The 57,671-nt window shown below is 41.6% G+C and carries 58 protein-coding genes, 1 tRNA gene and 1 pseudogene (2 of these 60 only partly in view); 23 read left to right on the top strand and 37 right to left on the bottom strand.

Going from position 1 to position 57,671, the window contains the following annotated elements:
• Positions 1–1,744 carry the 5' portion of a ribonuclease catalytic domain-containing protein gene (locus TOL2_RS05505; protein WP_014956526.1) on the bottom strand. 236 nt of this gene lie to the left of the window's left edge, so 1,744 of the gene's 1,980 nt are visible here — the first part of the coding sequence; its start codon is at positions 1,742–1,744; its stop codon lies off the left edge, out of view.
• Between the two features lie 115 nt (positions 1,745–1,859).
• Between TOL2_RS05505 and TOL2_RS05510 the strand changes: the two genes are divergently transcribed.
• Positions 1,860–2,456 carry a Smr/MutS family protein gene (locus TOL2_RS05510; protein WP_014956527.1) on the top strand — a complete coding sequence of 199 codons (597 nt, stop codon included), beginning with the start codon at positions 1,860–1,862 and terminating at the stop codon, positions 2,454–2,456.
• Positions 2,457–2,459: 3 nt separating this feature from the next.
• On the opposite strand, the gene mltG is transcribed toward TOL2_RS05510, so the two are convergent.
• The 10 genes from mltG to TOL2_RS05560 all read right to left on the bottom strand — a co-directional run bounded on the left by mltG (position 2,460) and on the right by TOL2_RS05560 (position 11,139).
• Positions 2,460–3,476, bottom strand: coding sequence for an endolytic transglycosylase MltG (mltG, locus tag TOL2_RS05515; protein ID WP_014956528.1), 1,017 nt, complete (start codon positions 3,474–3,476; stop codon positions 2,460–2,462).
• A gap of 92 nt (positions 3,477–3,568) precedes the next feature.
• Positions 3,569–5,659 carry an FAD-dependent oxidoreductase gene (locus TOL2_RS05520; protein ID WP_014956529.1) on the bottom strand — a complete coding sequence of 697 codons (2,091 nt, stop codon included), beginning with the start codon at positions 5,657–5,659 and terminating at the stop codon, positions 3,569–3,571.
• A gap of 77 nt (positions 5,660–5,736) precedes the next feature.
• Positions 5,737–6,312: an electron transport complex subunit RsxA gene (gene rsxA / locus TOL2_RS05525; protein WP_014956530.1), complete on the bottom strand. Its 576-nt coding sequence runs from the start codon at positions 6,310–6,312 to the stop codon at positions 5,737–5,739.
• Positions 6,313–6,327: 15 nt separating this feature from the next.
• A complete protein-coding gene (gene rsxE, locus TOL2_RS05530; protein ID WP_014956531.1) occupies positions 6,328–6,936 on the bottom strand; it encodes an electron transport complex subunit RsxE in 609 nt (202 codons plus the stop codon).
• 28 nt (positions 6,937–6,964) lie between these two features.
• Positions 6,965–7,546, bottom strand: coding sequence for an RnfABCDGE type electron transport complex subunit G (rnfG, locus tag TOL2_RS05535; protein ID WP_051012283.1), 582 nt, complete (start codon positions 7,544–7,546; stop codon positions 6,965–6,967).
• Positions 7,539–8,507, bottom strand: coding sequence for an RnfABCDGE type electron transport complex subunit D (locus TOL2_RS05540; protein ID WP_014956533.1), 969 nt, complete (start codon positions 8,505–8,507; stop codon positions 7,539–7,541). Before TOL2_RS05540 ends, rnfG begins: the two co-directional genes overlap by 8 nt.
• Positions 8,508–8,521: 14 nt before the next feature.
• The gene (locus TOL2_RS05545; RefSeq protein WP_014956534.1) at positions 8,522–9,784 is read right to left on the bottom strand and encodes a 4Fe-4S dicluster domain-containing protein; all 1,263 of its coding nucleotides are present in this window, start codon (positions 9,782–9,784) and stop codon (positions 8,522–8,524) included.
• A 78-nt stretch (positions 9,785–9,862) separates the two neighbouring features.
• The gene (locus tag TOL2_RS05550) at positions 9,863–10,228 is read right to left on the bottom strand and encodes a cytochrome c3 family protein (RefSeq protein ID WP_014956535.1); all 366 of its coding nucleotides are present in this window, start codon (positions 10,226–10,228) and stop codon (positions 9,863–9,865) included.
• Between the two features lie 102 nt (positions 10,229–10,330).
• Positions 10,331–10,792 carry a SoxR reducing system RseC family protein gene (locus tag TOL2_RS05555; RefSeq protein ID WP_014956536.1) on the bottom strand — a complete coding sequence of 154 codons (462 nt, stop codon included), beginning with the start codon at positions 10,790–10,792 and terminating at the stop codon, positions 10,331–10,333.
• 32 nt (positions 10,793–10,824) lie between these two features.
• Positions 10,825–11,139, bottom strand: coding sequence for a hypothetical protein (locus TOL2_RS05560; RefSeq protein ID WP_014956537.1), 315 nt, complete (start codon positions 11,137–11,139; stop codon positions 10,825–10,827).
• 146 nt (positions 11,140–11,285) lie between these two features.
• Here TOL2_RS05560 and TOL2_RS05565 point away from each other — a divergent pair.
• The 3 genes from TOL2_RS05565 (at position 11,286) to dsrP (ending at position 16,029) form a co-directional block, all read left to right on the top strand.
• A tRNA-Asn gene (locus TOL2_RS05565) sits at positions 11,286–11,361 on the top strand.
• Between the two features lie 89 nt (positions 11,362–11,450).
• The gene (locus TOL2_RS05570) at positions 11,451–14,648 is read left to right on the top strand and encodes a BTAD domain-containing putative transcriptional regulator (protein WP_148278061.1); all 3,198 of its coding nucleotides are present in this window, start codon (positions 11,451–11,453) and stop codon (positions 14,646–14,648) included.
• A gap of 214 nt (positions 14,649–14,862) precedes the next feature.
• The gene (gene dsrP, locus TOL2_RS05575) at positions 14,863–16,029 is read left to right on the top strand and encodes a sulfate reduction electron transfer complex DsrMKJOP subunit DsrP (protein WP_014956539.1); all 1,167 of its coding nucleotides are present in this window, start codon (positions 14,863–14,865) and stop codon (positions 16,027–16,029) included.
• A 46-nt stretch (positions 16,030–16,075) separates the two neighbouring features.
• Here the strand turns inward: dsrP and TOL2_RS05580 are convergent, their stop codons facing one another.
• The 6 genes from TOL2_RS05580 to TOL2_RS05605 form a co-directional block, all read right to left on the bottom strand.
• Positions 16,076–16,594, bottom strand: coding sequence for a tRNA (cytidine(34)-2'-O)-methyltransferase (locus tag TOL2_RS05580; protein ID WP_014956540.1), 519 nt, complete (start codon positions 16,592–16,594; stop codon positions 16,076–16,078).
• Positions 16,595–16,638: 44 nt separating this feature from the next.
• Complete coding sequence (locus TOL2_RS05585; protein ID WP_014956541.1) at positions 16,639–18,273, bottom strand: ABC-F family ATP-binding cassette domain-containing protein; 1,635 nt, start codon at positions 18,271–18,273, stop codon at positions 16,639–16,641.
• Positions 18,274–18,385: 112 nt separating this feature from the next.
• Positions 18,386–18,763 (bottom strand): NifB/NifX family molybdenum-iron cluster-binding protein, encoded by a 378-nt coding sequence (locus TOL2_RS05590; protein WP_014956542.1) that lies wholly within the window; start codon positions 18,761–18,763, stop codon positions 18,386–18,388.
• Between the two features lie 219 nt (positions 18,764–18,982).
• Positions 18,983–19,225, bottom strand: coding sequence for a hypothetical protein (locus tag TOL2_RS05595; RefSeq protein WP_014956543.1), 243 nt, complete (start codon positions 19,223–19,225; stop codon positions 18,983–18,985).
• Positions 19,226–19,377: 152 nt separating this feature from the next.
• Positions 19,378–19,563 (bottom strand): hypothetical protein, encoded by a 186-nt coding sequence (locus TOL2_RS05600; RefSeq protein WP_041279302.1) that lies wholly within the window; start codon positions 19,561–19,563, stop codon positions 19,378–19,380.
• A 16-nt stretch (positions 19,564–19,579) separates the two neighbouring features.
• Complete coding sequence (locus TOL2_RS05605) at positions 19,580–20,605, bottom strand: uroporphyrinogen decarboxylase/cobalamine-independent methonine synthase family protein (RefSeq protein WP_014956544.1); 1,026 nt, start codon at positions 20,603–20,605, stop codon at positions 19,580–19,582.
• Between the two features lie 876 nt (positions 20,606–21,481).
• Here TOL2_RS05605 and TOL2_RS05610 point away from each other — a divergent pair.
• The 12 genes and pseudogenes from TOL2_RS05610 to TOL2_RS05665 all read left to right on the top strand — a co-directional run bounded on the left by TOL2_RS05610 (position 21,482) and on the right by TOL2_RS05665 (position 30,022).
• On the top strand, positions 21,482–21,841 hold the full coding sequence (locus TOL2_RS05610) for a tetratricopeptide repeat protein (RefSeq protein WP_014956545.1): 360 nt from the start codon (positions 21,482–21,484) through the stop codon (positions 21,839–21,841).
• A 303-nt stretch (positions 21,842–22,144) separates the two neighbouring features.
• Positions 22,145–22,729, top strand: a pseudogene (locus tag TOL2_RS05615) (transporter substrate-binding domain-containing protein); the annotation flags it as partial.
• A 24-nt stretch (positions 22,730–22,753) separates the two neighbouring features.
• Positions 22,754–23,476 carry an amino acid ABC transporter permease gene (locus TOL2_RS05620; protein WP_014956547.1) on the top strand — a complete coding sequence of 241 codons (723 nt, stop codon included), beginning with the start codon at positions 22,754–22,756 and terminating at the stop codon, positions 23,474–23,476.
• A gap of 11 nt (positions 23,477–23,487) precedes the next feature.
• A complete protein-coding gene (locus tag TOL2_RS25195; RefSeq protein ID WP_193787655.1) occupies positions 23,488–23,646 on the top strand; it encodes a hypothetical protein in 159 nt (52 codons plus the stop codon).
• Positions 23,647–23,786: 140 nt separating this feature from the next.
• Positions 23,787–24,185 (top strand): hypothetical protein, encoded by a 399-nt coding sequence (locus TOL2_RS05625; RefSeq protein ID WP_041279303.1) that lies wholly within the window; start codon positions 23,787–23,789, stop codon positions 24,183–24,185.
• Between the two features lie 68 nt (positions 24,186–24,253).
• The gene (locus TOL2_RS05630; RefSeq protein WP_014956549.1) at positions 24,254–24,868 is read left to right on the top strand and encodes an FKBP-type peptidyl-prolyl cis-trans isomerase N-terminal domain-containing protein; all 615 of its coding nucleotides are present in this window, start codon (positions 24,254–24,256) and stop codon (positions 24,866–24,868) included.
• Positions 24,869–25,546: 678 nt separating this feature from the next.
• Positions 25,547–26,386 carry a phosphate ABC transporter substrate-binding protein gene (locus tag TOL2_RS05640; RefSeq protein WP_014956550.1) on the top strand — a complete coding sequence of 280 codons (840 nt, stop codon included), beginning with the start codon at positions 25,547–25,549 and terminating at the stop codon, positions 26,384–26,386.
• Positions 26,386–27,234, top strand: a complete 849-nt coding sequence (locus TOL2_RS05645; RefSeq protein ID WP_014956551.1) for a PstC family ABC transporter permease — start codon at positions 26,386–26,388, stop codon at positions 27,232–27,234. The genes TOL2_RS05640 and TOL2_RS05645 overlap by 1 nt, the downstream gene beginning before the upstream one ends.
• Positions 27,234–28,118, top strand: coding sequence for a phosphate ABC transporter permease PstA (gene pstA / locus TOL2_RS05650; RefSeq protein WP_014956552.1), 885 nt, complete (start codon positions 27,234–27,236; stop codon positions 28,116–28,118). Before TOL2_RS05645 ends, pstA begins: the two co-directional genes overlap by 1 nt.
• A 5-nt stretch (positions 28,119–28,123) precedes the next feature.
• Positions 28,124–28,828 (top strand): phosphate ABC transporter ATP-binding protein, encoded by a 705-nt coding sequence (locus tag TOL2_RS05655; RefSeq protein ID WP_014956553.1) that lies wholly within the window; start codon positions 28,124–28,126, stop codon positions 28,826–28,828.
• A 35-nt stretch (positions 28,829–28,863) separates the two neighbouring features.
• On the top strand, positions 28,864–29,334 hold the full coding sequence (locus tag TOL2_RS05660; protein ID WP_014956554.1) for an HAD family hydrolase: 471 nt from the start codon (positions 28,864–28,866) through the stop codon (positions 29,332–29,334).
• Positions 29,335–29,656: 322 nt separating this feature from the next.
• Positions 29,657–30,022, top strand: a complete 366-nt coding sequence (locus tag TOL2_RS05665; RefSeq protein WP_014956555.1) for a CGGC domain-containing protein — start codon at positions 29,657–29,659, stop codon at positions 30,020–30,022.
• A gap of 57 nt (positions 30,023–30,079) precedes the next feature.
• Here TOL2_RS05665 and TOL2_RS05670 read toward each other — a convergent pair whose 3' ends face one another.
• From TOL2_RS05670 to TOL2_RS05680, 3 genes are read right to left on the bottom strand one after another with little or no spacing between them, the layout of a single operon-like run.
• Positions 30,080–30,925, bottom strand: a complete 846-nt coding sequence (locus tag TOL2_RS05670; RefSeq protein ID WP_014956556.1) for a metal ABC transporter permease — start codon at positions 30,923–30,925, stop codon at positions 30,080–30,082.
• Positions 30,918–31,679, bottom strand: a complete 762-nt coding sequence (locus TOL2_RS05675) for a metal ABC transporter ATP-binding protein (protein WP_014956557.1) — start codon at positions 31,677–31,679, stop codon at positions 30,918–30,920. The genes TOL2_RS05670 and TOL2_RS05675 overlap by 8 nt, the downstream gene beginning before the upstream one ends.
• Entirely contained in the window at positions 31,666–32,589 is a 924-nt protein-coding gene (locus TOL2_RS05680; protein WP_014956558.1) for a metal ABC transporter solute-binding protein, Zn/Mn family, read from the bottom strand. The genes TOL2_RS05675 and TOL2_RS05680 overlap by 14 nt, the downstream gene beginning before the upstream one ends.
• Before the next feature lie 279 nt (positions 32,590–32,868).
• Here TOL2_RS05680 and TOL2_RS05685 point away from each other — a divergent pair, with 279 nt between their 5' ends.
• The 3 genes from TOL2_RS05685 (at position 32,869) to TOL2_RS05695 (ending at position 35,229) form a co-directional block, all read left to right on the top strand.
• The gene (locus TOL2_RS05685; RefSeq protein ID WP_014956559.1) at positions 32,869–33,381 is read left to right on the top strand and encodes a response regulator; all 513 of its coding nucleotides are present in this window, start codon (positions 32,869–32,871) and stop codon (positions 33,379–33,381) included.
• A 124-nt stretch (positions 33,382–33,505) separates the two neighbouring features.
• Complete coding sequence (locus tag TOL2_RS05690; protein WP_041279836.1) at positions 33,506–34,525, top strand: sensor histidine kinase; 1,020 nt, start codon at positions 33,506–33,508, stop codon at positions 34,523–34,525.
• Positions 34,492–35,229: a response regulator transcription factor gene (locus TOL2_RS05695; protein WP_014956561.1), complete on the top strand. Its 738-nt coding sequence runs from the start codon at positions 34,492–34,494 to the stop codon at positions 35,227–35,229. The genes TOL2_RS05690 and TOL2_RS05695 overlap by 34 nt, the downstream gene beginning before the upstream one ends.
• Before the next feature lie 30 nt (positions 35,230–35,259).
• On the opposite strand, the gene TOL2_RS05700 is transcribed toward TOL2_RS05695, so the two are convergent.
• From TOL2_RS05700 to TOL2_RS05720, 5 genes are all read right to left on the bottom strand, one after another.
• On the bottom strand, positions 35,260–35,979 hold the full coding sequence (locus TOL2_RS05700) for a 4'-phosphopantetheinyl transferase family protein (RefSeq protein WP_014956562.1): 720 nt from the start codon (positions 35,977–35,979) through the stop codon (positions 35,260–35,262).
• Positions 35,976–37,760: a DUF6178 family protein gene (locus TOL2_RS05705; protein ID WP_014956563.1), complete on the bottom strand. Its 1,785-nt coding sequence runs from the start codon at positions 37,758–37,760 to the stop codon at positions 35,976–35,978. The genes TOL2_RS05700 and TOL2_RS05705 overlap by 4 nt, the downstream gene beginning before the upstream one ends.
• On the bottom strand, positions 37,757–39,466 hold the full coding sequence (locus TOL2_RS05710; RefSeq protein ID WP_014956564.1) for a B12-binding domain-containing radical SAM protein: 1,710 nt from the start codon (positions 39,464–39,466) through the stop codon (positions 37,757–37,759). Before TOL2_RS05710 ends, TOL2_RS05705 begins: the two co-directional genes overlap by 4 nt.
• Positions 39,467–39,541: 75 nt before the next feature.
• Positions 39,542–40,129, bottom strand: coding sequence for a nitroreductase family protein (locus TOL2_RS05715; protein WP_014956565.1), 588 nt, complete (start codon positions 40,127–40,129; stop codon positions 39,542–39,544).
• Positions 40,126–40,776 (bottom strand): XTP/dITP diphosphatase, encoded by a 651-nt coding sequence (locus TOL2_RS05720; protein ID WP_014956566.1) that lies wholly within the window; start codon positions 40,774–40,776, stop codon positions 40,126–40,128. The genes TOL2_RS05715 and TOL2_RS05720 overlap by 4 nt, the downstream gene beginning before the upstream one ends.
• A gap of 323 nt (positions 40,777–41,099) precedes the next feature.
• On the opposite strand from TOL2_RS05720, the gene TOL2_RS05730 reads away from it, so the two are divergent.
• From TOL2_RS05730 to TOL2_RS05740, 3 genes are all read left to right on the top strand, one after another.
• A complete protein-coding gene (locus TOL2_RS05730) occupies positions 41,100–42,014 on the top strand; it encodes a hypothetical protein (RefSeq protein ID WP_014956567.1) in 915 nt (304 codons plus the stop codon).
• A gap of 203 nt (positions 42,015–42,217) precedes the next feature.
• Positions 42,218–43,036 (top strand): LuxR C-terminal-related transcriptional regulator, encoded by an 819-nt coding sequence (locus tag TOL2_RS25230; protein WP_232508082.1) that lies wholly within the window; start codon positions 42,218–42,220, stop codon positions 43,034–43,036.
• A gap of 217 nt (positions 43,037–43,253) precedes the next feature.
• Positions 43,254–44,066: a DUF3786 domain-containing protein gene (locus tag TOL2_RS05740; protein WP_014956569.1), complete on the top strand. Its 813-nt coding sequence runs from the start codon at positions 43,254–43,256 to the stop codon at positions 44,064–44,066.
• 36 nt (positions 44,067–44,102) lie between these two features.
• Here TOL2_RS05740 and TOL2_RS05745 read toward each other — a convergent pair whose 3' ends face one another.
• The 7 genes from TOL2_RS05745 to TOL2_RS05775 form a co-directional block, all read right to left on the bottom strand.
• Positions 44,103–45,215: an NADH:flavin oxidoreductase gene (locus TOL2_RS05745; RefSeq protein ID WP_014956570.1), complete on the bottom strand. Its 1,113-nt coding sequence runs from the start codon at positions 45,213–45,215 to the stop codon at positions 44,103–44,105.
• A gap of 214 nt (positions 45,216–45,429) precedes the next feature.
• Positions 45,430–47,844 (bottom strand): acetate--CoA ligase family protein, encoded by a 2,415-nt coding sequence (locus TOL2_RS05750; protein ID WP_014956571.1) that lies wholly within the window; start codon positions 47,842–47,844, stop codon positions 45,430–45,432.
• Positions 47,845–47,886: 42 nt separating this feature from the next.
• Complete coding sequence (locus TOL2_RS05755; RefSeq protein ID WP_041279310.1) at positions 47,887–48,087, bottom strand: hypothetical protein; 201 nt, start codon at positions 48,085–48,087, stop codon at positions 47,887–47,889.
• 193 nt (positions 48,088–48,280) lie between these two features.
• Positions 48,281–49,909, bottom strand: coding sequence for a pyridoxal-dependent aspartate 1-decarboxylase PanP (panP, locus tag TOL2_RS05760; protein WP_014956572.1), 1,629 nt, complete (start codon positions 49,907–49,909; stop codon positions 48,281–48,283).
• 219 nt (positions 49,910–50,128) lie between these two features.
• Positions 50,129–51,463: a TRAP transporter large permease gene (locus TOL2_RS05765; RefSeq protein ID WP_014956573.1), complete on the bottom strand. Its 1,335-nt coding sequence runs from the start codon at positions 51,461–51,463 to the stop codon at positions 50,129–50,131.
• The gene (locus tag TOL2_RS05770) at positions 51,463–52,008 is read right to left on the bottom strand and encodes a TRAP transporter small permease subunit (protein WP_139169000.1); all 546 of its coding nucleotides are present in this window, start codon (positions 52,006–52,008) and stop codon (positions 51,463–51,465) included. The genes TOL2_RS05765 and TOL2_RS05770 overlap by 1 nt, the downstream gene beginning before the upstream one ends.
• A gap of 242 nt (positions 52,009–52,250) precedes the next feature.
• The gene (locus tag TOL2_RS05775) at positions 52,251–53,360 is read right to left on the bottom strand and encodes a TRAP transporter substrate-binding protein (RefSeq protein WP_014956575.1); all 1,110 of its coding nucleotides are present in this window, start codon (positions 53,358–53,360) and stop codon (positions 52,251–52,253) included.
• 272 nt (positions 53,361–53,632) lie between these two features.
• On the opposite strand from TOL2_RS05775, the gene TOL2_RS05780 reads away from it, so the two are divergent.
• Positions 53,633–54,697, top strand: a complete 1,065-nt coding sequence (locus tag TOL2_RS05780; protein ID WP_014956576.1) for an AI-2E family transporter — start codon at positions 53,633–53,635, stop codon at positions 54,695–54,697.
• On the opposite strand, the gene TOL2_RS05785 is transcribed toward TOL2_RS05780, so the two are convergent.
• The 5 genes from TOL2_RS05785 to moaA form a co-directional block, all read right to left on the bottom strand.
• On the bottom strand, positions 54,686–55,042 hold the full coding sequence (locus tag TOL2_RS05785) for a hypothetical protein (protein WP_148278062.1): 357 nt from the start codon (positions 55,040–55,042) through the stop codon (positions 54,686–54,688). The two genes, TOL2_RS05780 and TOL2_RS05785, sit on opposite strands and share 12 nt — an antisense overlap.
• Before the next feature lie 212 nt (positions 55,043–55,254).
• Positions 55,255–55,725 carry a zf-HC2 domain-containing protein gene (locus tag TOL2_RS05790; protein WP_014956578.1) on the bottom strand — a complete coding sequence of 157 codons (471 nt, stop codon included), beginning with the start codon at positions 55,723–55,725 and terminating at the stop codon, positions 55,255–55,257.
• Between the two features lie 12 nt (positions 55,726–55,737).
• Positions 55,738–56,328: an RNA polymerase sigma factor gene (locus TOL2_RS05795; RefSeq protein ID WP_014956579.1), complete on the bottom strand. Its 591-nt coding sequence runs from the start codon at positions 56,326–56,328 to the stop codon at positions 55,738–55,740.
• 58 nt (positions 56,329–56,386) lie between these two features.
• A complete protein-coding gene (locus TOL2_RS05800; protein WP_014956580.1) occupies positions 56,387–56,857 on the bottom strand; it encodes a hypothetical protein in 471 nt (156 codons plus the stop codon).
• 146 nt (positions 56,858–57,003) lie between these two features.
• Positions 57,004–57,671 carry the 3' portion of a GTP 3',8-cyclase MoaA gene (moaA, locus tag TOL2_RS05805; protein ID WP_014956581.1) on the bottom strand. The gene runs 316 nt beyond the window's last position, so only the last 668 of its 984 coding nucleotides appear in the window; the start codon falls outside the window, past its right edge — the gene reads right to left on this strand; its stop codon occupies positions 57,004–57,006.

Below are 57,671 nucleotides of genomic sequence, written 5' to 3' on the forward strand. Positions count from 1 at the left end.
TCCGGCCTGCATTGGCAATGGCTACAGAAATGGACTGGATAATTGTTTCAAGTTCGGTCTTGGTATAAGCTTTGTCATATCCGAAAATGGACTTTATCTGACGCTGGGTCAGCAGATCATGATATCTTCGTATGGGGGAGGTTGCAGTGGCATAGGCTTTGACACCAAGACCTGAATGACTTTCCGGCTCGGTTCCGATTATGGCCCGGCTCAATTGTTTTCTTTGCATGAAATTTAAGATCAAAGAGGTTTCAATGCCTTTGAAGAGACGTTGTTTCGGTTGTGCCTGGGATCGGAAAACAGCCGGGACATTATTGGCTGATAAAAATTCTGCCATCAGGGAATTGGCAAAGATCATCATTTCAGATATCAGCATGCGGGAAGGATTTTCCCGGTCAATTTTTAAATATCCAATCTCCTGATTTTCCTCAATCCATACATTTACTTCCGGCAGGGTAATTTGAGTTGCACCGGCCTTAAGTCTTTTTTCCCGCAGGCGGATGGCAATTTTATAAAGAGTGGTAATGGGATCGTCCTTGCCGTTTAAAAGGTTTGCTGCAGAATAGCTCATCTGCTTGTGAACCTTTATGATGCTGGGAACAATTTTGTAATCCTGGATTTCAAAAAACCGGCTTAGTTTAATAATTGTACTGATACCCGGTCGTATTTCGTTTTCTTTCAGGCTGCAAAGATCCTCGGAAAGATTGGGCGGAATCATTGGAAGTTTGTCGTCCGGCATGTAAATGGAACTTGCACGCTCCCGTGCCGCAAGATCAATTGGATCATCGGATTTAATATAGGCATCCACATCAATAATATGGATGCCCAGCGTATATCCTGATTCGGTATTTTCAAGGCTGATGGCATCATCAAAATCAAGTGTGGACTGTCCGTCAATAGTGATCAACGGAAGGTCCGTCAAATCTTTTCTTAACGGATCATCAAAAAAATTCATCCGGGTGCGGGCAAGATTTTTTGCCTGTTCCATTACATTTTTGGAAAAGGCAGTGGGAATTTGCATGGTCAGCAAATCGACATTTATATTTTGATCCCAGATGCCGGCTTTTACAAAGACATTAAACAATTGATCAGGTGAATTTATAGAAGATTTTTTGATGATCTGTTTGGCAGTCATGTAGGAAGAGCAATTGTTGTTAAACAGGTAATAGGATTTTAAAATATCAATAATTTCCTGATCACACTCAGTGTTGCTGCCGTTTTTATTGTTCAAGACATCATTGATCCAGACTGCGCCTTTTCGAATCAGGATCTCTTTTTTCGCCGCCTCTTTTATCTGTCTTTTTTTAGCTTCAACCTGTTGAGGGGTATACGGGCTGAAAATCGTCTTGTTGAATTTAAAATACAGGCTGTCATAAAAAAAGGCCCGGATAACCGCTGCTTCATGGTCGCAGGTCAGGGGGGGATCAAAGCAGAAAAGGGTCATGGTCGAAATATCAATGTCTTCCGACTCTTCATGAAGCAGTTCCCATAGTTCCCTGATGTTGATGGTTTCAGATAGTTTTTTGCGGTTTTGCGTTAGCTGTTTTAACTGGATAACGATGCTATCCCTTGGTACATGGGTATCGAGACATGTATGTGATACATGCGATAATCTTTTTTCGGAAAAATTGACTTCCCGATTGTTTTCGGTCAGTAATTTTAATTTGCCTTTTGTTTCCTGTATGATAACCGCTGAAATAATTTTCTGCTGGTCAATATACTCTACAATATTCCCTGTATTCATGATTTCGACCATAGCAGGAAGGGGGGGGATTGTCAAATAACAGGTACTTGAAAATCTTGAAAATTATCGGAACATATTATAAAACAATGCCATGAAAAGCAAAGGAAAAAAACACTTGAACAAGCGGAATAAAAATGATCTGCCTGTTTTTGATTCCAATCATGATTTTTTAAAAGAATTTGAAAAAAAGGGGAATTCAAAGACAGGTGGTCGGGAAAACAGCCTTGATTGCGGTGAAAAAAATAAAGTTGACAAACATGGGATGCCGTTGCTGGATGACCTGTCTGTAGAACATGATTCTGCTGAGGTTTCAAGCAGGGAAGAGTTTATCCAATTACTGGAAGCCTCTTTTAAAAAAGGGAAAGAAAAACCGGTAAAAAAACCGCCACCAGTGCCTGTCAAAAAAAGACTGAAGAGGTATCCGCCGGTTGAAATTGAGTTGGATCTTCACGGTTATACTGCCATTGGTGCCCAGGTCAAAACCAGATCTTTTATCCATACCAGCAAGCAGCAGGGAATTTTTACCGTAAGAATTATTGTTGGAAAAGGTCTTCATTCAGACATAGGGCCTGTGTTGCCCGATGTTGTAGAGGACGTATTGCAGGAGTTGAAACAACAGGATCTTGTGATCGGGTATGAATGGGATAAAAAAAAGAAATCAAAAAGCGGTGCCGTGATTGTGTATATAAAACACTTTGAACGGTTTGAATGATTATTATTTTCTTAACTGGTACTTTTTAACCGCCTGATTGTGGGCCTGGATTGTTTTTGAAAATTGATGGGTAGTATCTTTTTTGGATACAAAAAAAAGATATTCGGTTTGTGCCGGATATAAGGCTGCCTGCAATGACAGGGCACCGGGATTGGCAATGGGACCTATTGGAAGCCCTTTGATTTGGTAGGTATTATACGGGGTGACTGTCTTCAGGTGTTTTTTTTTAATGTTGCCGTCAAAATTTTTTATACCGTATATAACGGTTGGATCACTTTGCAGGCGCATGTTTTTTTTCAAACGGTTGTGAAATACAGAAGATATCAAGGGCCTTTCCGATGCATCTCCTGTTTCTTTTTCAATAATGGATGCAAGCGTGACAATGTCATGGACGCAAAACCCCATGGCTTTTGTCCGGGTCTGCCATTTTTCAGTAAAAACGGTTTTAAAATGTTCGACCATAGTTGTAATGATATCCTCACAGGATGCAGCATTAGGAAAAAAATAGGTGTCCGGGAAAAGATATCCTTCAAGGGTTGTGGATTTTATGCCTATAGAGCGGACAAATGATTTGTCACGACAAAGTGCCATAAATCTTGACTGAGTACAAAAATCAGCCGTTTCAACCAAAGCGGCTACCTCTCGTATATTCAGGCCTTCCGGAATGGTAATTCTGTGTAATTTGATTTTGCCTGTTAAAAAAATTTCAAGGATTTGTTCCGGTGATTTAGACCCGGACAGGCTATATTCCCCGGCCTGAAGCTTTTTATCGGCTTTTTTTAATTTTGTGAAGACAATAAAATATGTTTGACTGGATATGACGGCTTCTTTTTCAAGGTTTCTGGCAATGCTCTTAAGGCTTTGACCGGGTTTGACAGTAAACAGCTTTTCTTTGGCCAAAGGGTTGAAGGGTGTTTTAATAAAAGAGGAGATTTCAAGAAAAAAAAATCCCGCACAGCCAAACAGGCAGACAAAAAAAATGAAACTGAATATGATAATTTTTGATTTAGTTTTGACCATATTATGTTGTGATCCATAACAATAAAAGGGTATCTGTTCAGATACCCTTTTATTGTTATTAAGCTATTTTATTTTAAATTACAGTATATAGTTTAGTTGGCTTTTGCCATTGGAAAATCAGTATCCGGGTTATAGCAGATCCTGCAGCAGTTCAAACATCTTTCCGATTCTTTGAGAGCCTGTTCTTCAGGTAGAACAAGATCAACTTCAATCATGGAATCAAGCCGCTGATCAACATGAATTTCCGGCATTTTTGCTCTGGGGCTCTTTTTGATACCATCCACTTTTGAAAAAATGGATTCTGGAATGTGCTTTTTCTGTAAAGAATTGGGTACCGGCTCAACAGGTTCACCTTTCAGGTGCAGATCAATGGACCGGGCAGCACGTCTTCCGCCGCCAATAGCCTCTACAACAAGGGAAGCGCCAGTAGCTGAGTCGCCCCCTGTAAAAATATATGGTATTGAGGCCTGAAGAGTTGCCGGATCATTATCAATGGTATTCCATCTGGTTATTTCCAGTTCCTTCATCCTTGTATGGGGATCAAGTTCCTTAAAGGAGGTCTCCGGGGCCTGGCCAATGGCTGAAATAATCATGTCCACATCCAGAAGGGTTTCAGAACCTTCAATTGGCTCTGGGCGTCGTCTGCCGCTGGCATCCGGTTCTCCCAGCTGCATTTGAAGGTATTCAAGCTGGGTAACCTTGTTGTTGTCATCACCAACAACCCTTGTGGGCGCGGCCAGAAAAACAAATTCAATGCCTTCTTCCTCTGATGCAACAATTTCAACTTCATTGGCAGGCATCTCTTTTCTGGTTCTTCGGTAAACCATGTAAACTTTTTCAAGACCAAGTCTTAAAAGAGTTCTGGCACAGTCAACAGCAGTATTTCCACCACCTACAACCGCAGCAGTTTTTCCCAGTTTGATTTTTTCACCGCCTGCAATTCTCTGCAGAAAGTTAATTCCGGTAAAACAACCGTCCATGTTTTCGCCTTCAATGCCAAGGGTATAATCCTCCCAGGCACCAACGCCCAGAAATACCGCATTATAGCCCGAAGCCATCAAAGATCCCAGACCGAAATCAACACCGAATTTAACGTTACAGAACGACTTGATGCCCAGATCTAAAATTCCCTGGATTTCCCAATCCAGAACTTTTTTTGGAAGCCGGTATTCAGGGATACCGTAACGGATCATGCCGCCGAGTTTGGGCATGGCTTCAAAAATATTGACTTCATGGCCCAGCCGTCGAAGGAAGAATGCGCAGGAAAGCCCGGCAGGCCCGCCACCGATAACGGCCACTTTTTTGCCTGTATCCGGTGCGCAGGTAATGGGAATCCTGGATCCTGAATTCATTTCATAATCAGCAGCAAATCGTTTGAGCTGGTTAATGGAGACAGGCTCGTCTTCAATTCCCCTTCGGCACATATCCTCACAAGGATGGGGGCAGACCCTTCCACAGGCCAGGGGCAGTGGATTTCTCAGACGGATGGTCTGGACGGCTTCTTTGTATTTGCCTTCTTTGATCTGATTGATATATCTTGGAATATTGATTTCAGCAGGACAAGTCTGGGCACACGGTGCCAGAGGTGCATGCAGCTGATTAAATTCCATAAGTTTTTCAGAAAGGGTATTTACCTGGATAATGTCTTTCGGGCATGCCTGCTGACAGGCACCGCAACCGACACATTTGTTATCATCAACTACGGGAAAACCTTTGGGGCCAAGTTTGACAGCATCAAACTGGCACGCTTTTACGCAGTCGCCAAGGCCGATACATCCCACGCCGCAAACCCGTTTGCCTCCATACATGGCTGCCATGGCTTTACAGGAGGAAATTCCCATATAATGGTATTTATCATCTGCACGAAAACCGCCTTCACACATATTGTAAGATAACGGGCTTTCAGCACTGCCTGCATCCACCCCCATTATTCTGGCAACTTTTTCCACATCTTCCTTGCCTGATACGACACACAAAGAAGGTGGTTCAATGCCGTTTACAATGGCTTCGGCTGCGGCAGAGCATCCAGCATAACCGCAACCGCCACAGTTTGCTCCGGCAAGATTGTTTTCCACAAGTGCAATTCTTGGATCTTCATATACATAAAATATTTTGGATGAAAGGCTCAGGACAATACCGCAAAGGGCACCTATGCCTAACATGAACAATAAAGCTGGGATCATAATATCACCTTATATTTTGAAATATTCCATATCCTTGGACATGAATCGCCTCAGCCTCAGGACTATTCCAATTTGTTTTAAACCATTCCTTTAAAGGACATAAATGTCAATGCAATTATACCAGCTGTAACAAGGCCGATGGAGGTGTCCTGTAAGGGTTTGGGAACTCTTGCCAGGTTGATTCTTTCCCTGACGCCTGCAAAAAGGATAAGGGCAAGGCCGAAACCGACTGCATAGGCAAAGGAAGAAACAACAGCTTCAAGAAAAGAATACTCTTCTTTAATATTGATTAGACAAACACCCATGACCGCACAATTTGTTGTAATGAGAGGCAGAAAAATTCCAAGCCCGGCATACAGGGCCGGAATGCTTTTTTTCAGGAACATTTCAACAAATTGAACCAGGGATGCAATGACCAGGATAAAGGAAACCGTTCGCAAATATTCAACATTCAGCGCTTTTAACAGGTAAACATCCACTATCCATGTGATGATACCAGCCATGACAAGGACAAAAACAACTGCCATTGACATGCCAACGGCAGTCTCCATTTTTTTGGATGTACCCAGAAAGGGACAGTTCCCAAGGAACTGGGCAAGGAGAATGTTGTTGATAAAGATACAGCTTATTGCAAGGACGAATAGATCACCCATAGTATTATCTCCTTTTTATTTTTTACCAATAAGGTTCATCATGCACAGCATCAGTCCAAGGCCGACAAACGCACCGGGTGCTTCAATCATGAATTGGAAAGGAAGAAAATTGGCTCCCATTTCAAAAACCGGATTTCCTCCCCAGATGGTGATGGTTCCATTGCCTAAAAATTCTCTGACAGCTCCAAGGGCGGCAAGAGACAGGGTAAACCCGATACCGATACCAAGTCCGTCTGCAACGGACAGAACAGGTCCGTTTTTGCTGGCAAAGGCTTCTGCCCGGCCCAGAACGATACAGTTTACAACAATAAGCGGGATGAAAATACCCAGCTTCAGGAATAATTCATATGTATATGCCTGCATCATAAGCTCCACAATTGTAACAAAAGTAGCTATGATGACAATGAAACAGGCAATTCTGACTTTTGAGGGAATAACGTTTCTGAGAAGAGATATTAAAAGGTTGGAGAAAACCAGAACAAAGGTGGTTGCAACACCCATCCCGATTCCGTTTTCAACCGATTTTGTTACAGCCAGGACCGGGCAAAGCCCCAATACCAGTCTGAAAGGAGGTATCTCAGCCCAGAGTCCTTTGGTAAATTCTTTTGCTAAGGATTGTGCCATAGTATAGTTTCTCCTAAAATAGTTCGCCTTATTTCATCTGTTTGACAATTTCAGGTTTAAGTTTCTGATAGATTTGCTTTGCCTGGATTGCCGCAATACTGAGTCCTTTTGATGTAACCGTTGCACCTGACATGGCATCAATTGAGCCGCCATCGCCTTTTAGGGCAAAATTTGAGTCCATTGCAAGACCTGAAAATTGAGAGACAAAGGAAAGATCCTCTTTAGCTCTTGATCCGATTCCAGGGGTTTCAGCATGCGTGGTTACCCGAACGTCGATGATTTTATCCGTATCCAGGTTTATGCCTACCATAAGGCCGATGGGGCCTCCAAAGGCAGAACCCTTTGTCTCAAAAGCAACCGCTTTTGAACCGTCGGCAAGAAGACTCGGGAAAACCTGCAATTCAATGTCGTCAGCTTTGATCGTAAACCTTTCCGCCAATGGATCATTGGTTACTTCTGGAAATATATCTTTAATGGCCGGTGCTTTCTGAAATTTCAAGACCTGATTTTCAATTTGAAGCTCGGTTCCCGATTGAACGGCAGCAAGCAGTCCACCGGAAACAGCGGTCAATACTGTTAAAACAACAATCATACTAATCATTTCACGCATTGGTTACACCCTTTCCCAAAACTTTTGGTCTAATTGTGTCGATGAGGGGGTTCACAAGGTTCAATAACAAGATTGCCAATACAGTACCATCCTCATAAACACCGATGTTTCTCATAAGGATGATCATTACCGCAGCAAAAAATCCGTAAAGCAACATGGGAATCTTGTTTGCCGGTGAGGATGAATTCTCAGTAGCAAGGAAGAAGGCACCCAGCAGCGTATATCCTGAAAACAGATGGATCATTGGGCCGGCATAGGTGTCAGGGTTTGCCATGTTGAAAAAAAAGGCGCTGACAATAATGCCCACGATAAAGGAAATTGAAATTTCCCAGCGGATATATCCCTTTAAAATCAAATAAATCCCGCCGATAATCAGGCCCAGTCCAAAGGTGGACCCGATGGCACCCACCTGCTTGCCCATAATAAGATCACCCATGGGGAACAGATCTGCAACCGCAGATGCTCCCTGGAATTTGAGGGCTGCCAGTGGTGCCAGTGCTGTAAAACCAAATTCATAATCAACATATGCTGCATCAAAATCGAAAAGGGTTTTCCAGGAAAGCATCAAAAAGGCCATTCCCACAAGTGTCGGGTTGAAAGGATTTGCGCCGATACCGCCGAAAATTGTTTTTCCGATAACGACGGCTACAAATGTTCCGGTAATGACAAACCACCAAGGGGAGGTAGCCGGAAGCATCATTCCAAAAAGAAGCCCGATAACGGCAGCATCCAGATCGCCGATGGTGAGTTTCTTTTTGGACACAAGATTCATGATAAGTTCCCAGATCATGGCACTGGAAAGAGACAGTGAAAGTACACCAAAGGCTGGTGCGCCGAACTGAATAATCCCGAAAAGGATTGCCGGAATTGTGGCAATCATTATATTCAGGTTCATTTGAAAAAGACTGTCTCCATCGTGCCAGAAAGGAGCATGGGATACTGTTAATTTGTAATTATTCATTCGCAGTCTCCATTTCAAGCATCTGCTCTAAGTTTAAAAAGCTCATGTTTTCCCAGTCGGATGTATTGGAATATGGGTATCCTTGCGGTGCATACATAAGAACAAAGACCGCATTCAATACAAGACTCAAGATCATATTTGTCGGCGGCCTCTTCATACTGGTCCGCTTCAAGATATCGGACAAGGATGTTCACCGGAATATTGACAGGGCAGATCCGCAGGCATTTGCCGCAATTGACGCAGGGATTGTCGGATAATTCAGGTATTGTTTTTTTGTCTTGAATAATTACCGTATCCATATCCGGTTGGACAGGATGATGAGGGGTAAATGTTGAAAATCCCTTCATGGGTCCACCGATGATAATTCTGTCCTTTTCACTGACATTAAGGTTGAAGGCATCAAAAATTTTGCGTATCGGCGTTCCAATGGTTGCCTTGACCCTGTATTTAATTCCCTGTTTTCCAATAATTGTCAGAATCTTTTCAAATCCGGCAGACTTTGTTTTGTATGCTTTACCCAGAGAGACCGCAGCTTCGGCGCTGATAAAGCAGACCCCAATATCTTCCGGTGTTTTTCCAGGTGGGAGTGCTAAGTCTAAATGGTCTTTTAAAATCATTGCCGGTAAATTGGAAGGATATTCAGTTGAGGTTTTCAATACTTGAATTGCATCAAATCCTCCTTGAATATTAATGTTTTCCGGGACTGTGACACACAGTTTTGTCACATTAGTTATGTCCTTTAAAATTTGGGCACCTTGTTTTAGCTCATCCAAAAATTTAGAGGCTACATACTGGTTGGTTGTGGATAAAAGATCTGTATCACCACAGGTAATGACAATGGTATCAATTCTTGTGTCATCATTTGCAAGCAGTTTAAGTGGCGGAGCCCCCGGCAGTGTTCTCAAGTATTCATCAGCAGAGGCAATATTATCTTTTAAATCATATGTTATCTGGTTTGTCTGGGTTTGATCATTTTTGATAACAAGATAAGTTGATGTGTTGCCAAAAACATCTGAATAGGTGTCTATGGTGTTAATAGTTCCTGATACAGGCGATATTGTGTACTCGGTGCTGTCAGTATAAAGATAGAGTTTTTCTCCCTTTTCAACAGTGTTGCCTTTTTTTATTAAAGCTTCTTTTGTGCTGTTAATGGGCTCATTTAATAATAAAATAAGGTTGGACGGAACAGGGATTAACTCAGGCTCTTTAGGATCCGGTTCCACAAGATCATAGTTAAGCCTTGGTTGGGTTAACGTGAAAAAAGATCGTTTAATCATAATAAGTCCTTGTTTTGTAAAAAGCTTAAATCATTCATTATATATAGTAAGATTTAAGATGTTAAAATCTTAAATTGACTATAATGAATGACACGAATTACATTCTACCGGACCTGCGCCAAGGTCTTCATGGCATCCCTTACACTGAGCATGAAATGCGTCAGCTCTCGATGGCAAGTCTTCATCACCTGTTTCTTCATGGCACTCACTGCAGTTGTAGGTTTCATCATCTTCAATGTTGTGATGGCAGTCCAGACAATCCTGGGTATAATCGTCTGAGTGTACCGAATGGGTGAATAAAACTTTACCGGCTTTGTTCTGAAACATCATCCTTACTGGATTTTCAGGTACAGGGGAGGTAAAAGAGGCATAGCATATAATCCCTGTGATCAAAAATATGATCATGATATATATGGCTATTTTTAGGTCTCGTTGTGATGTCATAATACTTCTCGCTTATTTTAGGGGTTACAGTTCATCCGACAAACCCACAACTAGGCAGCGTTTATATTATATTGCAGCTATATTGGCAAGAGAAAAAAAAATTTAAGGCATGGAACAAGCGGTTGGAATAACTTGTGATTTTTTTCTGACAAGAAAGGGTTTATACTCTTCTCGATTCGCAAGCGAGTTGTTTTTTTTTCGAATAAAATAAAAAGAGAGTCCAAAAAAGAAAAATCCTGAAATCATGGAAACAAGGGATGGATTCATTTGAAAATAGGGTGCAAGGCTATTGCCGATGACAGCACCGATGGTCAATAAAATGATGGGGAACACATATAAAAGAAATGTCAAAAAAAGAATGGGCTTTGTTTCCAATCCAATGATCACATGATCCCCTTTTTTAACATCAAGGGTGTTTTTAACTGTAACGGTGATCTCTTTTTTATTGTCTCCTGCTCCGCAGCTTTCCCTGGAAGCACAGGCCTCACAGGCACCGGATCGGGTTGTTGTTATCCAGGCAGTGGACTTGTCTGCATTTGTGACTATTCCGTTTTCAGTAATCATTATTGAATCTTCTTTATCTCAGGTAATTTATATCAGGCAACAATATTAACAATCCTGCTTCTTTCATAAGCCTGCGCCATATTTTGTCCTTGTTTGTTTTCAAGGGGCTGGGGCGCAGTTTGAGCTTGAGTTGTATCAGCTGGAATCGTTTCAGTGGCCATTTTTTTTTGAGCTTCCTGGGTAAGGCTTACTTCAAAGGCTTTTGAGGAAGCACCGGTCTCTTTTTTATTGGGATTGGTCCTGTCAAGTTCAGTATTTTGATCTTCAGGTTTTGTGTTGTCAACCGGGGGGGCTGCATTCAGAGTGTTTGTATAGGCTGCTGAGCCTTGCAAGCTGTTAATATTCATAATGCTCCTTCCTTAGGTTATGATTGCCTTTTATTTTTCAAAGAATAAACCTGTTGGATACTGATGTCAATTTTTTTTGTTATTTTTTTATTGACAAAGAAAATTCAGTGGTATATACATTGCGAGTCTTCTTCGAAAGACGCTGCTCCCCAGTAGCTCAGTTGGCAGAGCAATTGGCTGTTAACCAATGGGTCCGCGGTTCAAGTCCGTGCTGGGGAGCCAACCAAAAAAATAAAGGCTTTCAGGCATTTTTACTGAAAGCCTTTTTTATTTTCTTTGTTTGGCAACAAGTTTAATTGACGGATCAAATCATGAATTTGTTAAATTCCAAACTCCAAACGCCCAGGCGTCGGCATATCCTCCACCGGGAAAGGCTTATCCGGTACTTTGAAGATATCCAACAAAAAAAAATTATTGCAGTAACAGCCGGAGCAGGATACGGAAAAACAACTCTTGTCATGGATGCCCTGGCAAAGCAGGGTGTTATTCCTGTCTGGTACCGGCTTGACGAGCAGGATACTGATTTTCCGGTCTTCATTTCATATCTTTATTCTGCGGTTCAACAACATTTTTCCGGTCTTAAAGATAATCGTACAGATGACAAGATGCCGATGACATGTTTAAAAAAAGACCATGATCTTTTACTTGAATGGCTGGCCTTTGTTGAACAAAATATCAACCAGCCAACCGTTTTTGTTTTGGACGATTATCATCTGGTACAGAGCAGTCAGCAGGTCAATCATGCCATTGAGTTTATTCTTAACCGTTTGCCGGACAACATTCATCTGGTTATCATTGGTCGGAAAAATCTATCTTTAAAATTGTCAACACTTCGGGCGCGAGATCAATTAATTGAAATCTGTGAACATGATCTGTCATTTACCTCCGGAGAAATTAAGCAGTTTTTTGCGGATTCTCTCCTGCTGACAGATCCGTATATAGAAGATATCCTTGCCAGTACCGGGGGCTGGGCCGCAAGCCTGGTTCTTTTGCGGTATGCGTTTAATAAAAAAGTTCCCGGGGCTATTTCCAGACGGCTGGTCTCGTTCAAACAAAGTCCCCGTTACATTTTTTCATATTTAAAAGAAAATATTTTTGATATCCAGCCGGAACATATTCAAACCTTCATGATGAAAGCAGCCCTTTTGCCGGAAATAGACACCCGGCGTTTCAATGATATTTTTGAGATGGATAATCCGGATGCCATTTTAAAACAGATGATTGAAGATCATTTGATGATCTTTCCTGTGGATGAATCAGCTACTGTTTTTTATCTTCACCACCTGTTCAAAGAATTTTTGATCACCCGGTTGAAAGAGAATTTCACACCAATTCAGATTGATCGGTTGCATTGCAGGATCGCACACAAAACTGAAGAAGATGATATTTTCCAGGCCCTTCACCATTTTATTGCCGGGCATGCATTTGATGAAGCCATACGGCTTATTGAATCTTATGAAATGAAATTTCTGATCAAAGGCAAAATTAACTTCTTAGGTCAGTGTCTGGAAAAAATTCCCAAAAAGATAATTGAAAAACATCCGAAATTGCTGCTGGCAAAAGCCAAACTCCATTCTTATTTTGGCAATTGTCGGCAGGCAATTGAACTATTGACCCGGGCATGCCGGTTGTCTAAAAATCAAGAATCCACGGAAGAAAGGGTGAAATGCCTTGTTGAACTGGGTTCCCAGTATTATGTTACAGGTCATGTCAAGGAAGCCAAGCTTTTGATGGAACAGGTACTCAATGAATTGGAACCTTCGTCCCCAACCTACATCATCGCAATGACATATCTGACTTTTTTATCATCTGTTTTAGGTGAGTTTGAAACAGCCGGAATTTACTATAAAACCGTCCGGGAAAAGATGGAATATTATCCTGATTTTGAACGTCTGACATCAAATGCGTTGATCAATACCTCTTATACCTATACACTTTATATCAAAGGAGAATTTGAGCCGGCCCAACAGGTTAACAAAAGACTGTTAAAATCTGTTCTTGAACTTAAGCTTACCCCATGCCTGCCCCTTGTTTATTATCAACTGAGTGCTACTGGCTTCTTTTTGGGAACATTTGAAAAAGGGATAGAATTTGCAAAAAAAGGCATTGAAATCTGTGAAAAGATATCCCTTCTGGACAGCAAAAAGGGATGGATCTATATTGCCTGGGCCCAGAACTGTCTTGGACTTGGGAAGTATGATAGGGCAATCGAGCTGATCAGCTGCGGCATTGAATTGTTTGAAGATCCGGGAAATCGATGGGCCATTGCCAATGCCTTGGATTGTCTGCACCTGGTTTATCTTGCCCAGGGAAAAATTAAACTGGCCGAACAAACGTTAAACAAGGCCCTGGATATTATAGAAGGGTTTGAACTGACGCTGACCGAAGGCATCCTTAATAATAGTTGTGCCAATATTCTGAAGATCGAAAAAAAGTATCAGCAGAGTCTTGACTGCCTGGCGTATGCCAGGCCAAAGCTTGATGGAGCCGCATTTTATGTGTTTAACAACCACCTGTTGACAGCCGGATCTTTTTTTGAACTGGGCCGGAACAAACATGCAATAAAACATTTATCAACTGCCCTGTCTTTGTCTGAAAGTAAGAATTATGACCGATTTGTTGAAAAGGAGCGAGAATGGCTGATTCCACTTTTAAACGGACCGTTGTTAAAGCAGATTCCGCTCAAACAAAAAAACCATGCCTATTTGAAACAGCTGTTTAAAAATCATATAGTAAAGGAACCGCCTTTATTGGACATCAAGTTGCTGGGGTACTTTGAATTGAACATTGGCAAAAGGGTTGTCCCTCTATCTCAATGGAAAAGTTCAAAAGCCCTGATGATTTTAAAATATCTTGCTGCCAAAAGATGTCGGGGATTTATCCCAAGAGAGATGCTCATTGAAATTCTCTGGCCCGATGAAAACCTGCAAAAAACAGGCAGCCGGTTTAATATGGCCATGAGTGCTTTGCGCAAAACGCTGGAGCCTGATCTTTCGCCCAAAGTACCGTCCACCTATATTGAGCGGAAAAAAGATACATACAGGCTTTATGGCGATAATAGAATCCGTATTGATACGGAACAATTTTTACACCACTATCATCTTACAAAAAATAAAAAATTCCCCCCTGCAAAAGCCCTTGAAACATATCTTGCGGCCCAGTCAGTTTATCGGGGACCCTTTCTTGAAGAGGATCGCTATGAAGACTGGTGCTTTCAAATAAGAGAAGTGTTTTCTAGTGATTATCTTAAAGTGCTTAAGGCCATCGTGAGCATTTATGAAACTCAAAAAAAATTCAATAAGGCTATCCTGTACGCCAGAAAAATACTGGAAGCAGATCCCTTTGAAGAATATGCTTTTAAAAAACTGATGATTTTTTATGCCCAATTAGACAACCTGCCTGAAACAAAAAAAATTTATACTTTATATAAAACAATGACTCAGCAGATAGCTTGCCCTGTCAGTTCTGATGTAAAGGATCTGTATAACCATCTGAATCAGGCCTCCTGAATAAACAGGGTTAAAAAAATCTGTCAGACCAGTCCTTCAGTTTAGTCAAAATTTAGTCCTCCAGGCTATACTATTTCAATATTTAATTTTTTTATATGAAAGTCTTAAAAAATTCACACAGAGACTTTCAATTTTTGTTGTGGACAAATCTGGGTGAAAGACCAAATTTGCCCATAGCAGTTATATGATAACGCCAATAGCCAGGAGGATAATTATGCTTGAACTTGCTTTAAAAGGTAACAGGACTTATTGGATATGGATGGTAGGATTACTGGCTGTCATGGGAGCCGGTGCATTCTATTATGCGGATCAGCTTAAATACGGATTGATGGTAACCGGTCAAAGCCGTGATGTATCATGGGGTTTTTATACTGCCCAGATGACTTATTTTGTCGGTGTGGCAGCTGGCGGGGTGATGCTCGTGCTGCCGTATTATCTGCATAACTATAAAAAATTTGGTAAAATCACGATTTTGGGTGAATTTTTAGCTGTTGCGTCCATAGTCATGTGCCTGCTTTATCTTCTGGTTCACCTTGGGCAACCCATGCGGGCTTTAAATGTTTTTTTATATCCAACCCCTGGTTCCATGCTTTTCTGGGATGGCAATGTCTTGTTTGGATATCTTGTATTAAACATTATTATCGGATGGAATGTTCTTGAAGCGGAACGTAATGACTCCTCTCCGCCGGTATGGATCAAGCCGTTAATTTATCTGTCTATTCCTATGGCTTTTTCCATTCATACGGTTACCGCCTTTATTTATTGTGGCCTGCCGGGAAGAGGCTTCTGGCTGACAGCTGTTTTAGCTCCAAGATTTTTAGCCTCTGCATTTGCAGCTGGCCCAGCCATCTTGATCCTGTTGTGCATGTTTGTCCGGAAAATGACCCAATTCGATCCAGGTAAAGAGGCCATCCACACCCTTGCCCTGATTGTTGCCTATGGTCTTATCGCCAATGTTTTTTTTCTTTTCTGCGAAGTGTTTGTGGTTTTTTATTCAGGGATTCCATCCCACATGGATCATATCAAATATCTGTATGTCGGTCTGCATGGCCACAGTGTTTTAGTGCCCTGGATGTGGACTTCGGTTTTTTGCATGGGACTTGCCATTGTTCTTCTGGTCATCCCGAGGACAAGAAAGAACAGTGTTATCCTGTTTTTTTCCTGCATCCTTGTTTTTGTCGGCACTTGGATTGATAAAGGTCTTGGCATGATTGCCGGCGGATTTGTGCCCTCGGCCCTGCACCATGTCACAGAATATGTACCCACAATGCACGAACTTATTATCTCAGCCGGTGTGACTGCCATTGGAGTGTTTATTCTGACCGTATTGTTTAAGATTACCATCAGTATAAAGGTGTATAATCAGTCAGAAAAAATATAAGTATAATACAGGGTGCATCCCACCTATAATGGTGTGATCGGAATGGTCATAAAATGCTTTTCCGAACTTTTCCGTGAGAATGGTGTAAGCCGCCCTCGGTCTTAAGCCCGGCGAAAGAGTGTTGCCGCATTACCTCATAACTTATGATCGCCACGGTGTTGGCCAGATTTAAGGATCTGGTGTTAGCAAACATTGGTATTCGTACGCAGAAATCTTGATTTCCAAGCAGCATTTCGACCGGCAGACCCACTGATTCCTTGCCGAAAATAAGGTAGACTTCAGCTTCATAACAGAACTGATCGCATCTTTTATTGGCTTTTGCCGAGATAAATACTTTCTGTCCCTGTGGGTTTTTTGCAAGGAAATCCGCATAGTTTTTATAATATTTAACATTAAGCTCTTTCCAGTAATCAAGCCCGGCACGTTTTAAATATTTATCCTCTATGGAGAATCCCAAAGGCTCTATTAGATGCAGAACTGCACCCATGGCATTACAGGTTCTGCCGATATTTCCGGTATTCTGAGGTATTTCCGGCTCTAATAACACAATATTTAATTTAACCATTAATGCACCTTTTTTTTAAAAAATAACGTTACAGATACGGATGATTATATTTGCCTGTGATCCCGTCCGGTCTTTGAAAGATAGTATTCATAATCACCTTTGTATACAGTCATTTTTCCCCGGTCGATCTCGAAAACCAGATTCACAAGGCAGCGGAGAAAATGCCGGTCGTGGCTTACCAGAACAAGGGTTCCTGTAAATTTTTTCAGAGCATGGAGCAGTATCTGTCTGGACTGGATATCCAGGTGGTTGGTGGGTTCGTCAAGAATTAAAAAATTTATCGGCTGTCCCAGGAGAGTTGCCAGAACCACCCGGCTTTTTTCTCCGCCTGATAGTTGGTCTATCCGTTTTTCCACGTCATCACCCGAGAAGAGAAATGCGGCGCACAGGTTTCTTATCACACCCATTCCAGCACGGGGCAGGGCATTTTGAACAGTTTCAAAAACGGTTCTCTTTGAATCGAGAATATTCATGGAGTGCTGGCTGAAATAACCGATATTGACACTTGCTCCGACTTTTGCGATGCCTTGTGTCGGATTTGTTTTTCCTGCCAGAACCTTCAGGAATGTGGATTTGCCAGCACCGTTGACTCCGACCACGGCAATTTTATCCTGCCTGCTGATCAGCCCGGAAATATCACTGAATACGGTTTTGGGTTTTCTGTCCGGGGTTTCCCATGTTTTTGCAAGCTTATCCAGAAGTACAACGTCATCACCTGAACGTGGCGGCTCTGAAAATTCAAATTTAATGACCCTCTGTTGTTCCGGCAGTTGAATTCGTTCTATTTTTTCCAGTTTTTTGATACGCGATTGTACCTGGGCAGCATGGGATACTCTGGCCTTGAAACGGGCGATGAAGTTTTCTTCCTTGGCAAGCATCTCCTGCTGGCGCCTGTGGCTTGCCACAAGTTGCTTTAACCTGATTTCCCGTTCCCGAATATAAAAATCATAGTTTCCGCCATAGGTGGTGGTGGTGTGGTTTGCCACTTCAACAGTCCGGGACACAACCTTGTTCATGAAATCATGGTCGTGGCATGTCATCAGAAGAGCACCCTTAAAATCATTGATCAGCCAGTTCTCCAGCCAGATGATGGACTCCATGTCCAGATGGTTGGTGGGCTCATCCAGAAGCAGGACATCCGGGCTGATGATCAGGATCTTTGCCAGGGCAATGCGCATCTTCCATCCGCCACTAAAGGATTCCACAGGAAGATTATAGTCGTCAGGTCCTATTCCCAAGCCTGTTAGAACGGTCTGGGCACGGGTTTCAAGATCATACCCGCCGCGATTTTCAAACTCCTCGGCAGCATCCCCGTAGTTTTCAAGCAGGATTTCCATGGCACTTTCATCCATGGGTTCTGCCATGGCGGCTTCCATCTGTTTCATCTTTTCGCCCAGCATCACCACGTCGGACGCAGCAGACATTACTTCACAGAGGGCTGAGCCGCCGGACATCTCCCCCACATTCTGGGAAAAGTAACCGATTTTTATTTTTTTTGAACAGGAGATCTCTCCATCATCTGCTTCTTCTTCTCCCGTGATCAGATGGAAGATTGTTGTCTTGCCTGTGCCATTTGCACCCACAAGTCCTGTCCGTGTACCGGTTAAGATTTGCAGGCTGGCATTTTTAAAAAGAATCTGAGATCCGTGCTGTTTTGAGATGTTTGTCAGATGAACCATTTTACCGCTCCAAAAAAAACGGTAAAATTACCATATCTAATGGGTGGGTTGCAAGAAAAAGAAATATCTCTTTGGTCAGGGTTTTTGAGTGCCTGTGGAAAATCAGATATTTTTATAGGTGTCCACATCCACCCGTATGACCTCCACAGGTTTGTTCTAAAGTCATTTCAGGCATTGTGTTACTTTCAAACAATTTGATATTGTCTTGAACCGTGCCTTTTAAAGCTTTATAAACTTTGATTCCCATTTTATTTAATTTGTTGATAGCACCGGCACCAATACCGCCAACAATAATAATATCAACCATTTTTCCATCTAAAGCTTTTAGAGGGTTACACATGCCATGTACATGACCTAAGTCTTGATTGCTAATTGTGTCTGTTGATTGTGCTTTTGTGTCAAAAACAACAAAGAGTGGAGCCGAACCAAAATGGCCGAAAACTTCACTCTCTAATCCTTTATCTGATTCAACCGGAAAACATATTTTCATTTTTTATTTCCTATTAATTTGCTGTGAAATATCGGATGCTTTTTATATCAGAAAAAAACATTGCTGAATATATTTATTTTTAAGTTTATTCATTAATGCAATACCAAGCTTATGATACACAGGAAGGTGAATGCTCCACTCCTGAATCAAAGATTCATAATGGGCTTCTATCAGGTTGAATCGTATGAGCAGGGATAATTATTCTTGCCCTTTTTTTTATTATTTTCCCGCCAGGGCCAGGCCTGCCATCTCCACGTTGGTCTTCCACTCAGAGGCGGAAATACCCCAATTGCGGCAGTCATTCAGGTCTGCATCCCGGTTGAATGCAGCTTTGAGCCATAAAGGGTCTCTATTGTCATAGCACCAGGCTGCAAAGGAATCGTCCATAAGGAAGGTGGAAGGGGAGGCACCTGGGTTTAGCCGTATCATTTCCCTGAGTTCATCAGCAGTTTTAGCAAACATAATTTACCTTATATTTAAACTTTCAATATCAGTCGTTTTTATTGAAGGGACGAATAACCGAACAAGGCTGGGTCTGTCAACCCCTCTATCGAAATAACAAGAAAATTTAATTTTCTTACATACTAAGGATAATTTTGAGTCATTTTTCATGTTTATTGATCGGATTTCAATTCATTCAGCTTTTTAAACAACATATCATATTCATCTTCATACTCAAGCAGATCCATCATGACAGGAGGCTTGGTTGAATGAGCAGGCAGTCTGTTTTTGGTTTTGTTAATCAAAATTTCAAGTTCTGCCATTCTTTTTTTAATATTTTCGATTCCATTCTGGTCCATATATGAAGACTTCCTTTTATATTAATTTGTGGTGTTCTCTTAAATTTTCAGAGAGTCTTTTTGTTAATTGGAATGCTTTTTCAACTGTTTTTTCCTTATCCTGGTTGACCAGGCAACAGGTAGCAGGTGATATCAGGCTTTGATTCAAAATTTGATCCAGCGGCACTCCTTTGTTAGATAACGTATTCCAGATAGTATTTAATTTAAATGCAAGCAGGTCGAGATTTTCTTTTTCAAAGGTTTCAATACCGGTTGGAACTATCCCCCAGACCAATATTCCGTCCCTGTCCAAAAAACTTTTTATGGAACGATGGCAGGATGCCAATACCTGGGCATTGGTATAAACATCAAATGACAACACATCCATATCAAGGCCTAAAAGGAAATCCCAGTCCGGATTACCGCAAAGATGTATTCCCCGTGGACCATCAATTGTGGAAAAAAACAGATCTAAATCCTGTTTGGCTTTTTGTTCTCCATATCCGGACATTGCTGAAAAGATGAATTGCATGCCGGGTTCGTCAATAAACATAAAAGCATTGCTGTTTTTTTCTTTCAGTTTTTTTAGCTGGACATTAATCCGTTTTGCCATGATTTCAAACATGAAAGGCCTGATATTATCGTCAAACAATATCGGGCGGTCATCCTGATCCAGAACATTAAAGCCGAAACTGACAGGGCCTTCAAGTTGCCCTCTGATCGCGGGCCTATCCACGAGATCAACATCTAAAAATTTGTGATACACTGAAGAATAAGCAGGGCTGACATCAAAATATTCAAGGTCTTCAAAGTGGGACATGGTCTCTTCAAATTCATCTATGAATTTATCCATGGAGAACCGTAACGTTTTGTTTTCCATATCAAGCAGTATTCCCGGAAAATGTTCTGCTGCCTGCACATACATATCTTCATAGTAACTGTAATTCGGTAACTGTGGCCAGAATGGAATATCAAGGCTTAAAGCAGTTTTAAGAGCCTGATTTATATCTGTATGCGGCATGACCGCCATTGCTGTTGTTAATAGTTTGCCTGGGATAGTCATCTTATGCACCTTTTTTTTTAAGGGTCTAAGCCCTTGGTAAAAACATTCTCAGTTCACGCGGAAAACATAATATAATAAAAGCACTCAATAGTAATGTTTAAATCAACCGGATATAAATGCATCTTTTTTATTATTATAATCAAACATTATCATTTTTTAACTGGTCTTGCATTGATCTATATCAAGAAAGATCTATTTTATTTGGATATGAAAGATCCATTGATGTATTCTTTTGATATCTTTTATACTTAAGGCTCTCAAGTAGTTAATGCAGGTATAATTAGTCACAACTGTAATCAATCACTAATTTTTTTTCTATTAACAGGTTGATTATCTGTTTGATGGATAAAATCCCCACCAACCGAAAAATGCGGGACTTGTTTCCAGTTTTTAAAATCCCAGACTATTTAATAATAGTCCGGGGTTTTGAAATTCAGCATTGAGGCAACTTTGTTTTTGACATAGTCCTCAGTGAAAAATATTAAAGATATCGAGGCAACTCAGAACCGATATCTGTACCTTTTATCTTCTTCAGTCAGTTGAAAAAACGATCAAATTTTCATAAAAGTTGCTTATGTCTTTAATTTTGAGCCTGCTTTATCGAACCCAATAATCCCCTTATGTAAAAGGTGGGACACGCCCTATTTTTTAAACTTCTACGCATTTAGGTTACACTCAAATGAATTTACAAATATCAAAATCCATATCCATTCTCAAAATCCATGCCAAACTTATATGCGATCACCATGAAGCCCTTGTTATAAGGAATCGACATATACCTATTTTTGTGGTATTTTAGATGTAATAGAAGTTTACTCCTAATTGATGGTACCCCTGAAGTTCTGGTAATTAAAAAATGGTCAGAGGAGGTCGTCAATGTCCTTTAACAAAAAATCAAATAATTATGGATTGCCTAAACAAAAACTGAAATTAATGCTTAAATTGATCGGCACCTTAAGTCGTTCAGGGATGGTTGCCGGGAATAATGGTGATTTCGATTCAGCGTTTCACAATTGCAAGCAGGCTCTTTCATTAGCCATGGAATTAAAAAAGGAATGCCTTGTCGCCAAACTCCTTAATAACCTTGGCATACTATACTATCAATCTGGTGCATGGGATGAGGCACTTTTATCCTATGAAAAATCCATGAATATTGTTATCAAAAATTATGGTCAACACAACTTTCTTTATAAAACCATTCAAAAGAATATAACTTATTTGTTTTTCACAACATAATAATTATTGATGAATTAGTGCTGTTTTGTCCGAACCAGCCCTGCCTAAAAGTATTTGACGATGATTTTTTAAATTCCTATTCCCACTCTATCGCTTCCAACTCACCAGTGTTGATAAAACAATTTTTAGTATGGAAGTGCTGATAAACAACTGATCAGATGCCTTGCCTACATAGGAGAATTCAATAATCTTACAAACGTTCATCATAATTATCAATTGGATAATTCTTATTCTCTATGCCATATAAATTCTGATTTTTGACAAAAAAGGAATACGAATCTTAATTAGGAAGCTCTTAGGCGCAATATGGTGGCAATGGGCATCGGCTCTACTACCATTACCCTGGCCCGGGAAGATGTTGTAGATTTCAGTCTGCCTTATTTCCTGACGGGAACCCGGCTTCTGGTACCCAGGGACAGCCCTGTTTCCTCCTTTGCCGATATCGGAGGCAAAAGGGTAGGCATGGGGTCCGGGTCAACAGCTAATATCAAAGGGATGGACCGTGCCATTGCCCAGGGGCAGATAAAGCCGGCCTGCCAAAAAATTCTGTTTGAAGAGCATAACAAGGGATTTCTTGCTCTCCAGCAGGGAAAGATTGATGCCTATTTTACTGATGCCAGTCAACTGGCCGGGATGCGGGCCAAAGCCAAAAAACCAGAAGACTGGAAGATCGTTGGCAAGTACCTGACCTATGAACCCTACGGCATCATCCTGCCGGAAAATCAGGGGGAATGGCGTGACTTTGTCAACAAAGCCTTTATTCACATGCTAAAGGATGGTCGATTTGAGGCGCTGTATACCAAATGGTTCGGTCCAGACGGAGTGGTTCCTTTGCCCATGACCGACGAATACAAGGTGCTGCTTAAATCCTTAAGCTATCCTGAATAGCCACTTTAGGCTCAAAGATATGTTTTGCTGAATTATACTTTTGACTGGTCTGTTCTGTGGTGCCAGCCATATGGCGCTATGATGATCAAGGGAATCTTGACCACTCTCGGACTTTCTCTGGTCGCATGGTGTCTGGCTTTGATCCTTGGCATCTGCATAGCCGCCTGCCGGGTTTATCCCAGCAAGACAGCCCGTGTCTTAGCCCTTGGCTATGTCCTGATATTCAGGAATATTCCTTTCCTGGTCCAGCTGTTTTTTTGGTACTTTGCCGCCCCTCTGCTTTTGCCCCGGACCGTCCAGGCCTGGGTCTATGACACGGTTCCGGATTATGCCTTCTTATGCGGGGCAGTGGGGCTTGGCATGTATACGGCATCAAGGGTGGCTGAGCAGTTCAGGGCCGGACTTCTGGCCATCCCCGAAGACCAATATCGGGCCGCATATGCAACGGGGTTGCGGCCGGGCCAGGTATATAGATACGTGATCCTGCCCTATGCGTTCAGGATCATCATACCGGCTTTTACGACAGAGTTTCTCACCTGTTTTAAAAACTCCGCCCTGACCATGACCATTTGTGTTATGGAAATTACCCATACGGCCTATGTCATTGATTCTTTTACCTGGCACGGCCTTGAAACCACAACAGCCGCCAGCCTCTGCTACTTGGCCATTGCTCAGGCTGTGGCTCTGGGCATGTGGCGGGTGGAAAAGCAATTGGCCGTTCCCGGCCTGATTCGGCGGAGAGGATAATTCCTAAGTCTATGGATTTTTCCGTTATTTCCGACAACCTGAACTATATGGCCGGCGGATTGTGGCTGACTTTTGAGATAGCGGTAATGGCCGTTACAGGCGGCCTTGCCTTGGGAACTTTTCTGGGCTATTATCTGGAAAGCCAACCCAGGGTAAAGGATACGCAGTGATTGAAATCAAAAATTTGGGACTTAGCTATGGCAATCATCTGGCCCTGTCAGATGTTTCCCTTCATGTTGAAAAGGGCAAAACCATGTTGTGATGGAATTCAACGGCATGGACCTTTCCAGGGAAGAGATGGAGGCATCTTTTGACCTGGAGTTGTCCAAAGGCCCCCCGGCAGTTGACCCCGCCCGTCTATTTTCTGGACCAGATTCCAAAGGCCTTATCCCAGACTATCGAAGGAGAAAAGATTAGCGACTGCCCCCATCCCAATTCAACCCTGATCCGGGAGAATATGATCGTGCTGGATATTGTTTCAAATTTCAAATCGACCCAAGCCAAAAAAGCCGTAGAAGCAGCGCGCAGGCAGGTGGCCGCTTTTTTGAACTGCCGGGCAGATGAAATTTTTTCACATCCGGTGGCACTGAAGCCAACAACCATGCCATCAAAGGCATGGCCCGGGCCTGTGAAATTGCCGGCCAGAACCTCTTCAGGTTACCAAGTATATTCATTCTTGAAATTATGTCGAAAAATAATTTTAGCATAATGCAATCTGATTGCTTTTTGTGTATATTAATAAACTTTTCATCAAATATTTGTATATAAGGAATTAAAATGAAAGTTGATTTAGATAAGGTTAGTTATGTTCTTGGGCAAAGTATCGGTGGTGACTTTAAAAGACAGGGCTTTGAAATAAATCCTGAGATTTTTGTGGATTCATTTATTGCGGCTTTCAAAGGAGAACAACCCCAGATGCCTGTTGGTGAAATGCAGCACATTATGCAAAATTTTCAAAGAGCCATGCAGGACAAAAAGCAGGCAGAGCAGATGGAAGCCGGGAAAAAAAACATTGAAGCCGGAGAAAAATTTCTGAAAGAAAACGGTAAAAAAGAGGGGGTTAAAACAACTGAAAGCGGGCTTCAGTATAAAGTTATCACTAAAGGAAGCGGAAAAAAACCCGCCGCCACAGATACCGTTGAAACGCATTATGAAGGTAAGACACTTGAAGGTAAAATCTTTGACAGCTCGTACAAACGCGGAAAAACAACAACTTTTCCACTGAATGGCGTCATTAAAGGCTGGACAGAAGCGCTTCAACTTATGGCTGAGGGTTCAAAATATGAGTTGTATATTCCATCTGAACTTGCTTATGGTCCAACCGGAAGTGGGGGGATGATTGAACCATATTCTACATTGATTTTCACGGTTGAACTTATTGCGGTAAAATAATCATTCATAGGATTCTCCGAATTCCCGGGACGAAAATTCGGAGAATCCCATGGCGCCATTTTAATATTGATCAAATATCTAAAGTTTTGTTTGACCATACCGAGGTAAATTGGATAGAAGACTATTTGCCGACAGGTTCTTTTTTCTTAACAGAATGAACACCCCCAGACTATCTTTGTCAGTCCACACTTTATTTGAAAATTTGAAATCATTCAAACCACAACATAGAAGTTTTTTCGAATTCCAAAAGTCAAACATACTTGCATTAAGGTTGACTCTTCCAATATTCAATAATTCAAACTGTATCTTTAATATTTTAAACAAATAACAATACCAATTATTTAATTGGATAATTCAATTTAGGTTGAGTTATTTTGGAACTGTAATCCAGGCTAATAATTAATCCAGACAATAATATGACCGTGTTAAGTTCGGTATTTAAAAATTTGCAAGAATACCAGGTATAGTATAGACAAATTTTTCAGCCAGGGAGTTTCTGGAAGACTGCAGGTACCCGGCAAGTGTTTTTTTTGTGGGGGTGTATAGATATATCTGATATGTTTGCCTGATTTGTATCACAATAATCAATTTGATTTGTTTTTTAGATGTGGATACTGAATAGCCCTTTGGATTGGATGACGATATTTTATGATCAAGTGTTGAATAAAGGAGAAAAAAATGAAAAAAGGATACCGCACGATTAAATGGAGTTTGATCCTGGCAATGATTGTTTTTCAGGCAGGCTTTTGTTTTGCAGCAGGTCTTGATGATTTTAAATCAGAAGAAAAGCAGGTGTTGCGGATTTCCGGGGGAACCGCACATATTCCGGTCATGAAGGAGGCGGCCAAACGTATCATGACCATTAACCCGGATTTACAGATCACCATTGCAGGTGGTGGTTCCGGGGCCGGGATCAAACAGGTGGGAGAAGGGCTGGTTGATATAGGAAATTCCGGCAGACGGGCAAGCGATGCAGAGATTGAAAAATACGGGCTTGGCATGGTCAAATGGGCGGTTGACGGGGTTGCCACAGTGGTGAATCCCAAAAACCCGGTTAAGGCTCTTTCCGGCAAACAATTGCAGGATATTTTTTCCGGAAAAATCGCCACCTGGAAAGCTCTTGGCGGTGATGACCGACCCATCAATATCTATACACGGGACAAGTCCAGCGGCACCCGGTCGGTGTTCTGGAAAAAAGCTTTGAACAAAGGGGATATATCTGACAAGGCCAATTTTGTTACCTCAAACGGTGCCATGAAATCTGCTGTTACCAATGATCCTTATGCCATTGGGTATGTTTCTGTCGGGTATATTGATAAAACCGTTGCACCTGTAACACTGGACGGTGTGAAACCAACACTGGATACGGTTAAATCCGGGGAATACAAGGTTGCAAGAGGGCTTTACAGCAACACAAAAGGCGAACCATCAGGCCTTGCTGAAAAGTTTATGGAATATCTGTTAAGCTCGGAAGGACGCAAAATTGTTGTGGAAAAAGGATTTATTCCTGTTAACTGATGCGGTGTAAAGACACCATAGCCGGGTTTGTCTTTTCAGGGGCATCTGTTTTTAGTGCTGCGGTAACCCTTGCCGTACTGGGTTTTATGATCGTGTTGAGCCTGCCGGTGTTAAAGAACGCTGTTTTTTTTGATGTTCTTACAGCGCCCTGGTCACCGGACCACGGGCAGTTCGGTATCCTGCCCATGATTGTAGGGACCCTTTATATTTCCCTTTTAAGTTTGTTGATCAGTTTCCCGCTAAGCCTTGGATGCTCCATCTTTATTGAACTTGTAAGGCCGGACGGACCGGGCAGGCTGTTAAAGAAAATCGTTCAGCTCATGACAGCTATTCCAACAGTCGTCTATGGATTTGTGGGGGTGTTTTTGCTGGTCCCCATTATACGCGAATGGTTTGTCTACGGCTCCGGGATGTGCATTCTGTCGGCTTCCTTGATGCTGGCACTTTTGATTGCACCCACAATGATCCTGCTTTTTTCTCAAAGTTTTGCCCGGGTTCCTCAAAGTTATTTAAATGCAGTGGATGCCCTGGGTGGAAATATGGTTCAAAAATTATGGTATGTGATCCTGCCCAATGCCTGGCGCGGCATATTGACCGGGATTATACTGGCATTTGGCAGGGCCATGGGAGATACGCTCATCGCATTGATGATCAGCGGCAATTGTGTTGCTCTGCCGTCCTCTGTGCTGGATTCGGCCAGAACCCTTACCGCACACATTGCTTTGATCATTGCCGCTGATTTTGACAGTATTGAATTTAAAATTCTTTTTATCTGCGGGATCACTCTTTATTTGATGACAAGCTGCGGTATTATCCTTGCACGCAGCTTAGACCGGAAACCTGGATAATGGCAAACAACTGCTGGGACAAGATGCTTAAAATTTTTTCGTGGATCTGCACCTTTTTGCTGGTCACGGCGGTTTTTATGGTCATCGGATTTCTTGTCGTAAAAGGATATAAGGCAGTCAGCCTGGAACTGATTTTTGCCGATACCCGTCCCTTTGATGCACTGCTGCTTAAACGCCAGGTGTTTGGCGGACTTTTTCCGGCAATGGCCGGAACCGTGTCTCTGGTTGTCCTATCCATGGGGTTTGCCCTTCCCCTAGGGCTTGCCTCGGGTATATTTCTGGCGGAATATGCACCGTTTCGAGTAAAATGGTTTTTCAGCCTGCTGTTTGATATTCTTGCCGGAATACCGTCCATTGTCGTGGGGCTGTTCGGGTTTTCCATCACTATATTTTTGCATCATTTTTTCAGTGAGCAGATTTTTCCCTGCCTTTTGATAGCGTCATTATCACTGTCATTCCTTGTTTTGCCCTATATCATCAGGACAACCCAGATGTCCCTTGAAAGTCTTCCTTTGCAGGTAAGGCTGACAGCACCCTGTCTTGGGGCAACCAAACTTGAAAATATTTTTCTGGTACTTTTGCCTTCATCCATGTCCGGGATTATCAGCGGGATTGTTCTTGCCATTGGACGGTGCGCGGAAGATACGGCCGTCATAATGCTCACCGGGGCCGTTGCAACGGCGGGAGTCCCAAAATCAATCTTTTCAAGCTTTGAGGCCCTGCCGTTTTATATCTATTATATGGCCTCGGAATATACCGATCATTCGGAACTTATGCAAGGCTATGGGGCCGCTTTAATCTTGTTGATCATCAGTGCCGGACTGTTTGGCGTTTCATACGGGATTAAAAATAGGTTTGCCACAAAAATACCAAATCGGTTTTAACCATAATGAGGAAAAAACAAATAAAAATACACATAAAAGATCTGTGGTTTTATTATCATGGCAGATCCATACTGGAAAATATTAATATTGAGATTGAGAAAAACGTGATAACTTCTATTGTCGGACCGTCAGGCCAGGGAAAATCAAGTTTTTTGATGACCCTTAACCGGCTTTGGGAGAGTGTTGATGGTGCCACGGCAACAGGAACCGTTGAAATTGATTTTGGGAATGGGTTTCAAGATATCTATCATAAAAAATATTCTCTTTCCCTGCTTCGCCGGCAGGTGGGGATGGTGTTCCAGGTTCCCAATCCTCTGCCCATGACCATTTATAAAAACATTGCTTTTCCCTTAAAACTTATGGGAGAAAAGGATCAGGATCAAATATCGGCAAAAGTGCAAGAGGCATTGAAACGGTCTTTTCTCTGGGAGGAGGTTAAAGACAGGCTTTGCCAGGACGCCCGGACACTTTCAGGCGGACAGCAGCAAAGGCTTTGCATTGCAAGGGCAATGGTTCTTGAACCACAGGTTTTGCTGCTTGATGAGCCAACCTCATCTCTGGATGAAACATCTGTCAGGGTGATTGAGCAATTGCTTCTGGAATTAAAAAGCAGGTGTACCATTATCCTGGTGTCACATTATATGGATCAGGTAAAACGCATTGCCGACAATAAGCTGGTTTTATCTGACCGGCAGTTCAAACAACAATAAAACAGGACTTTTATAAGGTTTAAAAAGGATTGCTTATGATAGATATAAATATTCCAGGATTCGGTCAACAGACTATCGAGCATGTTGTGTTTGATTATAATGGAACCATTGCAAAAGATGGTGTTTTGATCAAAGGAGTTAAAGATGGGATAAAACAATTTTCAGACAAGGTCAGGTTTCATGTGATTACAGCCGACACCTTCGGGTTTGTAAAAAAACAATTGAACGGCATTGACTGTGCCCTGACCATTATCCCGGAAAAAGACCAGGCCCAAAGCAAGCTTGATTATATTCAAAAGCTTGGAACACAGCATACCCTTTGCGTTGGCAACGGATCAAATGACAGGATGATGCTTAAAGCGGCCTGCATCGGGATTGCCGTGTTGCAGGAGGAAGGACTGTCCTGTGATTGTTTGCTGTCATCGGACCTTGTCATTAAGCATGTTTTGGATATGTTTGGGTTTTTAAATATCCCGCAGCGTCTGATTGCAACTTTGAGAACTTAAAGTTGCAATCCTTTCAGCGTAAAATTTTTATTTATTGATCCTCCGGTTGCACTGCTGATTTTCAAGTTCAAAGCCATATCGGACAAAAAAAATATCCATAAGTTTGGTTCATTAATTGATTGCAAGATTGAGAACTTAAGTTTCCCTTATGCGACTATTTTGATTTCTCAATCAATTTGTAACGCCTTATTTCAAAGGTGGGCAGGAGATAACAGCTTGATATGAAAAGAGTAATTTTTAATTTTTTTCCTTTTTTTTGACTGGCACAGGCATTGCAAATACAAGAAAGCAATCAATAATGCTATTCTTTCGGAGGAGTTAAATGGAAAAAATACTTATAGTTGGGTGTAAAAAAGCAATGGACGACGTTTGTATCGGATGCAGCAGATGCATGGTGGGATTCAACAGAAGAGAAGGTGAGTTTGCCGCATACAAGGATCAGGATGCACAGCTTATCGGACTTTTAAACTGTGGGGACTGCCCCGGAGCAACCATTGTCACCCGCCTGGCCCAGATCAGTTTATGGAACAAACCCATGGATGAAAAAATAACTAAAGTTCATGTGGCACCCTGTATCACGGATCATTGTCCCCATAAAGAAGTACTCATTAATAAAATCAAAGCCAAAGCAGGGGTTGAGGTGATTGAAGGCACACATCCCTACAAGCCGGATAATATTTTTGCATAAAGATCGGCAACTGCCGGCAGCAATTGTTCCGGGGAAGGCGATCGCTTCATGATTGCTTTAATATTTTTTTAATACATTATGGACAACCAGTAGAATAAGATAGACCGAACCGCTCAAAACAATGATGGCAGGCCCGCTGGAAAGGCTGAATGAATAGCTCAATCCAAGGCCTGCCCATGTGAAAAATGCACACAATAAAATGGAATAGAGCATCATCTGCCACAGTCGCCTGGCATAAAATGAGGCAATGGCAGGCGGGATGGTCAGCAATGCAATAACCAGCACGATTCCGACAATTCTGACCAGGAGAACTACGGTAAGAGCAGTAAGAATCAGCAGTAAAAGATAGAAAAAAGTGGTGTTGATTCCCCTCAAAGACGTAAACTCACTGTCAAAGCAAACACTGAAAAACTGGTTGAAAAAAAGAATGGAAAGGCTTAGAACCATTGCGTCCAGGCACCCCACATACAAAAGGTCTTTGCCTGAAATCAGCAGGATATCCCCAAACAGGTAAGAACTGAGATTGAAATAACCTGGGGTCTTGTCGATGAGCAGTATTCCGGATGCCATTCCCAGTGCCCATAGAGTTCCGATAATTGTGTCTTCGCGTTCTTTTGCATGAATGCTCACAAGCCCTACAATCACGGCGGCAATAATCGCAGCAAGGACAGCTCCTAAAATCGGATCAAACCATGTCAGTCCTGCCCTTACCTGCAGAAAAAGTGCAAGCCCGATGCCGCCGAACACGGAATGGGAAATGGCTCCGGCAAGGTATCCGATTCGTTTGGTTGTGACAAATGTACCGATGATGCCAAAAGAAATTGAGGCCAGTCCGCCCATGATAAACGCGTACTTTAAAAACAGGTTGTCCGGGTCCATGACAGCATGCATTATCTCAATCATAGGTGTGTCCTGTTTCACTGCATCTGTGGTCGTGGCGCACCATTCTAAGATCGCCATGGTAAATGTCTTTTATCAATGTCCCGTCCATAAGTGTTGTGGGGTGAATTACCACCCGGCGGTTTACGCATATCACGCTTTTGACATATTTTGAAACAAATCCCAGATCATGGGATACCAGCAGAATGGTCATGTTTGAATTGAGTTTTTGTAAAATGGCAAACAGGTTTTCTTCTGTCTTTAGATCAACATTGGCGGTGGGTTCATCCAGCAGCATTATATCCGGGCGGCTGCAAAGAGCCCTTGCAATGAGGATGCGCTGTTTCTGGCCGCCGGAAAGTTCATTGAATTCCGTATCAATAAAATCAGTCATACCCACTTCAGCAATGGAATTTAAGGCTTCAACCCGGTCTTTTTTTGAAAACCACAGGGTCGTTTTTGAAAGCCTGCCCATCATGACCACATCCATGACATTGGCTGGAAAATCCATGTCCAGGTGGGCGTATTGCGGCATATATCCGATCCTTTGTCTGACTTGGTCGGGAGTTTTTCCGAATATGCTTATTTTGCCTTTATCCGGTTTGATAAGGCCCAGTACCAGTTTTAGAAGGGTGGTTTTTCCGCCGCCGTTGGGGCCGACAATGCTTGCAAATTCATTTTGCTTGATCTGAAGATTCACATCCTCCAGAATATTGCGCTGTTTGTAAGCAAATGAGACATTATCCAATATGATTTCAGGGTCGTTATTCAGTTTCATTTGTTTGTTTTTTCAATGCCCGGATAATGGTTTGTGCTATGTTTTCCATATTGGACGGATAATCATAGGCAAGAGGATCAATGGATACAACCGTACCCTTTATGGCTGATGCTATTTTTTCTGCTGCATTCCGGTCAAACTGGGCCTGGACAAAAATTATCCGTGCTTTTTGTTTTTTCGCAAGTTTTATAATATTGGAAAGCTCTTTTCCCTTGGGTGCTTTCCCCATGGTTTCAATGGCAACCTGTTTCAATCCGTAAGCATCCGTAAAATACCCGAAACTGGGATGGAAAACAAACAGATTTTGTCCCTTTAAAGGTTTGAGTATTGTTTTAAGCCGCTTGTCAAGGGCATCAAGTTCCAGAGAAAACAGGTCGTAATTGGTTTTATATATATTCCTGTGATCAGGGTCAATGTTTGAAAGAGTTTGAAATATGGTATGGGCCTGTTTCTTTACCATTAACGGGTTCATCCAGATATGGGGGTCTTTTCCGATTGCATTTTTAACATTTTGATGAACAGAGTCATGGGTGTGGGCGGCTTTGCCGTGATAGTGTTTTTCCACAGTCCTTAAAGCAATTCCTTTGCGGGTATCCACGATTCTTGCATTGGCAATTGATTCTATTTTGTTCAAAATCCCGTTTTCAAAGGGTACTCCGATTCTGAAATAGACATCAGACGATGCAAGGTTTCTTATCTGGTCAGGAGAGGGAGAATAGGTGGAAGGACTTTTGCCCGGTTTTACCAGAACATCGACCTTAACATTGTCCCTGCCGATTTGTTCAACAAAATATTTTTGAGGCAGGATGCTGACATGAACTTTAACCAGGGACTTTGCAAAAATATTTGAAGGCATAAGGTATACCAGAAGCGCTGCTGCAATTGCTGCATATTTTATAAAAAATTTCATTTTTCTCCATTCAATATTTTATTTTCCGATTGGATTTGTTGTAAAGACAGGTTAATGTCAATTTTCGTTAAAAAAACAGACTGACCCAATACCGGTATGTGATACTATATCCATGCCGGGCGTGTCAATGCTCCATTTTTTATCTGTCAAGGTGATTAATCCTTGACAGACAAACCATTCCAAGAATAAGGTTCTTTTGGTGTTAGATCTGGTAAGCCGATAATTATAAAACTAATTATAACAATCACTAAAGATAACAGTCACAAAAAGAGAACAGTCATGGACAATACGGACGCAAAAAAAATTCTTGTTATTGACGATGAAGAATATATCCGGGACAGTATGATTGGGTTTCTCGAAGATTTCGGATTTGACGTTATTGATGCTGAAAATGGCAAAATGGGTTTGGAGCTGTTTGAAAAGCAAAACCCTGATCTTGTGCTGTGTGATCTGCGAATGCCGGAAATGGACGGGCTGGAAGTTCTTGCAAAGGTTATACAAATCAATTCAAAAATTCCGATTATTATTATTTCCGGGGCGGGCAATATTTCAGATACCATGGGAGCCTTAAGGCTGGGTGCGTGGGATTATATTATTAAACCCATGCAGGATATGAATGTATTATATCATGCTGTAAAAAAGGCATTTGAGCGGTCTGAATTTATGGAGGAAAGACGCCGGTATCAAAAAGAGCTTGAAAAAGCCAGGAAAGAATTGAAAGATACTCTGGAAGCCCTTGAGAAAACAAAGGATCAACTATCGCAATTTAAAAAAACAGAAGCGCCCGGATAAAGGGTTGCCGACTTGAAACAGGTAACAGCAGATCAATGAAAAGCATGGTTGAGAATAAAGGTTGTCCAGGCAAGGGTATCTGTTTTGCCGTGAAATTCCAGGATCATTGGAAAGACAGGTTGATATGCAGATTTTAAATCCCTCCAGATGGTATCTTCACCCTGTTTTTATCTTTGCCTGTTCCATTTTTGCCCTGGCCACATTCCTTGTGCTGACGGTCAGCTGGTACATGGAAATCACCTCTGCCCTTGAGGTGATTATTCTAAAGTTTCATATTGATCCAACATCAATTTTTCCTTCAAAGACCGGTATGACCATACTGATTTTAAGCGCTCTGATTGTCGTGGTATTGATCGGCATTTTACTTGCCTTTATCTATTATCAGAAGACAGTCAATCTTTTCAGGCTCCAGCATAATTTTATTTATAATTTCACACATGAATTAAAAACTCCTGTGACCTCGTTGCGGATTTATCTTGAAACCTTTATCCGCCACCCCATGGAGCCGGATGATATCAAAAAATACAGTAAAAACATGTTGGAAGATATTAATAGGCTTACGGAAAATATCAACAGTATCCTTAATCTTGCCAGGATTGAAAGTCAAAATTTTGGTTCTGAAGTTACACGGGACAGTCTTGTAAAACTGGTGGAAAATTTTTGTAAAAAAAATGCCTCTTTGTTCAGGGACATGGATATAGAAATTGAAAATCAATCCGGCAAGCCGATTGTTTATCCGGTGAATCTGTTTTTGTTTGAAATGCTCTTGATGAACATTATTTCCAATGCCATAAAATATAACGATTCAGAGGCACCAAAGCTCATTATCCGGTTTAAAAGCTTTATACAAAAAGTTACCATTGAATTTATAGACAATGGAATCGGTGTTGACAAAAAGGAAGCAAAAAAAATTTTCAGAAAGTTTTATCAATCCGATCAAATCCATAAAAACGATGTTTCAGGATCGGGGCTTGGACTTTACCTTGTTTCCAGTATTGCCAGCATCCATGGCTGGAGAACATCGGTCACAAGTAAGGGAAAAGGAAAAGGTGCAACCTTTAAAATTACAATTCCAAGGGCAAGCATTGCCAATGTCAGGGAAAAAAAATTATGGAAACGGTTGAAAAAAAGCGTATCCTGGTAATAGAAGATGAAGCGCATATCGCAGACGGAATACGTTTAAACCTTTCATTCCAGGGGTTTGATGTGAAGATTGCCGCAGACGGTATTGAAGGGCTTGATCAATGGAGATCCTGGGAACCGGATTTGATTATTCTGGACATTATGCTGCCCATGATTGACGGGTTCTCTATTCTGAAAACCATTCGCCGGGAAGATGAAAAAATTCCCGTACTCATCCTTTCTGCCAGGGGTGATACAAAGGATAAAGTCAAAGGGCTTCGATACGGTGTGGATGATTATCTGTCAAAACCATTTGATCTGGAAGAATTTCTTTTAAGGGTTGAACGGTTAATCAAAAAAAAGACCTGGTATCAAGAGGATAAACAAGACAAAACCCAGGAGTATAAAATTTTTGAGGGCGATCAATACGATTTTGGTGACAATCATATTGATTTTGTCTCTTTTAAAGCCAGATGTGCTGCAGGTGAAATTGTTTTAACGGATCAGGAAATTGTTCTGTTAAAATTATTTATTGCCAATAAAGGAAAGCCGTTATCAAGAGACATGCTGTTGACTGCGGGCTGGGGATATTCAAGGGGTACTTCCACAAGAACAGTGGATAATTTTATTGTCCGGTTTAGAAAATATTTTGAAAAAAATCCCAAAACCCCGGTTCATTTTATCAGCCGCAGGTCTGTGGGGTATGTTTTTGAGCATGACAAATGATCTGTTTGATCATAATCTTAACCAGAAAGCCTAATCAGAAATAAGGGATAAAACATACTCGTTAAGAAAGGTTGAGTATACATCCACATTAATTTTTTTTTGATTATGCACGATTTCATTGTTGATCACCTCAACTTTGTGCAGGCTTTCATTAAATCCTTTTTTAATATATTTTAAATAGGCTTCTTTGATGGTCCAGTTTTTAAAAATATGGGCTGCATTGTCTTTTAAATTCAGAATCTCATTTTGTGTAAATGCGGTTTTTAAAAAAAAAATATCCGGTTTTTTGGTTATTTTTTCAATATCAATGCCAATGGTTTGGTGTTTGTTTTTACAGCATGCAACTGTTGTATAATCGTTGCTGTGGGACAATGAAATGGGAATATCAGGGCAGTTTGTAACATAAGGCGCTCCTTGATCAAGATAGGAAAGTGTGATGTGATCAAGGGGTGTTGTCTTTAAAAAAATGTGCTGCACCATCTGTTTGATAAGGTATCTGCCGCTTATCCATTCGATCTGTTTTTTAAGGGCTTTGAAACCATTGATGGTGTTGATTTCTTCTTTGCTGAAAACAGGGCAAATAAAATCCTCTTTTTTAAATATTTCATTTGCCTGTGGCCGGATGTGGTGATACTTGCTGTTGCTGACGATTGACCTGAGGATATCCGGTATCCTGGAATACCAGATGATTATGCCTGGTTTTGAAGTCAGGGTGTTTATGAAACTTTTATTTTGAAACGTTAACGTCATTTGTCTTTTCTTTTGTTTTTCTTTTTGCGCAAAAGAAAATGGGGGATAAACCTGGGATCAATATTTTCAGGATCAACCGAACCGTATTCATCTTTAAGCTCATTGATCAAAGCCGTTAACACTTCAAAGAATTTTTCCGGCAGATCTGTTTCTTTCATGCCGGTTGCTTCACATGTCCAGATAATCAGGTCATTTAACGGAATGTGTTCTATTGCATCAGAATCGGATTTTGAAAACAGGGCCGCAAAGAACTCTTTAAATAAAACCATATCAATAGGTTCAAGGTTCATGGCCTGCTTCAACCGGTCCTTTGCCCAGAGGGTAAGGATTAATGTCTTATAGGTTAAGACACCTTCTTTAAAAGATTCCAGATCAATATTAAGTTTTCCTAAAACCGTATCCAGGGCCATTATCTGTTCCAGGGCCGTGTTGGTTTTTGTAATGTCTGAAATTGATTTGAAATTGCGGTACAGGTCACCGGATACATAAGCATTGTAATATAACGGCCGGTCAAGAAAAAGGCCGCCAATACAACCTAAAAAATCTTCCCCAAGAAAACTTAAGGGCAGCTTGTTCTGGTTCATGAAGCTGTTCTGAAACCAGTTGGCCGCTTTTGTCTTAAGTTTGATGCCCGCCCTTGAACCGGTTCTGAAAATATCTTCAAGAAAATATTTATGGATCACATTTTTTGCAAGCTCGGGTTTTGGTTCTCCTTTCAGGATAACCTCAAGGCCGAGGTTCAGATAATCACAAACTTTTGAAATGGCTCTTCCAAGATCTTGTTTGGCTTTCAGCTTGATCTTGTCTGCGGAAATGACTTTATTGATCAATGCGGCAAGTTCCGATTCAAGGTCAAGGATAAATTCAGAATCAAAAAATTCCAGGGATTTGACAAACAGATTATCTCCTTTAATAAAAAGGGAGAAAAACTGGGGAGGCATTGGAATGTCCGGATCAAACGGTTTGTTTTTTAATATGCCTGCATCTGGTCGTTTGCGAAGATCGGAAAGCCTGGTTGGCTGATAAATGCCAATGGCTTCATGGGGAGGTAAAAACCCTTTTTCAGCCAGCCGCAGGTTTTTAAGCCGGAACTGTTCTTCTTCGGTTTCAATTGGCAGCAGGGCACAGGTTTCAAGCAGCAGGCCGTGAAAAACCGACAGATCCATTCCTGCAAGGGTCTTGAGCATTTTTTCGATTAATTCCCAGGCTTGTTCTTTGTTTTCAGGTTTTGGAGATTTGTCGTCATCATCTGTCAGAAATTTGTTATCATCACCTGTCATGGGTTTGTCCGGAAACCTGAAATAAAATTTGTCATCCATAGTGATGTAATCATCAAAATTTTCAGGGGGAATTTCATCATGTTCTCTGACAATTATTTCCATGTTTTTAAGCAGGTAAAATTCAAAATAATCGGGTTTTTCCTTGATAACCCACCTTAAAAGCCTTTGGGGATCAGCCTGGAAAAGCAGATCAAAGGTTTTGGTCATGGATTCAAGGTCCAGCCGGTCATTGTCCCAGGCCTCCACATCCAGGATATATTCCCATTGATCCGATTTTGCCATTGCCAGGATGGGAATAAAATCATCAGGCCCGATTTTATGCATGAGATAATACAGATCCTGGTCGGGAAAAGACTGTATCAAAGTGGCAGGGGAGGGCGCATCAAGAATCATTTCCAGGGCTTTTTCAGATTCGACGGCAAGGATTTCATGGCGCACGGCCCGAAGTTTTATTTCCCGGTTTTGAATATTGGCAAGTCTGTAATTTGTTTTATCGCTCATGTTTTTATCCTTGCAATGTTTTGGTGACAGATCTGAATGTATTGGTGCATTTCAGGAATCTTTTTGAATTTTTCAAAGAAGTTCAATGCGTTGGTAAACCGGCCCGTGTTCATTAGGCTTACTCCCATGCAGACGTTTAAATCTTGGTTTTCAGGCCAGTGATTCAGTCCTTTTTCAAGTATCAAAATAGCCTGGTCAAATCGTCTCTGTTTTTGCAGCAGCATGGCTAGGCCTAAAAATGCCCTGGCATCCGGAGCATAGGATAATGCCCTGTCATAAAGCTGTTTGGCTGTTTTATCCTGATTTTTGACCCGGGTGTCGGCCGCGTATTCGCCATGGGAAAATGTCATGGCAAGCCTTGAAAGAAATTGTGCATGAAACGGATATAATTCTTTTATATCCACAAGATCGATCTGCCGGACAAATGTGTCAAGGTTGCTGTAAAATTCAGATCTTAACCGGTCACCAAATGTTTTGACTTTTGTAAAATCAAGCTGCTCGTCAATTTCAAACCAGGGAAGGTCTTCTATTTTCCGATACCATAAATCGTCGTTCACAAGGCCTTTTTGAACGGCTGATTGATACAGGTGGGTTCCCGGGAAAATAACCAGCATGTAAAATATGGCGCTTAAGGGCTTGATGGCGTTTAGCAGGTCAATGCTTTCTTGTATGGTTTGATCGGTTTCTCCGGGTGACCCGTAAATAAAGTAGGCCCGGGGCAGGATGCCATAGGAAGCGGTCAGGGAAAACGCGGTGATAATTTTATCTTGTACAATGGGTTTCCCAAGGCGTTTGCGGATTTTTTCAGATCCTGATTCCACACCAAAACTCAATTGGATACACCCGGCTTTTCTCATGGCAGACAGGATGTCAGCATCAATATAATCCACCCTTGAAATAGCGTTCCAGGTGATGGCAAGTTTTTTTTTGATGATAAGGCTGCAAAATTCAATCACTCGCTGCTTGTCCATTGTAAAGGTGTCATCTGAAATATAAAAATGATGGATGCCTTTTTCTACAAGGGCCTGGATTTCATCGGCAAACCATTCAGGGGAGTGAAATCGCAAGTCTTGATTTCCCCAGAATTTGGGTGATCCGCAAAAGGTACACTTGCCGGGGCATCCCCGTGACAGGGAAAGGTGCTGATATGCAAAATATTTGGACGGGTGAACCAGAGAGTCCGGTTCTGCAATGGGGTCTCTTGGCAATGTCCTGAAAATCTTGTTGTTTTGTTTGAAGACCAGTCCGTTAATCTGTTCAAAGGAGTTGTCGCGATTGTTTCCAAGCGCTGTTGCAAGTTCAAGAAAGGTGATTTCACCTTCGCTTGTAACAATAAAATCAATATCCGGGCAGGCGGTTAAGAGATGGTCTGCAAGAAATGTCGGTGTAGGCCCGCCAAACACAATTGTCACATCAGGCCTGATCTTTTTTGCAGCATTTGCGCACTCCATTGCATTCCAGCGGTTGGAGTTGATCACGGAAAATCCTATGATATCCGGTTGCTGTCTTGAAACAATGGTTTTAAAGACCTCAACAGGGTCATCCCTTATGTCTGCCAGGTTTAGGATGCTGACGCTAAAACCTTTATCCATCATGAGCGCCCCGATATAGTAAAGGCCTATGGGAACAATACGGGCATCTTCTCCGGATATCCTTGCATCAAGGCATGCCGGGTTGACAAGCAGAATTTTTTGTTGATTTGCCATTTTTTGGTTGGTTTGCAATGTTTTTGTTGAGTTACTATTATATTTTTATTATTACTTTATCATATTGTTATTGTTTTACCATGAGCTGATGATAATGTCGTTGAGTTTTCTTTTGGGGACATGGTGGACCTGGTTGTCATCCCTCCAGTATTTGATATCACCGTCTTCACCCAATTGATCAATACAGATTTCTTCAACAGGTTTTCCCAGGGCCACCACCAGTTTAACCTCCAGGTGATCATCAATATTCAAGTGCTGTTTGAGCTTTTTTGCATTGACGGAACCGAACATGCATCCGCCAAGCCCCATGGATTTTGCTCCCAGCAGCAGTGTCTGGGCTGCAATGCCATGGTCGCACCAGAATTTATCGGAAATATTATGATCTCCCATGATGACGATATATGCGGAGGGCCGTTCTTCTTTTATCGGGCCTTTCCACTCTTTCAGGTATGCGGCCCATCCCAGGCAGGAAAAGATATCTTCATTTTTTTGATCATCCCGGCATATGATATATTTCAAGGGCTGGAGATTTGCAGCCGATGCACAGTTCCGTGCCAGTTCAACCAGTTCCCGTAATTTTGTTTCATCAATTTTATGAGCGTTGTCAAACCGTCTGCAGGATCTGTTTTGAATGACAAGCTCTTTAAAAGAGGAGGGGGTCATGAGTTGTTTCCTTTGCATTCCGCACGCTGGAATTTGGGCATAGTGATATCAATCCAGTCGATGATTTTGTCCATTTCATCGGCTATTTCTTTTAACGCCTTGCCCCGGTGGCTGACCTGGCCTTTTTCTTGAATGGTCAACTGGGCAAAGGTTTTGTTCAATTCAGGATAAAAAAAGAGCGGATCATATCCAAACCCGTTATCCCCAACTGCTTCTTTGGTGATAACACCCTGGCACTCACCTTCATAAGTCAAGGCCGGGCCTGTTGGAATCGCAATGGAAATCACACATTTAAAGGAGGCTTTCCGGTTGTCTTTGTCTTTTAATTCTTCCAGCATTTTTTTGACATTGTCCGCATCCGTGGCATTTTCTCCGGCATACCTGGCGGAATAGACGCCGGGCGCACCGTCAAGAGCTTCAACGCAAAGCCCTGAGTCATCTGCCATGGCAGGGTATCCTAATATTTTTGCCGTAAAAGAGGCTTTTTTATAGGCATTGTCATCAAAGGTCTCTCCGTCCTCAATAACCTCTGGGATGGGACCGAAATCATCCAGGTTTTTGATATCAATTGGATATCCTTTTAAAAGTTCTCTGATTTCCCTTGTTTTTCCCTTGTTTCTGGTTGCAAGAACTATGATCTGTTTCAATGGTTTACTCCACATTTTTCAGGTTTGGGTTGATGTTGGCATAATATAAGGCCAAGCCCCTGTTTTGTAAACCCCGGCATCTGGTAAAAGTGGTTATTGCGCCCATGCATGGGCATTGTTCAACCGGATACTCCCCTTCAATTGTTTTTCTTGCTTGACCTTCCGAATTTATTTGAATAATTGTAAAAGCCGTATGCACTGATTCCTTTGAAAAAAATTTGAAAATTTATATTATAAGCCCGGTGTCAGACCTGTTAAAAATTTTTCTTGTTTGTAAACCCTTGCTGTCCGTTATCCAAACATTGAAATAGGGAAGAGTGAAAATGAAATCCATAAAAACACAAAAAATAGTAATATCATCTGTTGGAGCCTTAATGGCGATATTGTTTTTCTTTTCACCTGGGTTAAGGCTTCCGATTCTAGACAGCAAAGCTGACGATTACTTTCGTGAGGCAATAAGCAAGGCCGGGGTTGCTTATGCAACATGCAGGCTTATCAACGCCTCTGTTTCAATTGTTAAGGATTCCAACCTGAATCTGGAACCCGCAGGCGTGGGGATAACCTTAGCCATAGGACAGGCTTTAGACCCGATTGATGATATGACTGAACGTGTGTCTGATGTAATAGTAACTGCGATTACGTCATTGGGTGTTCAGAAATTGGCTTATGAGATTAGTGTGTCACTTGCGCCACCTATACTTGCCCTGTTTCTTTTCGTTTTATCTGTTCTGATTTGGTTTGAGAACCAAAGATTGGCAGCTCTTCAAAAAATCATAACGGGCTTCATACTATTGATTCTAATTGCCAGGTTTACACTTCCTATATCGGCTATTACAAATAATTATATTCAAGAAAATTTTTTTGAAGAAAAAATTTTGAATGCAAATAAAGAACTGGCACTCGGGTCTGCGGAACTTGATAAATTGATGGAATTTTCAATCCCGCAGACCGATGGTGTCTTAGGAACTATCAAGAATAGCTCATCATTTCTTAAACGCAAATCTTTGGAGTTTAAAAATGCCCTTGTTAACACAATCAGCAACACGGGAAATATCATAGAAAACCTTTTGAAACTGATATTTTTATATGTTGGAATTTTTTTGATTCAAGTTGTTGCTTTGCCGATAATTGTGTTTGGAGTGTTTGTAAAATTTGCAAACAGCTTGTTTGACACAAATATTCCAGTAATTCCCAGGATTATGAACCAGTCAAATGTTAAAAGTGTAAAAAAAGAATAAGATCAGGGAACAACGGATATTCAAGACAAGGTGAAAAGTATTTGTGCTATGAATGCACAGACTTTAAATTGCCCTGACCTGCAAAATATGCAACCAGATTTGCGCTATATAATCGTGAGTTGTTTTTTAAAAGAGTGTGTGGTATCTCATTTTTTATGCAACGAATAGGATTTAATCATTTTTATACTTGTATGGACGGTCCCATGGCAAAGCCCGGCTCAAGCAGAGGGTCTTGTGTTACGGCGATTATCCATTTTGAAAAAGATATCTCGTTTTTGTTTCCCTATATCAATGCGGTTGCAGATGAAGCTGAACTCCATGAAAATCCAAACCTGGTCCGGTTTGTTTTTGACAAGGTTTATTGCGTTGTTTACCCTGAAAGGTGTATTGCATCTCCTTTGGACGACCGGGAACATGCAACAGCATTCAGGGAAAAATTAATGGAATTTTTAAATGGGATTCTTGACAAGAAAAATGATATTATCCCGAAATTCAAGGTGTTTCAAAAAATTGCAGTTACCGATATTTTAAAGCTTTTACCAAAAACAAATTGCGGCAAATGCGGGCTTAAAAGCTGCATGGCTTTTGCTGCGATGGTTTCCAAGCAGCGGGTTCAGCCGTCAAAATGCCCGTATGTGGGGTTGCCCATAAACGAGCAGGTCACCTATCCGGTACGTGATAATGACGGGAACCTGGTTTCGTCGGTTACACTGAATATTGATACCTCCAATCAATCAAATAAGATCCATGAAACAAATAAGATCCATGAAAAAAATGTCCCCATGCCTGCTTTGAACAGAAAAGATCATCCTGCAAATTTATCCCTGCCCTCAGCCCTGACTCAAAGAGAACTTGAGGTTCTGTCCGGAATAGGGTTGGGACAGACCAACCGTGAAATTTCACAACAGCTTCATATCAGTCCTCATACCGTTAAAAGTCATGTTGTAAACATCTTTAACAAGCTGGGGGTCAGTCATCGGACTCAGGCTGTGGTTTGGGCGGCTCGCCACCAGATAATTTAATTTTTTTTGTTTCTCCCCCTTTTGGGTGATGTTTTATTGCCAGGTTTATCCTATTTTATTAGTTTAAAATATCATGGAAAATATTTTTTTATATGAAAGTCTTGAAAAATCCAAACAGTGATTTTTATTATTTGTTATGGGCAAACCTGGGTGAGCAAATTATGATATAAAATTGACAAGTTATGCCCATGACAGTTATTTAAAATGAGGAGTGTATATGTCTGAATTTGCCAATGCCATGGAAGTGTTTAAGATTCTGGATAAATCCAATTGCAGAAAATGCAATGAACAAACCTGTCTTGCTTTTGCCTCAAAGGTTTTTTTGGGAGAAAAATCATTGGATCAATGCCCTGTCTTGAGCCAAAAAGTGCTTGAACAATATCAGGGAAAACAGAAAAAAAAGATGACAAATGAAGAGTACCGGTCAACGCTTGTGGCGGACTTGAAAACACAAATAAATTCTTGTGACCTGGAAAAGGCAGCCAAAAGAGTCGGGGGGAGTTTTTCAAAAGGGAAATTGATGATCAGGATTTTTGGAAAGCAGTTTTTCATTGATTCACAGGGCAACATGTTTTCAGATATTCATATCAACCCCTGGATTGCCAGTACTGTTTTGGGATATGTCCTCCACTGCAAAGGGGTTTCTTTGACGGGGAAATGGGTTCCGTTAAGAGAAATTGAGGGTGGGCGTGAGAAAAATCCTTTGTTTGTCCAGAGATCTGAAAAGCCTTTAAAACAGATTGCAGATAAATATCCCCATTTGTTTGAAGATCTGATTGTTCTTTTTAATGGAAAAACAGTGGAAAATTATTATGCATCAGATATATCACTGGTGCTTTATCCTTTGCCAAAGCTTCCCATACTGATCTGCTATTGGAAGGCTGAAGACGGTATGGAATCGGATCTGCACATTTTTTTTGATTCATCTGCCGGCATGAATGCCAATGTGGATATTGTATATGGCATTGCTACCGGCATTGTTGTCATGTTTGAAAAAATTTCCATGAAACACGGGGTGGTTGCCTCGTGATTTTCAGGGGTGTCCTTGTTTGTGCGGCATATTGTTTCATGTGGTTCTTTTGTCTTTTTTCTGGGCAACACAAAAAATGCCGCCTTTGGACATCCCCGGAATAAAACATTTGTTGCACGAGATGCACTCTGAATGGTCGGTTTTATTTGTTGCCCATTTTTTTGGCAGATCCGGTTCCCGGATCAAAGGCCGTGAAAGAGAAATAAAATCCATGCCGTGTTCAGCTATTGCCTTTTGAGCAACAAGAAGGGATCTGAACCCCCCAACGCAAATAACAGGGCACGACACTTGTTTTTTTATGGTCAGTGCAAGATCAAGGTTATAGGCTTGCTTTTCAGGGGAATTGATTTTTGTCCTGGCAGGTCCTTTTTCTCCGGAAGACGCTGTACCGGAAGAAACTTCTATGGCATCAATTCCAAAATCAGAGAGTTTTTTTGCAATTTGAACTGCCTCATCTGTTGTCAATCCGTTTTCAACATGGTCATTTGCATTGAATTTTATAAACACCGGGTAGTTTTTGCCCACACGGGTCCTTATCTTTTCATAGATATCAAATAAAAACCTGCCTCTGTTTTCAAGACTTCCTCCATATGCATCTGTTCTCTGGTTTGTCACAGGAGACAGGAACTGGCTGACAAGATATCCATGGGCACCATGAATCTGAACGGCATCAAATCCCCATTCTTTGGCTCTTCCTGCGGCCCTGGCAAAGGAATCGGTAATGTTTTCTATCTCTAATATGGAAAGTGCCTGGGGCGTTTCAGGAAATGCGCCCACTTTGATGCCTGATGGTGCCACAGGCTGGCGTCCCGCTGATTTTGAATCTGTTTGACCTCCGGCATGAACAAGTTGAATGGCAATTTTACCGTTTAAATCATGAACCGCCCGGGTCAGTTGTTTGAATTGCAGGGCAAACTTATCCGTGTAGATCCCCATTTTACCTGGCAATTGCTTTCCATCCCTTCTAACATAAGTATACCCGGTAATGATCAGCCCAATTCCTCCCTTGACCAGGTTGCAATAGGTGTCCACAAGTTTTTGGGTCGGCCTGCCGTCCGGTTCACACATGCCTTCCCAGGTTGCAGACCTGATCATTCTGTTTTTTAATGTGATTTTGCCAATTGAACCCTGATCGAATAGTGATGCCATATATATTCTCCCGCCTGAAACGCATTATAGCCCTCTACATGGTCTGTAAACCATTTTATAATTTTAATCACATGCTCATACCCAACAATCAAGTATGAATAAATCAAGCATGAGTATATGATACCCTTGAAGGAATCAGGGATATCTCAAGGAATTAATTATTGCAATATAAATTTTGTTGTGAAAAAATTATTTGACAGCCAAAGATTGAAAATTATTGTTTACCAACCGAGTTTCGGATGGCATAGGCATTCAACCGTCCCTGGACGTATAATGAAAGGGCGGCAATGGCCTTGTCACAGACTGTGAACACCGGAATGTTGTTTTTTATCAGGGCCTCCCTCAGCGGGTCATACAGGCGGCCACCGTCAACAACGGTTACCACAGGAGTGTCACAGGTATTGGTAATGTCAATGATCTGGTTTTTAATGCTGTTTTCGTGATTCATATCAAAGTATGGAATCGACGGGCTGTCAAGGGTTTTCATGGCCGGTGACATGGGGTCAAGGCTGACGACGACAGCATCAACACCTTTATCTTCTGCCAGTATCCTTGTGATCTGTGCATGGGTGTCATCATCTGCCGCTGGATTGATATCCAGGGGATTGGACAGTGTCACAAAGGCATCCAGTTTTTTGTGTTTTAAAATATCTGCCACTTTTTCAAGTGTACTCTCTTCAAAACGGGCCAGTTCCATGTGAAAATCATCTGACTGTATGGAATCGGCCATGCCCACGGCTTCAAATCCGGCTCCGCTGACGGCAGCCAGGCGGTTGCCCTTGATGGTTTTTTTGCTCATAGTTTCGGCAAGAACGATCAATTCCTGGAATTCTGAAAAGGTTCTGGCAACAATGGCCCCGGCCTGGCGTACACAGGATTCACAAACCATGTAGTCCCCGGCAAGGGATGCGGTATGGCTTGAGGTGGCGGCCTTGCCTTCAGGGGTACGGCCAGCTTTGTAGAATATAAGTTCTTTGCCCGCAAGGACTGCATGTCTGACAGCTTTGCAGAATTCCAGGCCGTCAAGGTCGTTGAATCCTTCAGCATATACGGCAATGACATCCACTGATTTTGATGTCATGAAATATTGAATCATATCTCCCAGGGTCAGATCTGTCTGATTGCCCATGGAGATCATATAGGCCGGGCTCATGTGGGGGTATTGGTGACTGCGGTGAAGCATGAAGGCGCCGCTCTGGCTGATCAAGGCAGCCCTGTGAAAAGCACAATTTCTTTGTTTTGGCAGTTTTTGTTCAGGTATGAACCAGGTGTCATATCCTCCTGGTTTGGAAATAACGCCCATGCAATTTGCACCAAGAAAGACAGGGCCGCCTTCTTTTGTACTATGGGCCTGGTCTATTTTTGCAATGATGTCCCGGGCGCGGTTTTTGCTGTCATGGGTTTCGCCCATGCCGCCTGGAATGAGCATGACGGTTTCAGCTGCATCAAGGCGGATAATATCGTCCACAAGCTCAGGTACCCGGGCCGCTCCAACAGCAACAATAAAAAGATCCAGTTTTTTGTTTTTTTCCTGTTTCAAAGCTTCAAGGTTTGGAAGACATCTTACCCCTTCGACTTGGTTTGCACTTTGACTGAAAATAATCGTGTTCTCTTTGCTGAATCCTTCTGCCAGAATATTGTCCAGGATGATCCTTCCAAAGTTTTTCCGGGTTGAAGAAACCCCTATGATCCCGATGGATTTCGGGTGCAGCAGATTGTCGATTTTTTTTACAGGTCTTTTTGCTGCAATTTTTTTGGGCTTGCAAAATTTGCACATGCCGTCCAAAGGCACCATGAGGTAATCGCAAAAGGTAAAGGGATTGACTTCAAGTTCTTTGATGACAAATGGTGCGTCCGGGTTGGCCTGTGAGTAGTGGTTGCCCATGCGGATAAAGGATTCAAAACATTCAATGAGCTGTTCATCACTTACAATGCGCTGTTGTCCACGGGTCAGGCCCGTAAGTTTTCTGTAGGAAATAGTCTGCTTGAAAATTTTAAAAAAAGTGTGGCCGTCATTCATGGCACAGGATGCTGCTACAATTGCCTGGCCTTTCCTGAACCGTTTGGCATAAAGTTCTGTATCTGTTCCGCCTAATCCTGCGCTTATAATCGTACCAAATTCCCTGGTATGGCGGAGTCCCACGATCAGTTCATTGCCAAAGGCATTTGAATCGGGAGGCATGAACTGAACCTGTAAAATTCCTTGTATATCCTTGCTGATGGCAGCTATCAGGGATTCTCCGGAAAGTCCTTTATATGGGGCAGGTGCCGACTCGGGGTTACGTTCGATCCAGGTTGCGTAATTTTCAGGCACCTCGTAAAACATTCGCCGGACAGCAGAGATAATCCGATGTGGTTCTTTTTTGACAATCCGTACACCGCCCACCTCTGTTTTATGGATTATAAATGGGGATACTATTTTGAGGACGGTTTTTTCTCCCGGCAAAGCATTTAATGCGTCATCTGACGGGCGCGAACCTCTATGGATAAAATTGTACAGGGGAGGGGTTTCCGCCCCTGACCTTGAAAGAAGGGTGTATACTTCAAATTCATATAAAAAATTCCGGCTATCTTCATGGGCTGCCGTGAGCATCTGGGTTATGCCACTAAAATCGATGGGTAAGTTCATTGTTTTGTCAGCTCTTATCAGAATAATGGAATAATTGGAATTTTACTTGATTTTCAAATTGATATTATGTGCTTTTATCGTAGCATTAACAGCATCGGTAAGTGTGTTCATGGGTACATTTGATGTGAATTGTTCCCCGTCGCTTGATATTTTTATCCCTCGAACATTTTTTGTTGTTAATTTCAGCAAAACACTAAGCCCAAAGGTCTTTGGCACTTTAAAATATTTTTCTTCATTAGTCATGATTAATCCTTTCTAGCTGTTTGGTTCTAACAAGGATTTGCGTTGGCATTAAATTGGATCTTTGATATTTCTATAGATATTACCTGAATGAGAAGGTAATTGATTATAATAAAAATACTAATGATTTTTTGTTTGTTTGTAAAGTTTTATTTGTGACTATTCATGCGGAACCATTCTCTTGAATGATCCTGTATTATTCATTTACAAGTTTATGGAAAATGGATTCCTGTTCATCAAGGACTTCATTAATAATATCAATATTTGTCATTGGATTCATAATTACAGATCTTAATACAACATTGTTGTTATAGTCGTCCGGAGAATTTTTCAAGCGGGTTCTTGATACAAAGCTTTTACCAGCCTCCCTTTGAATCCTTTGAATTTTGATATTGATGTCATCCAGAATATAATTTAGTTTTTGCCGCTCTTCTTTGTCAGCGGTTTCAAGTTTTTTTTGTATATCCAGCGGAACCAGTCTGTATGTCAAAATATTTAACTGTGGCTTTGTAACCAGTTGAAACAGGCTTCTTTGACTGATCATTTTTGCAAATTCCCTGGCTGTTTCAATTCCATGATCAATCATCAGCGCATAGCCTTTTGAGCCCATTATTTTAAGGGCGCTGTCAAGGATCAGGGAATTGGCTTCTCTTGAACCTTCAAGGGTTTTTATCCCCAGGTCAACGCTGCCTGGTCTGTTGACATAGCTTGAATGGTATACAATATGATCCATGGCTGTGGGATCTTTAAAATAAACCATACCCGATGTCATGGGCATGTAAAATTGTTTGTGGCAGTCAATGGCAACAGAGTCCGCCCTTTCAATGCCTTTGAGAAGATGACAGTACTTTTCGGATAAAAGCACAGGTCCTCCCCATGCAGCATCCACATGAAAATGGATACCATGTTTTTGACAAATATCGGCAAGCTTGGGCAGTGGATCAATAATTCCTGTTTCAGTGGCACCGGCAATGCCAATAATAGCGACAATTTTTGTTTTTTTGTTTGCCTGGAGTTCTTTGATTTTAGACTTGAGTTTTATGATGTCTATGGTTCGGTTTGCATCGACATCAATTGGGATCACATTTTGATTCCCCAGACCCAATACTCCCCCTGCTTTTCTTAATGAATAATGCCCTCTTTTTGAAACCAGAACCACGGCTTTTTCAAGATCATGGGTTTTCATGGCCTCAAAAATGCCGTTTTTTTCGATGCTTTCAAAATTTCCTTTTGAGGGGAAGCATTTGTTTCTGGCAACCCATAAGGCTGTAAGATTTGCCGTTGTGCCCCCGGTTGTGAAATTCCCCAGAGATGTTTCCGTGTTCTGAACATGTTCAAGATAGAAATGGTCATCAAAGTTGAATATCATTCTGTGCATTTTAGCCAGGATTTGTTTTTCCAGTACGGATAAGACTTTTGAAGTTTCAAGTTTGATAACATTCTGGTTTAACGCCGCAGTGATTGCTTTTAAATGAACCATAAAAAATGGAATAGCAGAAGTCATATGCCCGATAAAATAAGGAGAGGCTACATTGACGGCTCTTGGGGCAATTTCATTTATGATATCTTTGATCACATCTGCCAGTTTTTTTTGCGGATGGGCATTGATCTTTGTATCGGTGTACTCTTCGGCAAGTTTTATCAGGCTGATTTCTTCGGTCACCCCAACATGCTTGTTTAGAAAATCATGGAGACCAAACAGGATTTGTTCCATATATTTGACAAGGGTTTTTCTGCCGATTTCATCTTCAGGTCTGATAAATACTCTGTTAAGGGTATTCCAGTCTGCAACAAGAGGATATTGTTTGTTCCTTATTTTGACCATGTCCTATCTTTTCCCAGCATATAATTTTTTTAAAATTTTGTATAATGAACCGTTAGCCTTTAATAGTCAATATTAAATTCGTTTGCTGCTGAATTTTAAACCAGCTTAACATGCAGGTGACCTTGTAATCAAAGTAAAAGTGAGATAAAGATCTTGTAAACAAGATTAATGTATTTGGATTTTTGCGTTTGTTTTTTTTTGTATACGGGTGTGTCTCATCTACCTTGTATAAGCTATCGTGGGAAGCCAGGTGGCCAGTTGTGGCCATAATACAACAATCAAAAGTCCAATAAGCTGGATAAATATAAAGGGAATAATCCCCCTGTATATATGACCTGTGGTTACCTGTGGAGGTGTCACAGCTTTCAGGTAAAAAAGAGAAAAACCAAATGGAGGTGTCATAAAGGATGTTTGAAGATTAACCGCCAGGAGTACACAGATCCAGAGAGGATCAAATCCAAAATCATCCACCAGGATCGGTACTAGCACAGGAACATGGATGAAAATAATTTCAATAAAATCCAGGACAAAACCAATAAGAAAAATCAAACCCATGACAATGGCCAGCACAACCCATTTATTATATCCTTCGGCAATACCAAACAAAAAAGTCCTAATCAGTTCATCCCCTTCCAATTCACGAAATGTAAGTCCAAATGCATTGGCACCAACCAAAATAATAAAGACCATGCAGGTAAGCCTGGTTGTTGTGGCAGATACTTCTTTTAGGATTGTGAGATTGAATCTTCTGTTACAGGCTGCAAGCAATATTGCTCCCAAACATCCTACAGAAGCGGCTTCTGTAGGAGAGGCGATTCCGGCAAAAATTGATCCAAGGACAGCTATGATAAGAAAAAGCGGCGGGAACAGGGCGCATAATGCCTTTTTCAGCAGCAGCTTTTTGTCTTGACCCTGATCTGTATCTATAATTACAGGCGGTGCAATTTCCGGTTTTACCGTGGCAATGATAAAAATATAAGTCATATATAGAAATACCAGCATCATTCCCGGCAGTACAGCCGCCATGAACAGATCGCCCACCGGAATCTGGACAATGGTTGCCAAAAGAACCAGTACAATGGAAGGTGGAATGATCTGCCCAAGGGTTCCGGAAGCACATACTGTTCCTGTTGCAAGTTCAGGCTTGTAACCATGTCGCAGCATGGTGGGGACCGCTAAAAGTCCCATGGTAACGACTGTGGCACCCACAATTCCAGTGGATGCACCAAGAAGGGCACCGACCAAAACCGTACTGATGGCAAGACCACCTTTAAGGCGCCTAAATACCAATCCCATTGTTTCCAGCAATTCCTCGGCTAATCCTGATTTTTCAAGGGTCACTCCCATAAAGACAAACAGGGGAACAGCGATTAGCACAACATTTTTTACAGCTCCCCATATTCGCAATGGCAATAACTCGAAAAATTCCAATCCAGATCCAATGAATCCAAAAAATATGGCAGTACCCATGAGGGTGCAGGCAACCGGAAAACCTAGCATGAGCAAAAGGGTAAGCACAAGAAACATCCAGCCGGCAAGATATTCAGATCCCATCAGTTTGATTCCTCCTGATTTCCATAGGATTTGTTATTCAGAATGATATTCAAATTACGATTAAACATGGAAATTCCCTGGAGAAAAAACAATACAAAACCCAAAGGTACACAGCCTTTTAATATAAACCGAAACGGGATTCCACCCGGGTCAGGGGAGCCTTCCATAAACTTAAAAGATTCCCAGGTAAAGACAGATGATATATAGACAATCAAGGCAGCTCCCGGAAAAAGGAAAAAGATACAGCCCATCAGATTAACCCAGGCCTGTGCTTTTTTAGAAAGGCGCTGGTAGATAACATCCACCCGGACATGCTGGTCATATAAAAGAGTATAGCCGGCTCCCATCAGGAAAATGAATCCAAACAGGTGCCATTCAAGTTCCTGGGTAAAGACGAAACTTGTATTAAACGCATATCTCATAACAACATCAATAAATACAACTGCAACAAGAAGCGTTACAACCCAGGCAACAAATCGACCGATCCATTCATTTAATGCATCAATTCCATCTGCAATTTTTCCCATAGATGATCTTAGTCCCATGTCCATAATCCTTTTTGATTTAACTCAACTTTCGGACTTAAGCTATAGCAGCCAGGGCCAAGCCTGTTTCCTTATGATTTTCATCAAACCGATAAAAAAACGCAATAATACAAGTCTGATCCCATTGATGACCCAATTGATGACCCAATTTTGCCAACTCCGAAAGTTGAGTTATTTAATTTAATGATCCAATGCCTTAATCATCATGAGCAGGATGGGATCGGTCAACGTTTGCGTCGTGGTTATCCTTTTAATTTATATTTGTCAGCCAGAGAATTATAATACGGTTTTTCAGATACTTCCCCCCAGGGTCCGACGATCTTTTTAAAACGTTCAAAACTTTCATTTACTTTTTTGGCCATTGGGTCTTTAGCTGCAATATCAAAAACAGCATCTTTGGCATGGGATTTGAGATCTGCCAGCACAGGATCTGGCAATTTCATAAGGGTAACTTTATGCTGGGTGATCAATTCGTCAAGGGCTTGACCATTACCGGTATTAAACCCTTGTGTTGTCCAGTTGTTAACCTGAGTGCAGGCAGCATCTAAGATTGCCTGGTATTCAAGCGGTAAAGATTCATAGGCAGTTTTGTTGAAGACAAACTCCACAAAGGGACCGGGTTCATGCCAGCCCGGATAATAATAATATTTGGCAACTTTATAAAATCCCATTAATTTGTCGTGGAGAGGGCCGATCCATTCCGTAGCATCAATAACACCACGTTCCAGGTTGGTAAATATTTCACTGGCAGGGCAGAGAACAACCGTTGCTCCTAACTTTGCCATGACCTTTCCACCCAATCCGGGAATTCGCATTTTAAGCCCTTTGAAATCATCCACAGATTCGATTTTTTTATTGAACCAGCCTGCCATCTGGGGGCCTGTGCAACCACCTGGTCTGGGAATTACATCAAAGGGTGCATACATTTCTTCCCACAGCTTGAGACCGCCGCCAAACTCATACCAGGCCGACATGCCGGCTCCGTTAAGGCCAAAGGGGACAGCAGCAAACCACTGGGCTGCAGGTGCTTTGCCTGCCTGGTAATAGCTGACACCTGATCCGGCCTGTACAGTGGTTCCCTTGCTGACGGCATCAAAGGTCTGCAAAGGGGGCACAAGTTCGCCGCCTGCAAAGACTTTAATTTTAAAAAGACCGCCGCTCATAAGTTCAACTTTTTTAGCCAGCAGTTCTGCGGCATCTTGAAGATATGGCAGTTTGGGCGGCCATGTGGTTACCATTTTCCATTTGATTTTTTTCTGGGCATGTACAGCCGGGGCATTAACTATTCCACCGGCGGTCACTGCTGCGACTGTACCAATTGCTGCTTTTTGTAAGAATTGTCTTCGTTCCATTGGATCTCCTTTGGCTTTGGGGTAAAATACCTTTCTTAACAAATGAACATCCCACTTTTTAAAATATAGAGATAAGGTAGCTATATTAAGGTGAACATATAGCTAACAATACTGGCAAGTCAATATTTATTTTATAAAAGCCGTTTTCCAGTTGCCGGTTATTTTATGCTGTAGATATATTACAGTAGACATGGCCTTTTCAACCCCTTGACTTTGTCATTGAGTTTGAATACAAGTGGTTAAAATAAAAGATAATAAAAGGTGTAATCATTATGGAAGTGATATCTTATCGTAATAGCTCCTTAATTAAGTTTGCTGCATTTATTATTGTTGTTGCAGGAATGAAAGCCGCCACAGTACTGGTCGTACCGTTTTTGCTGGCGGCATTTCTCTCTATTATCTGTACTCCGCCATTGTTCTGGATGCAGAAAAAAGGGATTCCAAGCATGCTGGGTATCTTTATCCTGATGCTGGGGGTGATCGCCACCCAGATGCTTTTGGTGAGCCTTGTGTCTTCATCTATTGCGGATTTTTCGCGCAATATTCCTTTTTACCAGGAGCGATTGAAAACCGTAACCTTTGAAACTTTGCAGTTGTTGTCCAGATATGGAGTAGAGCTTGAAACAGACAGGCTTGCAGACATATTCAATCCAAGCCGCATCCTTGGGCTTGTTGCAAACACATTGAATGGACTGGGAGGAGTTTTGACCAATACTTTTTTTGTGTTTTTAACCTTTATCTTTATTCTTTCGGAAGCCGCTGGTTTTCCCAATAAATTGCGTGCCATTTTTAATGATAAAAATACGGATCTTAAAAAGTATTCTCAAATTATATCCGGTGTAAACCGGTATCTGGGGATAAAAACGCTTACCAGTCTTGGGACAGGCATTACCATCTTTATCTGGCTGGCTGTTCAGGGAGTGGATTTTCCCGTTATGTGGGGGGTATTTGCATTTTTATTGAACTATATTCCCAATATAGGTTCCATCATTGCTGCTGTTCCGGCCGTTCTTCTGGCCTTAATTCAGCTTGGGCCTTTGACTGCCGGGATTGCTGCAACGGGATTTTTAATTGTCAACATATTGGTGGGAAGTGTGATTGAACCCAGGGTCATGGGTAAGGGAACCGGGCTTTCCACTTTGGTGGTATTTCTTTCCCTGGCTTTTTGGGGATGGGTATTGGGTCCTGTGGGAATGCTGCTTTCAGTTCCATTGACCATGGCGGTCAAAATTGCTCTGGGAGGAAGGGAATCCACCAGATGGCTGTCTATTTTACTGGGATCAAATAAAGAAGCATCAAGATTGCTTGAGGTGAAAACACAATCCTTACCGCGCTGACCCGGAAATATTGAACAACAGAACACCATTTTTAAACTGAGGGCCGCCAATGGTAATACTGCTGTTATTGTTCAAGAGTACCCGGGTTTGAAAAACCGGGCGCTGATTTTTCTGAATATTGATTTGGTATTGGATTCTTTTGCCTTGCATATCCGTTGGCATGATAATCATGGTTCTGTTTCCCGGAAGATTTACCATGCCTTTCCGGTTAAAGCTCAGATTCAATCTTTGTTCGTTCAAAAGCTTGTAAGAGGTGTATTTGAATACGGATTTAAGTTCGGAAATAATTGGTTTTAAAGCTGGATCGACAATGTTTGCTCCTGTTTTTGTTGAAGCATGAATCACTTTTATGTCCGTTAAAACCTGACTCTTCGCAAATGCGGGCTGCGTAAACAAACAAAAACAAGATATTCCTGCGAGTATGAAGATTGTTTTCATGAATCTGGCCATGATGCCCCTTTTTTTATCTGTAAAAGTCGTAAAAAATCCAAACAAAGACTTTCATTTTTTGTTGTGGACAGACCCGTATAAAAGACCAAGTCTGCCCGTTGCAGTTATCAGGTTTCAGAAAACCAGATAATGGTATGCTTTTTTGTTTGAGTTTCAATAATCATAACGGAAGCAACATTCGTATCAACCGATGTTACAATCGCACTTGGACCTGTCGGGCCAAACAAACTACCGTGAAACCAAAACAGGCTGATCGTCAATATTGCAGCAATGGATGCAAGTTTCAAGTAAATATTTTTGCCAAAGAATCCATGATCGGTTTTTAAAGATGCTTTTTTGGCGTTTTCAAGTGCCTGTTCTGTTTTTTGCCTCAGTTTTTCAGTATTTATTTTTGATACCGCTTTATCCGCATGATTATTAAACACGATGGATATGGATTTGAAGCGTTCAACTAAACTGTTGCAATCCGGGCAGTTGACATGGTGTCGCGCCAATTCTTCATACCGGTCCAGGGCAAGTTCATGATCAATAAACCTGCTGATCTCTTCAGATGTATATTTTTTGCATGGTGTTTTCATAAAAAAAACCTTTCACTTATTCGATTCCAAAGTCTTGATAAGACTTTTTCTGGCAAAATGAATCCTTGAACTGACCGTTCCTTTTTTAATATTGATTGTTTTGGCAATCTGCTCGTATGAAAGTCCTTCAAAAACATTCAGAACAAAAACCAGCCGTATTTTTTCCGGCAGTTTTCGGATGGCTTTCATAAGATTTTCTTCAAATTGTTTTTTTTCAAATTGCGTTTCCGGATCATTGCTTTTTTTGTTTTCCATAAAAAGGTCTTTATCATTTTCCGATTCTATGGAATCATGATGCCACCTGAATCGTCTTTTCCACTTTCTTTTCCAGTTCAGACTCTGATTTATGGTGATTTTTCTGAGCCATGTGACAAGGCCTGCATCCTGCCTGAAGGTCCGGATATTCTTAAATACGCTGATAAACACATCCTGTACGATCTCCAGGCTCTCCTCATGATCAAGGGTGATACCATAGGCAATTTTTAAGAGCCGGTCCTGGTATGTGTTGACAAGAACCTCGAAAGCCCAGGGCTGACCTTTTTTAAGCCTTTTAACCAGATCCTGTTCATCTGTATTGTCTGCAGTTGCTTTTGGTTTGTTCACAATAAATCAGTTGTTGCGTCTATATTAGCCTACAGATATATATAAGCTGTATGTTCAGTTAATATCTCACCCAAATTTTTGTTTTTTGCCAATACCCATCTTTTACCAGAAACTTTTTATACCTGCCGTTTATCCACTTTCCCCTGCGGTTATAATGGCCGGGGTTCCATTTTTTCTTATAAACCGGCTGTTTCCATATTTTTTCAATCACCCAATGACCTTTGGGGCCAGTTGATATGAAATTTCCATCATGTCTGTTTTTATGGGCGTATCTATGTTGATGGGTGTCTCTATGCTGGTTGGCATATCCGGTATGATGATTTCTGTCCGACCTTGCATAGTGATTTGTGTAATAAGGTTTTGAGTCATGATTGATTTCGTTGATGATGGCTGCACTTAAAATAGCAACGCCTGTGCCCAGCATGAATCCCTCAATGGTATGACGCCTTGCAGACCCTGCATGGGCAGATACCGTGGATAAGCATGCAAATAGAACTACAGCGGTTGTTATGGCGATTATTTTTTTCATTTTTTTATCCTCCGTCTTGGGTTAATGAAAAAAAAGCAGTTGCAAAACAATTGCCTTCTATTAACCATTGACACCGGGAAAATAAAAACGTTCAAAATAATCTAATTTTTTTTACACCATTCGCAAAAAAGACAAAAGATAAAGAATTATCCGCCAATAGACGTCATGTGACTTATGGGGATGTCGTTGCCGGAGTGATCAGTTAAGCCGTGAAATGATGGTTTCTTTTTCAGGGCAGACAGAATGATCTCTTTTAATTCATTGTCAGACGCACCGTTTCTAAGTGGATCAATAATGTCTTTTTCATAGTTGTTTAACAGGCAGGGCCTTAATGTCCCCCTTGATGTAAGCCTCAACCGGTTGCATTCACTGCAAAAATGAGAGCTGATGGGGGTTATAAAACCTACGATTCCATTTGCCCCGTCAATCTGGAATTTTTTTGCAGGGCCGTCATTTCCAGTGCGTTGGACAGGCAAAAGTTTTCCAAATTCAGATTCAATTTTTTCTTTGATTTCATCGGATAATATCTGTTGTTGTTTTTCAACTGCAGAATCTCCCATGGGCATGTATTCAATGAAGCGGATGTGAAACGGGTACTTGATTGTCAGAGCCGTAAGTTTCTCAATCTCATCATCATTAATTCCCTTTAAGATAACGGCATTGAGTTTTATAGGGGATATGCCCAGTTCATGGGCCGTGAAAATGGCGTTCCTGACTTGATTGAATCTGTCCCTGCCGGTGATCACTGCAAATTTGGCCGGGTCCAGAGTGTCAAGACTGAAATTAAGCCGTTTGATACCAAAAGAGATCAGCT

The organism is Desulfobacula toluolica Tol2 (assembly GCF_000307105.1).
GTDB classification, from domain to species: domain Bacteria; phylum Desulfobacterota; class Desulfobacteria; order Desulfobacterales; family Desulfobacteraceae; genus Desulfobacula; species Desulfobacula toluolica.

Coding starts and splice junctions, on each gene's coding strand:
- dsrP (WP_014956539.1), top strand. CDS start 14,863: ATGCTTGAACTTGCTTTAAAAGGTAACAGGACTTATTGGATATGGATG.
- TOL2_RS05705 (WP_014956563.1), bottom strand. CDS start 37,760: ATGAGCGATAAAACAAATTACAGACTTGCCAATATTCAAAACCGGGAA.
- rsxA (WP_014956530.1), bottom strand. CDS start 6,312: ATGGGTGATCTATTCGTCCTTGCAATAAGCTGTATCTTTATCAACAAC.
- TOL2_RS05590 (WP_014956542.1), bottom strand. CDS start 18,763: ATGAAAATATGTTTTCCGGTTGAATCAGATAAAGGATTAGAGAGTGAA.
- TOL2_RS05715 (WP_014956565.1), bottom strand. CDS start 40,129: ATGACCCCCTCCTCTTTTAAAGAGCTTGTCATTCAAAACAGATCCTGC.
- TOL2_RS05540 (WP_014956533.1), bottom strand. CDS start 8,507: ATGAATAATTACAAATTAACAGTATCCCATGCTCCTTTCTGGCACGAT.
- TOL2_RS05680 (WP_014956558.1), bottom strand. CDS start 32,589: ATGAAATTTTTTATAAAATATGCAGCAATTGCAGCAGCGCTTCTGGTA.
- TOL2_RS05695 (WP_014956561.1), top strand. CDS start 34,492: ATGGAAACGGTTGAAAAAAAGCGTATCCTGGTAATAGAAGATGAAGCG.
- TOL2_RS05560 (WP_014956537.1), bottom strand. CDS start 11,139: ATGAATATTAACAGCTTGCAAGGCTCAGCAGCCTATACAAACACTCTG.
- TOL2_RS05730 (WP_014956567.1), top strand. CDS start 41,100: ATGAAATCCATAAAAACACAAAAAATAGTAATATCATCTGTTGGAGCC.
- TOL2_RS05770 (WP_139169000.1), bottom strand. CDS start 52,008: ATGGGACTAAGATCATCTATGGGAAAAATTGCAGATGGAATTGATGCA.
- TOL2_RS05790 (WP_014956578.1), bottom strand. CDS start 55,725: ATGAAAACACCATGCAAAAAATATACATCTGAAGAGATCAGCAGGTTT.
- TOL2_RS05570 (WP_148278061.1), top strand. CDS start 11,451: ATGAATTTGTTAAATTCCAAACTCCAAACGCCCAGGCGTCGGCATATC.
- TOL2_RS05655 (WP_014956553.1), top strand. CDS start 28,124: ATGAGGAAAAAACAAATAAAAATACACATAAAAGATCTGTGGTTTTAT.
- TOL2_RS05550 (WP_014956535.1), bottom strand. CDS start 10,228: ATGACATCACAACGAGACCTAAAAATAGCCATATATATCATGATCATA.
- TOL2_RS25195 (WP_193787655.1), top strand. CDS start 23,488: ATGGATTTTTCCGTTATTTCCGACAACCTGAACTATATGGCCGGCGGA.
- TOL2_RS05780 (WP_014956576.1), top strand. CDS start 53,633: ATGGAAGTGATATCTTATCGTAATAGCTCCTTAATTAAGTTTGCTGCA.
- TOL2_RS05520 (WP_014956529.1), bottom strand. CDS start 5,659: ATGATCCCAGCTTTATTGTTCATGTTAGGCATAGGTGCCCTTTGCGGT.
- TOL2_RS05600 (WP_041279302.1), bottom strand. CDS start 19,563: ATGGACCAGAATGGAATCGAAAATATTAAAAAAAGAATGGCAGAACTT.
- TOL2_RS05660 (WP_014956554.1), top strand. CDS start 28,864: ATGATAGATATAAATATTCCAGGATTCGGTCAACAGACTATCGAGCAT.
- TOL2_RS05765 (WP_014956573.1), bottom strand. CDS start 51,463: ATGGGATCTGAATATCTTGCCGGCTGGATGTTTCTTGTGCTTACCCTT.
- TOL2_RS05545 (WP_014956534.1), bottom strand. CDS start 9,784: ATGATTAAACGATCTTTTTTCACGTTAACCCAACCAAGGCTTAACTAT.
- TOL2_RS25230 (WP_232508082.1), top strand. CDS start 42,218: ATGGCAAAGCCCGGCTCAAGCAGAGGGTCTTGTGTTACGGCGATTATC.
- rnfG (WP_051012283.1), bottom strand. CDS start 7,546: ATGCGTGAAATGATTAGTATGATTGTTGTTTTAACAGTATTGACCGCT.
- TOL2_RS05665 (WP_014956555.1), top strand. CDS start 29,657: ATGGAAAAAATACTTATAGTTGGGTGTAAAAAAGCAATGGACGACGTT.
- TOL2_RS05755 (WP_041279310.1), bottom strand. CDS start 48,087: ATGACTAATGAAGAAAAATATTTTAAAGTGCCAAAGACCTTTGGGCTT.
- TOL2_RS05580 (WP_014956540.1), bottom strand. CDS start 16,594: ATGGTTAAATTAAATATTGTGTTATTAGAGCCGGAAATACCTCAGAAT.
- panP (WP_014956572.1), bottom strand. CDS start 49,909: ATGGTCAAAATAAGGAACAAACAATATCCTCTTGTTGCAGACTGGAAT.
- TOL2_RS05605 (WP_014956544.1), bottom strand. CDS start 20,605: ATGACTATCCCAGGCAAACTATTAACAACAGCAATGGCGGTCATGCCG.
- TOL2_RS05645 (WP_014956551.1), top strand. CDS start 26,386: ATGCGGTGTAAAGACACCATAGCCGGGTTTGTCTTTTCAGGGGCATCT.
- TOL2_RS05610 (WP_014956545.1), top strand. CDS start 21,482: ATGTCCTTTAACAAAAAATCAAATAATTATGGATTGCCTAAACAAAAA.
- TOL2_RS05710 (WP_014956564.1), bottom strand. CDS start 39,466: ATGGCAAATCAACAAAAAATTCTGCTTGTCAACCCGGCATGCCTTGAT.
- TOL2_RS05555 (WP_014956536.1), bottom strand. CDS start 10,792: ATGATTACTGAAAACGGAATAGTCACAAATGCAGACAAGTCCACTGCC.
- pstA (WP_014956552.1), top strand. CDS start 27,234: ATGGCAAACAACTGCTGGGACAAGATGCTTAAAATTTTTTCGTGGATC.
- TOL2_RS05670 (WP_014956556.1), bottom strand. CDS start 30,925: ATGATTGAGATAATGCATGCTGTCATGGACCCGGACAACCTGTTTTTA.
- TOL2_RS05685 (WP_014956559.1), top strand. CDS start 32,869: ATGGACAATACGGACGCAAAAAAAATTCTTGTTATTGACGATGAAGAA.
- TOL2_RS05700 (WP_014956562.1), bottom strand. CDS start 35,979: ATGACGTTAACGTTTCAAAATAAAAGTTTCATAAACACCCTGACTTCA.
- TOL2_RS05585 (WP_014956541.1), bottom strand. CDS start 18,273: ATGGTTCATCTGACAAACATCTCAAAACAGCACGGATCTCAGATTCTT.
- TOL2_RS05740 (WP_014956569.1), top strand. CDS start 43,254: ATGTCTGAATTTGCCAATGCCATGGAAGTGTTTAAGATTCTGGATAAA.
- TOL2_RS05640 (WP_014956550.1), top strand. CDS start 25,547: ATGAAAAAAGGATACCGCACGATTAAATGGAGTTTGATCCTGGCAATG.
- TOL2_RS05775 (WP_014956575.1), bottom strand. CDS start 53,360: ATGGAACGAAGACAATTCTTACAAAAAGCAGCAATTGGTACAGTCGCA.
- mltG (WP_014956528.1), bottom strand. CDS start 3,476: ATGGTCAAAACTAAATCAAAAATTATCATATTCAGTTTCATTTTTTTT.
- TOL2_RS05800 (WP_014956580.1), bottom strand. CDS start 56,857: ATGAAAAAAATAATCGCCATAACAACCGCTGTAGTTCTATTTGCATGC.
- TOL2_RS05630 (WP_014956549.1), top strand. CDS start 24,254: ATGAAAGTTGATTTAGATAAGGTTAGTTATGTTCTTGGGCAAAGTATC.
- rsxE (WP_014956531.1), bottom strand. CDS start 6,936: ATGGCACAATCCTTAGCAAAAGAATTTACCAAAGGACTCTGGGCTGAG.
- TOL2_RS05595 (WP_014956543.1), bottom strand. CDS start 19,225: ATGTTTGCTAAAACTGCTGATGAACTCAGGGAAATGATACGGCTAAAC.
- TOL2_RS05745 (WP_014956570.1), bottom strand. CDS start 45,215: ATGGCATCACTATTCGATCAGGGTTCAATTGGCAAAATCACATTAAAA.
- TOL2_RS05750 (WP_014956571.1), bottom strand. CDS start 47,844: ATGAACTTACCCATCGATTTTAGTGGCATAACCCAGATGCTCACGGCA.
- TOL2_RS05675 (WP_014956557.1), bottom strand. CDS start 31,679: ATGAAACTGAATAACGACCCTGAAATCATATTGGATAATGTCTCATTT.
- TOL2_RS05690 (WP_041279836.1), top strand. CDS start 33,506: ATGCAGATTTTAAATCCCTCCAGATGGTATCTTCACCCTGTTTTTATC.